The organism is Nonomuraea sp. NPDC050478, assembly GCF_044458265.1.
Lineage (GTDB): Bacteria > Actinomycetota > Actinomycetes > Streptosporangiales > Streptosporangiaceae > Nonomuraea > Nonomuraea ferruginea.
Genome location: NZ_JBITHT010000003.1, coordinates 964586 through 1021636, shown reverse-complemented (window position 1 = coordinate 1021636; position 57051 = coordinate 964586). Strand labels below are relative to the sequence as shown.

Annotated in this window: 52 protein-coding genes, 1 tRNA gene and 1 pseudogene (1 of these 54 running past the window's edge); 28 read left to right on the top strand and 26 right to left on the bottom strand. The window is 69.4% G+C overall.

Annotated features, from left to right (window positions below):
• On the top strand, positions 1-428 hold the 3' end of the coding sequence (locus tag ACIBF7_RS19025; protein ID WP_397197715.1) for a serine hydrolase domain-containing protein. The gene continues 811 nt to the left of window position 1, outside the view; the window shows 428 of its 1239 coding nt (coding positions 812-1239); its start codon lies off the left edge, out of view; it ends in the stop codon at positions 426-428.
• A gap of 41 nt (positions 429-469) precedes the next feature.
• On the opposite strand, the gene ACIBF7_RS19020 is transcribed toward ACIBF7_RS19025, so the two are convergent.
• Positions 470-2959: a DNA topoisomerase (ATP-hydrolyzing) subunit A gene (locus tag ACIBF7_RS19020; protein WP_397197714.1), complete on the bottom strand. Its 2490-nt coding sequence runs from the start codon at positions 2957-2959 to the stop codon at positions 470-472.
• Between the two features lie 79 nt (positions 2960-3038).
• Between ACIBF7_RS19020 and ACIBF7_RS19015 the strand changes: the two genes are divergently transcribed.
• A complete protein-coding gene (locus ACIBF7_RS19015; protein WP_397197713.1) occupies positions 3039-5126 on the top strand; it encodes a RecQ family ATP-dependent DNA helicase in 2088 nt (695 codons plus the stop codon).
• A gap of 520 nt (positions 5127-5646) precedes the next feature.
• On the opposite strand, the gene ACIBF7_RS19010 is transcribed toward ACIBF7_RS19015, so the two are convergent.
• A complete protein-coding gene (locus ACIBF7_RS19010) occupies positions 5647-6537 on the bottom strand; it encodes a carbohydrate kinase family protein (RefSeq protein ID WP_271278973.1) in 891 nt (296 codons plus the stop codon).
• 172 nt (positions 6538-6709) lie between these two features.
• Here ACIBF7_RS19010 and ACIBF7_RS19005 point away from each other — a divergent pair, with 172 nt between their 5' ends.
• The 4 genes from ACIBF7_RS19005 (at position 6710) to ACIBF7_RS18990 (ending at position 12429) form a co-directional block, all read left to right on the top strand.
• The gene (locus ACIBF7_RS19005; protein WP_397197712.1) at positions 6710-9640 is read left to right on the top strand and encodes a GNAT family N-acetyltransferase; all 2931 of its coding nucleotides are present in this window, start codon (positions 6710-6712) and stop codon (positions 9638-9640) included.
• A 100-nt stretch (positions 9641-9740) separates the two neighbouring features.
• Positions 9741-10331 carry a DUF5998 family protein gene (locus ACIBF7_RS19000; RefSeq protein WP_219551811.1) on the top strand — a complete coding sequence of 197 codons (591 nt, stop codon included), beginning with the start codon at positions 9741-9743 and terminating at the stop codon, positions 10329-10331.
• Positions 10332-10495: 164 nt separating this feature from the next.
• Positions 10496-11617: an alkaline phosphatase family protein gene (locus ACIBF7_RS18995; RefSeq protein WP_397197711.1), complete on the top strand. Its 1122-nt coding sequence runs from the start codon at positions 10496-10498 to the stop codon at positions 11615-11617.
• Positions 11614-12429: a sulfurtransferase gene (locus ACIBF7_RS18990; RefSeq protein ID WP_148030179.1), complete on the top strand. Its 816-nt coding sequence runs from the start codon at positions 11614-11616 to the stop codon at positions 12427-12429. Before ACIBF7_RS18995 ends, ACIBF7_RS18990 begins: the two co-directional genes overlap by 4 nt.
• Positions 12430-12478: 49 nt before the next feature.
• On the opposite strand, the gene ACIBF7_RS18985 is transcribed toward ACIBF7_RS18990, so the two are convergent.
• The 4 genes from ACIBF7_RS18985 to ACIBF7_RS18970 form a co-directional block, all read right to left on the bottom strand.
• Positions 12479-15403: a CHAT domain-containing protein gene (locus tag ACIBF7_RS18985; protein WP_397197710.1), complete on the bottom strand. Its 2925-nt coding sequence runs from the start codon at positions 15401-15403 to the stop codon at positions 12479-12481.
• Positions 15404-15468: 65 nt separating this feature from the next.
• Positions 15469-15915: a hypothetical protein gene (locus ACIBF7_RS18980; RefSeq protein WP_397197709.1), complete on the bottom strand. Its 447-nt coding sequence runs from the start codon at positions 15913-15915 to the stop codon at positions 15469-15471.
• Positions 15912-16448 carry an RNA polymerase sigma factor gene (locus ACIBF7_RS18975; protein ID WP_148030182.1) on the bottom strand — a complete coding sequence of 179 codons (537 nt, stop codon included), beginning with the start codon at positions 16446-16448 and terminating at the stop codon, positions 15912-15914. The genes ACIBF7_RS18980 and ACIBF7_RS18975 overlap by 4 nt, the downstream gene beginning before the upstream one ends.
• A gap of 72 nt (positions 16449-16520) precedes the next feature.
• The gene (locus ACIBF7_RS18970; RefSeq protein ID WP_219551819.1) at positions 16521-17534 is read right to left on the bottom strand and encodes a S8/S53 family peptidase; all 1014 of its coding nucleotides are present in this window, start codon (positions 17532-17534) and stop codon (positions 16521-16523) included.
• A 177-nt stretch (positions 17535-17711) separates the two neighbouring features.
• Between ACIBF7_RS18970 and ACIBF7_RS18965 the strand changes: the two genes are divergently transcribed.
• Positions 17712-18206 carry a DUF3145 domain-containing protein gene (locus ACIBF7_RS18965; RefSeq protein ID WP_148030184.1) on the top strand — a complete coding sequence of 165 codons (495 nt, stop codon included), beginning with the start codon at positions 17712-17714 and terminating at the stop codon, positions 18204-18206.
• A gap of 72 nt (positions 18207-18278) precedes the next feature.
• Here the strand turns inward: ACIBF7_RS18965 and ACIBF7_RS18960 are convergent, their stop codons facing one another.
• From ACIBF7_RS18960 to ACIBF7_RS18920, 9 genes are all read right to left on the bottom strand, one after another.
• Positions 18279-19703, bottom strand: a complete 1425-nt coding sequence (locus ACIBF7_RS18960) for an acyl-CoA carboxylase subunit beta (protein WP_148030185.1) — start codon at positions 19701-19703, stop codon at positions 18279-18281.
• A complete protein-coding gene (locus ACIBF7_RS18955) occupies positions 19704-20936 on the bottom strand; it encodes a beta-ketoacyl synthase (RefSeq protein ID WP_148030186.1) in 1233 nt (410 codons plus the stop codon).
• A 39-nt stretch (positions 20937-20975) separates the two neighbouring features.
• A complete protein-coding gene (locus ACIBF7_RS18950; protein ID WP_148030187.1) occupies positions 20976-21215 on the bottom strand; it encodes an acyl carrier protein in 240 nt (79 codons plus the stop codon).
• 74 nt (positions 21216-21289) lie between these two features.
• Positions 21290-22246 (bottom strand): beta-ketoacyl-ACP synthase III, encoded by a 957-nt coding sequence (locus ACIBF7_RS18945; protein ID WP_364230186.1) that lies wholly within the window; start codon positions 22244-22246, stop codon positions 21290-21292.
• A complete protein-coding gene (locus tag ACIBF7_RS18940) occupies positions 22243-23139 on the bottom strand; it encodes an ACP S-malonyltransferase (protein WP_148034386.1) in 897 nt (298 codons plus the stop codon). Before ACIBF7_RS18940 ends, ACIBF7_RS18945 begins: the two co-directional genes overlap by 4 nt.
• Before the next feature lie 108 nt (positions 23140-23247).
• The gene (locus ACIBF7_RS18935) at positions 23248-24366 is read right to left on the bottom strand and encodes a PucR family transcriptional regulator (RefSeq protein WP_397197809.1); all 1119 of its coding nucleotides are present in this window, start codon (positions 24364-24366) and stop codon (positions 23248-23250) included.
• Between the two features lie 70 nt (positions 24367-24436).
• Positions 24437-24868: a DUF350 domain-containing protein gene (locus ACIBF7_RS18930; protein WP_397197708.1), complete on the bottom strand. Its 432-nt coding sequence runs from the start codon at positions 24866-24868 to the stop codon at positions 24437-24439.
• A complete protein-coding gene (locus tag ACIBF7_RS18925) occupies positions 24865-26013 on the bottom strand; it encodes a glutathionylspermidine synthase family protein (protein WP_397197707.1) in 1149 nt (382 codons plus the stop codon). Before ACIBF7_RS18925 ends, ACIBF7_RS18930 begins: the two co-directional genes overlap by 4 nt.
• 3 nt (positions 26014-26016) lie before the next feature.
• The gene (locus ACIBF7_RS18920; RefSeq protein WP_148030191.1) at positions 26017-26433 is read right to left on the bottom strand and encodes a hypothetical protein; all 417 of its coding nucleotides are present in this window, start codon (positions 26431-26433) and stop codon (positions 26017-26019) included.
• A 92-nt stretch (positions 26434-26525) separates the two neighbouring features.
• On the opposite strand from ACIBF7_RS18920, the gene ACIBF7_RS18915 reads away from it, so the two are divergent.
• The 3 genes from ACIBF7_RS18915 (at position 26526) to ACIBF7_RS18905 (ending at position 28613) form a co-directional block, all read left to right on the top strand.
• Complete coding sequence (locus ACIBF7_RS18915) at positions 26526-27545, top strand: PHP domain-containing protein (protein WP_397197706.1); 1020 nt, start codon at positions 26526-26528, stop codon at positions 27543-27545.
• Positions 27546-27600: 55 nt separating this feature from the next.
• On the top strand, positions 27601-28329 hold the full coding sequence (locus tag ACIBF7_RS18910; RefSeq protein ID WP_397197705.1) for a helix-turn-helix transcriptional regulator: 729 nt from the start codon (positions 27601-27603) through the stop codon (positions 28327-28329).
• 68 nt (positions 28330-28397) lie between these two features.
• Positions 28398-28613 (top strand): hypothetical protein, encoded by a 216-nt coding sequence (locus tag ACIBF7_RS18905; RefSeq protein WP_397197704.1) that lies wholly within the window; start codon positions 28398-28400, stop codon positions 28611-28613.
• Positions 28614-28733: 120 nt separating this feature from the next.
• On the opposite strand, the gene ACIBF7_RS18900 is transcribed toward ACIBF7_RS18905, so the two are convergent.
• The 3 genes from ACIBF7_RS18900 to aceE form a co-directional block, all read right to left on the bottom strand.
• Positions 28734-29474, bottom strand: a complete 741-nt coding sequence (locus tag ACIBF7_RS18900) for a maleylpyruvate isomerase family mycothiol-dependent enzyme (RefSeq protein WP_397197703.1) — start codon at positions 29472-29474, stop codon at positions 28734-28736.
• Between the two features lie 10 nt (positions 29475-29484).
• The gene (locus ACIBF7_RS18895; protein ID WP_364230173.1) at positions 29485-30999 is read right to left on the bottom strand and encodes an alpha/beta hydrolase; all 1515 of its coding nucleotides are present in this window, start codon (positions 30997-30999) and stop codon (positions 29485-29487) included.
• A gap of 178 nt (positions 31000-31177) precedes the next feature.
• The gene (aceE, locus tag ACIBF7_RS18890; RefSeq protein WP_148030196.1) at positions 31178-33925 is read right to left on the bottom strand and encodes a pyruvate dehydrogenase (acetyl-transferring), homodimeric type; all 2748 of its coding nucleotides are present in this window, start codon (positions 33923-33925) and stop codon (positions 31178-31180) included.
• 224 nt (positions 33926-34149) lie between these two features.
• Here aceE and ACIBF7_RS18885 point away from each other — a divergent pair, with 224 nt between their 5' ends.
• The 7 genes from ACIBF7_RS18885 to ACIBF7_RS18855 all read left to right on the top strand — a co-directional run bounded on the left by ACIBF7_RS18885 (position 34150) and on the right by ACIBF7_RS18855 (position 37491).
• Positions 34150-34605 carry a DUF1918 domain-containing protein gene (locus ACIBF7_RS18885; protein WP_397197702.1) on the top strand — a complete coding sequence of 152 codons (456 nt, stop codon included), beginning with the start codon at positions 34150-34152 and terminating at the stop codon, positions 34603-34605.
• Between the two features lie 9 nt (positions 34606-34614).
• A complete protein-coding gene (locus tag ACIBF7_RS18880; RefSeq protein ID WP_271278421.1) occupies positions 34615-35022 on the top strand; it encodes a secondary thiamine-phosphate synthase enzyme YjbQ in 408 nt (135 codons plus the stop codon).
• A 117-nt stretch (positions 35023-35139) separates the two neighbouring features.
• The gene (locus ACIBF7_RS18875; RefSeq protein WP_148030199.1) at positions 35140-35568 is read left to right on the top strand and encodes a DUF3052 domain-containing protein; all 429 of its coding nucleotides are present in this window, start codon (positions 35140-35142) and stop codon (positions 35566-35568) included.
• Positions 35569-35607: 39 nt separating this feature from the next.
• Positions 35608-36060 carry a peroxiredoxin gene (locus tag ACIBF7_RS18870; RefSeq protein WP_397197701.1) on the top strand — a complete coding sequence of 151 codons (453 nt, stop codon included), beginning with the start codon at positions 35608-35610 and terminating at the stop codon, positions 36058-36060.
• A gap of 12 nt (positions 36061-36072) precedes the next feature.
• Positions 36073-36399, top strand: coding sequence for a hypothetical protein (locus ACIBF7_RS18865; RefSeq protein ID WP_397197700.1), 327 nt, complete (start codon positions 36073-36075; stop codon positions 36397-36399).
• 52 nt (positions 36400-36451) lie between these two features.
• Complete coding sequence (locus tag ACIBF7_RS18860) at positions 36452-37402, top strand: ROK family protein (protein WP_148030202.1); 951 nt, start codon at positions 36452-36454, stop codon at positions 37400-37402.
• 17 nt (positions 37403-37419) lie between these two features.
• Positions 37420-37491, top strand: a tRNA-Val gene (locus ACIBF7_RS18855).
• 59 nt (positions 37492-37550) lie between these two features.
• Here the strand turns inward: ACIBF7_RS18855 and ACIBF7_RS18850 are convergent.
• The 4 genes and pseudogenes from ACIBF7_RS18850 to ACIBF7_RS18835 all read right to left on the bottom strand — a co-directional run bounded on the left by ACIBF7_RS18850 (position 37551) and on the right by ACIBF7_RS18835 (position 40399).
• Positions 37551-37913: a tyrosine-type recombinase/integrase gene (locus ACIBF7_RS18850; RefSeq protein WP_397197699.1), complete on the bottom strand. Its 363-nt coding sequence runs from the start codon at positions 37911-37913 to the stop codon at positions 37551-37553.
• Positions 37914-38412: 499 nt separating this feature from the next.
• Positions 38413-38724, bottom strand: a pseudogene (locus ACIBF7_RS18845) (Arm DNA-binding domain-containing protein); the annotation flags it as partial.
• Positions 38721-38921: a helix-turn-helix domain-containing protein gene (locus ACIBF7_RS18840; protein WP_397197698.1), complete on the bottom strand. Its 201-nt coding sequence runs from the start codon at positions 38919-38921 to the stop codon at positions 38721-38723. The gene ACIBF7_RS18840 and the pseudogene ACIBF7_RS18845, both read right to left, overlap by 4 nt.
• Positions 38918-40399: a replication initiator gene (locus tag ACIBF7_RS18835; protein ID WP_397197697.1), complete on the bottom strand. Its 1482-nt coding sequence runs from the start codon at positions 40397-40399 to the stop codon at positions 38918-38920. The genes ACIBF7_RS18840 and ACIBF7_RS18835 overlap by 4 nt, the downstream gene beginning before the upstream one ends.
• 112 nt (positions 40400-40511) lie before the next feature.
• Between ACIBF7_RS18835 and ACIBF7_RS18830 the strand changes: the two genes are divergently transcribed.
• A complete protein-coding gene (locus ACIBF7_RS18830; protein ID WP_397197696.1) occupies positions 40512-41381 on the top strand; it encodes a GntR family transcriptional regulator in 870 nt (289 codons plus the stop codon).
• Between the two features lie 578 nt (positions 41382-41959).
• On the opposite strand, the gene ACIBF7_RS18825 is transcribed toward ACIBF7_RS18830, so the two are convergent.
• Positions 41960-43444, bottom strand: coding sequence for a DUF262 domain-containing protein (locus ACIBF7_RS18825; RefSeq protein WP_397197695.1), 1485 nt, complete (start codon positions 43442-43444; stop codon positions 41960-41962).
• Positions 43445-44427: 983 nt separating this feature from the next.
• Here ACIBF7_RS18825 and ACIBF7_RS18820 point away from each other — a divergent pair.
• From ACIBF7_RS18820 to ACIBF7_RS18780, 9 genes are all read left to right on the top strand, one after another.
• Positions 44428-45642, top strand: a complete 1215-nt coding sequence (locus tag ACIBF7_RS18820) for a helix-turn-helix domain-containing protein (RefSeq protein WP_397197694.1) — start codon at positions 44428-44430, stop codon at positions 45640-45642.
• A 31-nt stretch (positions 45643-45673) separates the two neighbouring features.
• Complete coding sequence (locus ACIBF7_RS18815; RefSeq protein WP_397197693.1) at positions 45674-46150, top strand: NUDIX domain-containing protein; 477 nt, start codon at positions 45674-45676, stop codon at positions 46148-46150.
• A 177-nt stretch (positions 46151-46327) separates the two neighbouring features.
• Positions 46328-46867: a Pycsar system effector family protein gene (locus ACIBF7_RS18810; protein ID WP_397197692.1), complete on the top strand. Its 540-nt coding sequence runs from the start codon at positions 46328-46330 to the stop codon at positions 46865-46867.
• Positions 46868-46916: 49 nt separating this feature from the next.
• Positions 46917-47564 carry a Crp/Fnr family transcriptional regulator gene (locus ACIBF7_RS18805; RefSeq protein WP_397197691.1) on the top strand — a complete coding sequence of 216 codons (648 nt, stop codon included), beginning with the start codon at positions 46917-46919 and terminating at the stop codon, positions 47562-47564.
• On the top strand, positions 47561-48400 hold the full coding sequence (locus tag ACIBF7_RS18800) for a hypothetical protein (protein ID WP_397197690.1): 840 nt from the start codon (positions 47561-47563) through the stop codon (positions 48398-48400). Before ACIBF7_RS18805 ends, ACIBF7_RS18800 begins: the two co-directional genes overlap by 4 nt.
• 2 nt (positions 48401-48402) lie before the next feature.
• Positions 48403-50355: a hypothetical protein gene (locus ACIBF7_RS18795; protein WP_397197689.1), complete on the top strand. Its 1953-nt coding sequence runs from the start codon at positions 48403-48405 to the stop codon at positions 50353-50355.
• A gap of 142 nt (positions 50356-50497) precedes the next feature.
• Complete coding sequence (locus ACIBF7_RS18790) at positions 50498-51130, top strand: hypothetical protein (protein ID WP_397197688.1); 633 nt, start codon at positions 50498-50500, stop codon at positions 51128-51130.
• A 57-nt stretch (positions 51131-51187) separates the two neighbouring features.
• On the top strand, positions 51188-51391 hold the full coding sequence (locus ACIBF7_RS18785; RefSeq protein WP_063843019.1) for a hypothetical protein: 204 nt from the start codon (positions 51188-51190) through the stop codon (positions 51389-51391).
• A gap of 1 nt (position 51392) precedes the next feature.
• A complete protein-coding gene (locus tag ACIBF7_RS18780) occupies positions 51393-51806 on the top strand; it encodes a type II toxin-antitoxin system VapC family toxin (protein WP_397197687.1) in 414 nt (137 codons plus the stop codon).
• 968 nt (positions 51807-52774) lie between these two features.
• Here the strand turns inward: ACIBF7_RS18780 and ACIBF7_RS18775 are convergent.
• Positions 52775-53536, bottom strand: coding sequence for a GntR family transcriptional regulator (locus ACIBF7_RS18775; protein ID WP_397197686.1), 762 nt, complete (start codon positions 53534-53536; stop codon positions 52775-52777).
• A gap of 241 nt (positions 53537-53777) precedes the next feature.
• Complete coding sequence (locus ACIBF7_RS18770; RefSeq protein ID WP_397197685.1) at positions 53778-54047, bottom strand: hypothetical protein; 270 nt, start codon at positions 54045-54047, stop codon at positions 53778-53780.
• Positions 54048-54404: 357 nt separating this feature from the next.
• Between ACIBF7_RS18770 and ACIBF7_RS18765 the strand changes: the two genes are divergently transcribed.
• On the top strand, positions 54405-55694 hold the full coding sequence (locus ACIBF7_RS18765) for a hypothetical protein (RefSeq protein WP_397197684.1): 1290 nt from the start codon (positions 54405-54407) through the stop codon (positions 55692-55694).
• Between the two features lie 48 nt (positions 55695-55742).
• On the opposite strand, the gene ACIBF7_RS18760 is transcribed toward ACIBF7_RS18765, so the two are convergent.
• Positions 55743-56840: a hypothetical protein gene (locus ACIBF7_RS18760; RefSeq protein WP_397197683.1), complete on the bottom strand. Its 1098-nt coding sequence runs from the start codon at positions 56838-56840 to the stop codon at positions 55743-55745.
• Between the last annotated feature and the right edge of the window lie 211 nt (positions 56841-57051).

Sequence of the window (57051 nt, the reverse complement as noted above, 5' to 3'; positions counted from 1 at the left end):
ACGACGCCCGGGGGAGCGACCGGGGCCGGCCGTACGAGCATCCGTGGGCGGACGACGGCCCGCACTGGAACCTGCGGGGCAACGGCGGCATGCTGTCGACCGCACGTGACCTGTTCCGCTGGCACCGCGCGCTGACCGGCGACGCCGTCCTGCCGGCGGCGAGCCAGGAAGAAGCTCTTCACCGCGTACGCGCCGGTGCCGGACTCGGACGAGGCGTACGCGTACGGCTGGAACATCCGCGGCACCGGCGACGGCCGGATCGCCTGGCACGACGGAGGCAACGGATGGTCGCCGGCGAACTACGCGCTGTCCCCAGGCGACGGCACGATGGCCTTCTGGGTCAGCAACCACGCCTACCGGCGGGGAGCGTGGAACTTCGAGGACCTGGAGCCGGACCTGACCCTGGGCCTCCTGGCACGCGCCTGTGAGACCCGCCCCGGAGACCGGGACGGGTGACATGGGACCCGGCTCAGCCTTCCGGCGTCGCGGAGGCGGGCGTGGGGACGGAGGCCAGGGCGCCGCCGACGGCGCCGATGGTGTGGGTGAGACGGACCCCGGAGCCGTCGCGGCGGCCGAGCTCCTCGGGCAGCGGCACCGGCTTGCCCACCGGGGATACCGCCCTGGCCGGCGCCGGGCCCGCCCAGGCCAGCAACAGCACGTCCTCGCCCTTCAGGAACCGCTGGGCGCGCACCCCGCCCGTGGCCCGGCCCTTGGCCGGGAAGTCGGCGTAGTCGGACACCTTGCCGCCGCCGATCTGCGTGCCGGGAAGCGCGGTGGACGAGCCCGCCACCGTCACCACCCGGGCGGGCCTGGACGGGTCGACCACACCGAACCAGATCACCCGCGCGGCGCCGTCGAGGCGGACGCCCGCCATGCCGCCCGCCGGCCGCCCCTGCGGCCTGACCAGCGACGCCGGGAAACGCAGCAACTGGGCCTCGGACGTGATGAACACCACGTCGTGCTCCTCGGACTCCAGCTCGACGGCGCCCACCACCGTGTCGCCGTCCTTGAGCGTGATCACCTCGAAGTCGTCGCGGTTGGCGGGGTATTCGGGCACCACCCGCTTGATCACGCCCTGCGCCGTGCCGAGCGCCAGGCCCGGCCCCGACGGGTCGAGCGAACCCAGCCCCACCACGGTCTCGCCGGGCTCCAGCGACACGAACTCGGAGACCGGATGCCCGCCCGACAGGGTCGGCGGGGCGGCCGAGGCAGGCAGCGTCGGCAGGTCGACCACCTGGACGCGGATCAGCCGGCCCTGCGACGTCACCACGCCCACCTCGCCCCGCACGCTCGTGCGGACGACGGAGACCAGCACGTCGTGCGGCGAACGGCCGCCCTCGGCCGCCAGCGGCTCGGCGTCGGCGGTGCGCGCCAGCAGGCCCGTGGACGACAGCAGCGCCAGGCACGGGTCGTCGGCCACCTGCAGCGACACCACCGGGGTGCGGGTCTGCCCGGAGGCCTCACGCAGCTCGGTGCGGCGCGGCGTGCCGTACTTCTTCGACACCTCGGCCAGCTCGCCGGAGACCACCTGGCGCAGCCGCGTCTCCGACGAGAGGATCGCGGTCAGCTCGGCGATCTCCTCGGTGAGCGTCTCCTTCTCGCGGTCGAGCTCCAGCTTGTCGTAGCGGGTCAGGCGGCGCAGCGGCGTGTCGAGGATGTAGGAGGCCTGCACCTCGGTCAGGTCGAACACGCTCATCAGCCGCTCGCGCGCCTGCGCCGAGTCGTCGGACGCGCGGATCACCTGGATGACCTCGTCGATGTTGAGCAGCGCGACGATCAGGCCGTCGACCAGGTGGAGCCGGTCCTCGCGCTTGCGGCGCCGGAACTCCGAGCGCCGCCGGACGACCTCCAGCCGGTGGTTCACGTACACCTGGAGCAGCTCGCGCAGGCCGAGCGTGCGCGGCTCGCCGTCGACCAGCGCGACGTTGTTGATGCCGAAGGTCTCCTCCATCGGCGTCAGCCGGTAGAGCTCCTCCAGCACCGCCTCGGGGATGAAGCCGTTCTTGATCTCGATGACCAGGCGCAGGCCCTTGTGCCGGTCGGTGAGGTCCTTGAGATCGGCGATGCCCTGCAGCTTCTTGCTGGTCACCAGCTCTTTGATCTTGGTGACCACGCGCTCGGGGCCGACGTTGTAGGGCAGCTCGGTGACGACGATGCCCTTGCGGCGCGGGGTGATCTGCTCGACCGTGCAGGTGGCCCGCATGCGGAAGGTGCCGCGCCCGGTCTCGTAGGCGTCGCGGACGCCCTGCAGGCCGATGATGGTGCCGCCGGTCGGCAGGTCGGGCCCGGGCACGAACTTCATCAGCTCGTCGAGCGTCGCCGCCGGCTTCTTGATCAGGTGGCGGGCGGCGGCGACGACCTCGGTCAGGTTGTGCGGCGCCATGTTGGTCGCCATGCCGACCGCGATGCCGGTGGTGCCGTTGACCAGCAGGTTGGGGAACGCCGACGGCATGACCGTCGGCTCCGTCTCCTGCCCGTCGTAGTTGGGCTTGAAGTCGACGGTGTCCTCGTCGATCGACTCCACCATGAGCATCGCCGCCGGGGCCAGCCTGGCCTCGGTGTAACGCATGGCCGCGGGCAGGTCGTCGGGCGAGCCGAAGTTGCCGTGGCCGTCGACCAGCGGCAGCCGCATCGAGAACGGCTGCGCCAGCCGCACCAGCGCGTCGTAGATGGCGCTGTCGCCGTGCGGGTGGAGCTTGCCCATGACGTCGCCGACCACGCGGGACGACTTGACGTGCCCCCGGTCGGGCCGCAGGCCCATCTCGCTCATCGAGTAGAGGATGCGCCGCTGCACCGGCTTGAGGCCGTCGCGGGCGTCGGGCAGCGCCCGCTGGTAGATGACGGAATAGGCGTACTCGAGGAAGCTCGTGCGCATCTCGGACGACACGTCGATGTCGACGATGCGCTCCTCGAAGTCCTCGGGAGGGGGTGCGGTGCTGCGTCGGGCCATGTCGAACATTGTGCCGAAGAAAAGAGGGTGCGTGCGACTCCATCGCCCCGGCTCGGAATCGTCGGCCGGACCTGGTAACAAGGAACCCATGATTGACGCCCCCGACGCGGCGATGCTGCGCGAAGAGGCCGAGGAGAAGCTGCGGGCGCTGGCGGGCGAGCACGCCCGGTTGCGCGACGACCAGTGGACCGCCATCGAGGCGCTGGTCGTCGACCGGCGCCGGGTGCTCGTCGTGCAGCGCACCGGCTGGGGCAAGTCCGCGGTCTACTTCGTGGCCACCGCCCTGCTGCGCGAGCTGGGCGAGGGGCCCACGGTCATCGTCTCGCCGCTGCTCGCCCTCATGCGCAACCAGATCGCCGCCGCCGAACGCGCCGGCATCCGCGCCGTGACGATCAACTCGGCCAACCCCGAGGCGTGGGAGGAGGTCTACGGCGAGGTCGCCGCCGGCCAGGTCGACGTGCTCCTGGTCAGCCCCGAGCGGCTCAACAACCCCGACTTCCGCGACAACGTCCTGCCCGAGCTGGCCGAGAGCGCCGGCCTGGTCGTGGTCGACGAGGCCCACTGCATCTCCGACTGGGGCCACGACTTCCGCCCCGACTACCGCCGCCTGGCCACGCTGTTCGAGGAGCTGCCGCCCGGCATCCCGGTGCTCGCCACCACCGCCACGGCCAACGCCCGCGTCACCCGCGACGTCGCCGAGCAGATGGGCGAGGACACCCTGGTCCTGCGCGGGCCGCTGGAGCGCGAGAGCCTCCACCTGAGCGTCGTCAGGCTCCCGAGCGCCGAGCAGCGGCTGGCCTGGCTGTCCCAGACCCTGCACGAGCTGCCCGGCTCCGGCATCGTCTACACCCTCACCGTCGCCGCCGCCCACGAGATCGCCGGCCACCTGCGCGACCAGGGCCACGAGGTGGCCGCCTACTCCGGCCAGACCGAGCCGGCCGAGCGGCTGGCGGCCGAGGAGGCGCTGCTCGCCAACAAGATCAAGGCGCTGGTGGCGACGAGCGCGCTCGGCATGGGCTTCGACAAGCCCGACCTCGGGTTCGTCGTCCACGTGGGCGCCCCCCAGTCGCCGGTCGCCTACTACCAGCAGGTCGGCCGGGCCGGGCGCGGCGTCGAGCGGGCCGAGGTGATCCTGCTGCCCGGCACCGAAGACCGCGACATCTGGGCCTATTTCGCCTCCCTCGCGTTCCCGCCCGAGCCGGTCGTCCGCACCGTGCTCCAGACGCTGGAGGACCGGGGCGTCATGTCCACCCCCGCCCTGGAGACCGCCGTCGACCTGAGCCGCAGCCGCCTGGAGATGATGCTCAAGGTGCTCGACGTCGACGGCGCGGTGCGCCGGGTCAAGGGCGGCTGGGAGGCCACCGGCGAGCCGTGGGCCTACGACGCCGAGCGCTACTCCCGCATCTCCGCCGAGCGCGGGGCCGAGCAGGAGGCCATGCTGGGCTACCTCACCACCGACCGCTGCCGCGAGCACTACCTGCGCGAGCTGCTCGACGACGAGGCCGCCGGGCCGTGCGGCCGCTGCGACAACTGCACCGGCCACCACCGCTCGCCCGGCATCGCCGCCCCGGCCGTCGAGCGCGCCCGCGAGCGGCTGGCCCGGCCCGGCGTGGAGATCGACCCCCGCAAGCAGTGGCCGACGGGGCTGGCCGACCTGTCCGGCAAGATCAAGCCTGAGCTCCGGGCCGAGCCCGGCCGCGCCCTCGGCCGGCTGACCGACATCGGCTGGGGCAACCGCCTGCGCGACCTGTTCCAGGGCCCCGACGGGCCGATGCCCGACGACATGTTCGCGGCCGTGATCAAGGTGCTGTCCGCCTGGGAGTGGGAGCAGCGGCCGGTGGCCGTGGTCGGCGTGCCCTCCTCGGCCAGGCCGCTGCTGGTCCGCGCCTTCGGCGAACGGCTCGCGCAGGTCGGCCGCCTGACCTACCTCGGCGAGCTGGGCTACCGGTCGGGGCCGCCCGGCCGGCAGTTCAACAGCGCCAAGCGGGTCCAGGCCGTACGGGCGACGCTCGCCATGCCGAAGGAGCTGGGCGCCGCGGTGGCGGCGTGCGGCGGCCCGGTGCTGCTGGTCGACGACCGCGTCGACACCGGCTGGACCGTGACCCTCGGCGCCGCCCTGGTCCGCCACGCGGGCGCCCCGGCCGTCCTCCCACTGACCCTGGCCGTCACATCCTGATCAGCGCGCGCCCGGCTCGTCCCGTACACGGGGCTGATGCGCGCGCCCGGCTTGTCCCGTACGCGGGGCTGATGCGCGTCCGCGCCGGTCGGCGGCCCAGGCCTTGCCGATCAGCCCAGCCCGGCGAGCGCCGCCTCAGCCTTTCGTGTGAAGCGCCGTGCCGTAGGCCTCGCGCGTGAAGCGGGTGCTGCTTCAGCCTCTTGTGGAAGCGCGACGCCGCCACAGCCCTTTGCGGGAAGCGCCCACGCCGCCCTGGGCCTCTCGCGGGAAGCGCCACGCCGCCCCGGGCGTCGTTGGTGATGCCGGCGTGCGGCAGTTTGCCTGTCACCTGCTCGCCTGACGTTGAACGCGCAGGTAGACGCCGCTCTCGCCGAGAAACCGGGGGTCTCGTACGGCGACGGACCGGGGATCGCCGGGCAGTCACGGACGCGTGCAAGGCCAACTGAAGGCGCGACCCGCTGAAGGCGTGGCCTGCTGAAGGCGCGGCCCGTCTGAGGCGCGACCCGCCAGGCAGGACCCGCTAGAGGCGCGGGCGGGCGCCGAGGTGCACGATGGCCTTGGAGGCCAGGCTGCAGCCGGCGCTCAGCGACTCCGCCGCGGGCTTGCCCGCCAGCCACGCCGGCAGGAACCCGGCGCAGAACGCGTCGCCCGCGCCCGTGCCGTCGACGATGCGGTCGACCGGCTCGGCCGGCGCCCGCACCGGCTCGGGGCGGCCGTTGCCGTACCACAACGCGCCCTCGGCGTTCATCTTGATCACGACCTGCGGGAACCACGCGGTCAGCACCTTGGCCGCAGCCTCGGGATCGTCGCGGCCGGTCAGCACCTTGGCCTGGTCGGTGTTGGCGAACAGCAGCTTGGCGCCGCCCGTCCACTCCAGGAACGGCTCCGCGCCCGTACGTTCGAGCGGGGCCGACGAGGCGCAGTCGACGGAGATCGACATCCCCGCGCGGCGCGCCATGTCGAGCGCGGCGAGACCGGCCTCGCGCGAGCCCTCGTTGATCAGCGTGTAGCCGGACAGGTGGAGGTGGCCGCCGCCGAACAGGTCGCGCGGCAGGTCCTCGGGGGCCAGCGCCGCGTTGGCGCCGGGGTCGGAGAGCATGGTGCGCTCGCCCTTGTGCGTCACGAGCACCACGCAGGTGCCGGTGGGACGCTCCGGGTCCATGACGAGCCGGGCGTCGACGCCGTAGCCCATCAGCTCCATGTCGCGGTTACGGCCGGTGATGTCGGCGCCGCGGCGGCCGATGAAGGCCACCTCCGCGCCCTCGACCGCCAGCCACGAGGCGATGTTGGCGCCCGAACCGCCTCCGTGCATGGTCACGACCGCGGGTGTGTCGCTCGCTCTGGCGAGCGCATAACGGGCGCGCGCCACCGCGTCGGTCATGAGATCGCCCACCACGACGACCCGCGTCATGATGCCACCACCTTGCTTGCTGCTACAGATCGAGCCTGGCCACGGCAAAACTAACAGCTTCGGGGCTGCTCGTGGGGCGGACCCCCGACACCCGGCCTGAGTCGATGCACATCCGTTGCCCAATCGGGCCGGGGATTCTTGGCATGTGGGATGGGGGTTTAGTCTCGGGACTGTGGAGGCACAATATCCCGCTCACTGGGAAGCGGATGTCGTCCTGGCCGACGGCGGCACTGCTCACCTGCGCCCCATCAGGCCCGCCGACGCCGACCGGCTGCGCGCTTTCTACTCGCGGCTGTCCGACGAGTCCATCTACTTCCGGTTCTTCGGGCCGCGGCCGCGGCTGTCCGACCGCGAGGTGCGGTGGTTCACCAACGTCGACTACGTCGGCCGGGTCGCCCTGATCGCCACGATCGGGGCCGACATGGTGGCCGTCATCCGCTACGACCGCACCGGGCCGGGCGAGGCGGAGGTGGCGTTCCTGGTCGAGGACGCCCACCAGGGCAGGGGAGTGGCCTCGGTGCTCCTCGAACACCTGGCGGCGACCGCCCGCGAGCGCGGCATCGAGCGCTTCGTCGCCGACGTGCTGCCCGCCAACATGAAGATGATGGGCGTGCTCCGCCAGGCCGGCTACACCGCCGAGAGCCGGTTCGCCGACGGCGTGGTCCGCATGACCCTCGACCTGACCCCCACCGAGACCTCGACCGAGGTCACCATGGCTCGCGAGCACCGCGCCGAGGCCCGGTCCATCGCCCGGCTGCTGGCCCCCGGCTCGGTCGCGGTCATCGGCGTCTCACGCGAGCCGGGCGGCGTCGGCCAGACCGTGCTGCGCAACCTGCTCGCCGCCGACTTCACCGGCCCCGTCTATCCCGTGCACCGCGAGGCGCGCGCCGTGGCGGGCGTGCGCGCGTACCCGAGCATCGGCGCCATCGACGACGAGGTCGACCTGGCCGTGGTGGCGGTGCCCGCCGGCAGCGTGCTCGACGTCGTCGAGGAGTGCGCCGCCAAGGGCGTGCACGGGCTGGTCGTGGTCTCCTCCGGTTTCGGCGAGCTGGGCGAGGAGGGCCGCGCCAGACAGGACGAGCTGGCCCGCATCGCCCGCGCCCACGGCCTGCGCGTCGTCGGCCCCAACTGTCTCGGCATCGCCAACACCGACCCCGCCGTCAAGCTCAACGCCACCCTCGCCGCCACCGTCCCCGGCCGCGGCACGGTCGGCTTCTTCAGCCAGTCGGGCGCGCTCGGCACCGCGCTGCTGCAGCGGGTGGCGCAGCGGGGCATGGGCATCTCGTCGTTCGTCTCCGCGGGCAACCGGGCCGACGTGTCGGGCAACGACCTGTTGCAGTACTGGGAGGAGAACGACGCGACCGAGGTGATCCTGCTCTACCTCGAGTCGCTGGGCAACCCGCGCAAGTTCACCCGCCTGGCCAGGCGGATCTCCCGCAGCAAGCCGATCGTGGTGGTCAAGAGCGGCGGCACCCCCTCCGGTCACTCCGCCCAGGAGCTGGGGCTGCCCGACTCGGCGATCAGCTCGCTGTTCGAGCAGGCGGGGCTGATCCGGGTCGACGACCTGATCCAGCTCTTCGACGTCGGCCAGCTGCTGGCCTACCAGCCGCTCCCCGCCGGTCCGCGGGTCGCCGTGATCACCAACTCCGACGCGCTCGGCCTGCTCGCCGCCGACGCCTGCGTCGCCGCCGGTCTGTCGCCGCGCCCGCCGGTCAACCTGGGTGCGGCCGCGGGGCCGTCCGAGTTCGGTACGGGGCTCGCCGGCGAGCTGGCCTCACCCGAGGTGGACGCGGCCGTCGTCATCTACATGCCGCCCATCCCCGGTGACGCGGCCGGGGTGGCGGCCGAGCTGCTGCGGGTGTCGAAGGGCGCGTCGAAGCCGGTGCTGGCCACGTTCGAGGGATATCTCGGCATGCATCCGCATCTGCGGGCCGGGCCCGCGCCGGAACGCGGGTCCATCCCCTCGTACGCGGCCCCCGAGGAAGCCGTGCGCGCCCTCGCCCAGGCGGTCCGCTACGCCCGCTGGCGCGCCGAGCCGGCCGCGCCGCCCCCGGAACTGGAGGACGTCGACACCGCCCGCGTCCGCGCCTTGGCCACCGAGACACTCGCGGGCGCCCTCCCACCGGAACTCTCTGAGACCACCGGCGCCCCCGAGACGGCCGACTCCGCCGAGGCGTCTCCCGAAGGTGGGAAGCGCTCGCCGGACGCTTCCGCTGCGGACGGTCCTCTGGAGGACTCCTCCGCCCCGCGTCCATCTTCGGCGGAGGATGCGGCCGGTGCCTCCGGCGGGGTGTCCCCGGAGGACGGTTCCGTCGTGCGGTCCGGTGATACGGAAGGGACATCGCATCCCCGCCCGTCCGGGAGCCCTTATCGGACGGGTGCTACGGAGGCCGTGCCGGGAGGCGGGAGGGCTCCGTACTTCGCGGCGGCCGGGCCGCCCGTGGAGGCCGACGCCGCGGAGCTGCTGGCCTGTTACGGGCTGACCGTCTGGCCCGCCGAGGCGGTCGGCTCGGCCGACGAAGCCGCACGGGCCGCCGAACGGCTCGGCTGGCCGGTCGTGCTCAAGGTGGCCGACCCCGAAGCGTCCCGCCGGGCGGGGACGGTACGCCTCGGGCTGCCGACCGCCGACGCCGTGCGGCACGCGTACGAGGAGTTCACCCGGCAACTCGGCGACGGAGTGGAGCTGGCCGTCCAGCGGATGGCGCCACAGCCGGCCGTGCCGACGGTGGTGAGCGTCGTCGACGACCCGGCGTTCGGCCCTGTCGTGTCGTTCGGGCTGGGCGAGGTGGCCGCCAGGCTGCTGCGCGACCGGGGCTTCCGGCTGGCGCCGCTCACCCGGGAGGACGCGGCGGGGCTGGTGCGTTCGGTGCGGGCCGCGCCGCTGCTGTTCGGCGAGTACGGTTACCCGCCGGTGGCGGTGGACGCCCTGGAGGACCTGCTCGTCAGGGTGAGCCGCCTGGCCCACGACCTGCCGGAGCTGGCCAGGCTGGACCTGGACCAGGTGCTCGTGGGCGAGGAGGGCGTGACGATCCTCGACGCCAGGGCCGTCCTGCGCACCCCCGCGGGCCCCCGCCTCGACGGCGGCCCCCGCAGGCTCAGCTAGCTCCCGGCCGCTCCGGCGTTCCCGTACGCGGTCGCGCAGACGTTATAGAGCGTTACATCCGGCGGGTGGTTGCACTGTGCGACCCTGGCAAACTGGATCCATGAGGGAAACCCGAGTCTCAGCCGCGGGCCTGCGTGAAGCGATCGAGCGCAGCGGCTACTATCCCGACCTCGTCACCGATGCGGTCGAATCCGCGCTGGGCAAGGAGGCCGTCACGGCCTTCGTGGTGCACCACGAGGCCACCTTCGATCCCGCGATGGAGGTGCGCAGGCACGTCACCGTCCTGGTGCTGACGGGCACGAGGCTCCTGGTGTGCCACACCGACGAGCACCCCGCCGTGGAGGGCGTCTCGACCGCGCACGCCTCCACGACCACCGAGGCCGTCCAGCTCGGCCGCATCCAGTCGGTGGCGGTCACCCGGGTGGTCCCCGAGCCGGCGTCGTACGTCCCCGGCGTCCCCCCGACGGAGGTGACGCTCACGATCGGGTGGGGCGCCATCTCCCACGTCGACCTCGAGCCCGCCACCTGCGGCGACGAGAACTGCGAGGCCGACCACGGCTACACCGGCGCCATCACCGCCGACGACCTCTCCCTCCGGGTCAGCGAGGCGGCCGACGGCCCCGAGGCGGTCACCCACGTCCTGGCCTTCGCCAAGGCCCTTTCCGAAGCCACCGCCCGCGCCGCCGCCTGACGCTCCGCCACCCGAGACGGTCGCCGACGTCGTACCGGCCGGACTCCCGCGCGCAACGGCGGCCGATGTCGTACACGGAGGCACAGCCACCGCGAGGCCCGGCTCCGAAGCCTTGCGGGATCTTCACCTGGGCCGCCGGCGAACGGGACGGATAGGATCGGAGCATGACCATCGGCCCCCTCGTGCCGGCGTACGGAGCCGGGTCACTGCCCGATCTGTCCCGGTCGCTGCTGGCGTCGCTGGGCCTCGATGGGCCCAACCCCCTGGGCCTCCCGCCCGCCGAGCGCACCTGCCTGTTCCTGGTCGACGGCCTCGGCGCCGAGCTGCTGGCCGCGCACGCCGCCTCGGCGCCGTTCCTGGCGAGCCTGCTCGACAGGTCACGTACGCTCACCGCCGGGTTCCCCGCCACCACCGTGACCAGCCTGTGCTCGCTCGGCACCGGCGTCTCGCCCGGCGAGCACGGGATGCTCGGCCTGACCCTGGCCGTCCCCGGCACCGGCCGCCTGTTCAACTGCCTGCGCTGGTCCGGGATGCCCATGGACCCTCTCGACTGGCAGCCCGCCGAGACCGTCTACCAGCGTGCCGCGGCCGCCGGCCTCGACGTCGTCTACGTGGCGCCCGCCGAGTTCGAAGGCTCCGGGCTGACCGGCGCCGTCTTCCGCGGCGTCCGCTACGCCGCGGCCGAGACCGTCGACGACCGGGTCGCCCGGGTTCTGGCCGAGCTGCGGCAGCCGCGCGCGCACGTCACCGTCTACTACGGCGACCTCGACGCGGTCGGCCACATGACCGGCTGGGGCACCGAGGAGTGGCTGGCGCAGCTCGCCATCGTCGACGCCATGGCCGAGCGCATCGCCGCGGGCCTGCCTCCCGGCTCCGCCCTCTACGTGACGGCCGACCACGGCATGGTCAACGCCTCGGAGAAGCTCGACGCCGAGGCCACCCCCGAGCTGGCCCACGGGGTGGCGATGCTCGGCGGCGAGGCCAGGGCGCGACACGTGTACGCGCTGGAAGGCGCCGCGGCCGAGGTGCTCGACGCCTGGCGCGAGGCGCTGCGCGGCCGGGCCTGGGTGGTGTCGAGGGAGGAGGCCGTCGAGTCCGGCTGGTTCGGCCCGCGGGTCCTGACCGAATGGCTGGGCCGCATCGGCGACGTGGTCGCCGTCCCCTACACCGACCTGGCCATCACCGCCCCGTCCACACACCGCATCGAGGCCCTCTTCACCGGCTACCACGGCTCGATGACCACGGCCGAGCAGAACATCCCGCTCCTGGAGGTGAGCACCCGGTGACCGGTCCACTGATCACTCCGTCCGCCCTCGCCGCGCTCGGCGACGTCACTCTGCTCGACGTTCGCTGGCGGCTCGGCGGCCCGTCCGGCATGGACCTCTACCGCGAGGGCCACCTGCCGGGCGCCGTCTTCTGCGACCTCGACAGAGCTCTGGCCGGCCCGCCGGGCGAGGGCGGGCGCCACCCGCTGCCCGCCGTCGACGCGTTCGAGCGCGCGATGCGGCGGCTCGGCGTCTCCGGCGCGCGGCCGGTCGTGGTGTACGACGACACCGCCTCGACCGCGGCGGCCCGCGCCTGGTGGACGCTGCGCTACTTCGGACATCAGGACGTACGGGTCCTCGACGGCGGGTTGCCCGCCTGGGAGGCGGCCGGACTGCCGGTCGTCAAGGAGGAGCCCGTGCCTGCGCCCGGCGACTTCACGGCCAGGCCGGGCGGGATGCCCGTGCTCGACGCCGACCGGGCGGCGGCCCTCGCCTCCTCGGGAGTGCTGCTCGACGCCAGGGCCGCCGAACGCTACCGCGGCGAGGTCGAGCCGATCGACCCGGTGGCCGGCCACATCCCCGGCGCGGTCAGCGCCCCGACCACGGAGAACGTCACTCCCGGCGGCACCTTCCTGGCCCCCGGCGAGCTGCGGGAGCGTTTCGCCGCGCTGGGCGCCCGCGAGGGGGTCGCCGCGGGCGCCTACTGCGGCTCCGGCGTGACGGCCGCCCACCAGGTGCTGGCCATGGAGGTGGCCGGGCTGCCCGCGGCCCTCTACGTCGGCTCCTGGTCCCACTGGGTGACCGACCCGTCGAGACCGGTCGCCACGGGCTGACCGCCTGGTGGCTGGGCCGGGGCTCGGGTGTCGACGCCGGCTCGTCAGGTCAGCCGGTCGGCACGATGGGCCGCCTGTCGCGTTCCCGGTCGTCCTCGCCGTGGACCGGGACTGGTGCCCGGCCGATGTCGGCAGGGCACCCGGCGTCCGGCTCGCGGTGGATGAGAGGCTGGTCGCCGGCGCCGAAGCAGGTGAAGGCGGTGATGCCGGTCCGCGCCGAGGCGTACGCGAGCGCGGACGCCGGGGTGTGACCCGCGGCGAGCAACTCGTGGAAGCGGCTCATCACGGCCAGCGCGTCCTCGTCGCACACCGGCACCATCCCGGCCACCACGCACGCCGTCCCCTGTGCCAGGAACGCGCCCGCGAGGCCCAGCGGCGCGCCGTCCGTGGGCGTCCTGGCCATGCCGGAGTCGCACGCCGACAGCACCACCAGCCTGGCCGTACGCGAGCTGCCGAGCAGGTCGTAGGCCATGAGCGGGCCGTCTTCCAGCGTGATGCTCGACAGCAGCGGGCTGCGGGCGTGGAACACCCCGTGCGCCGCCAGGTGCACCACGTCACAAGTGGCCAGCGCGGCCAGCACCGCGTCGCGCCGGGCGGCCACCGGTCGCGCCCCCGGATGACATGCCACCACCCGGTCCCTCTCCTCGTACGCGTGCGCCAGCCCCGGCCCCGCCGCCGCAACCACCTTGAGCGGCCCCGACCCGGAGTCGCCAGAAAGCCCCACCCAGGAATCGACTGAAGAGCCGACCGGATGCGCGGCCCCCGAAAGCACGACGCCATCAGAGTCCCCCGCCCCCGGAACACCGGCGGGCGGTGTGGTCCCGGCTTCGGGAGGGTCGGTGGGTGGGGTGGTTCCCGGAGCCGGAGTTCCTGCCAGGCCGGAGGGTGGTGTCGCTGCCTCCGGAGAGGTGGTCCTCGGCGGGCCGGAAGGGCGGGTCATGACCCGGGGGCCGGGTGGGCGACGGGTTCGGAGAGGGGAGGGGTGGCGGGTGGCGGCGAGCCAGGAGCGGGCGCTGGCCGCCACCGTCACCGGGCGCTCGCGCAGGCAGGGGAGGGCCGCCCAGGGCAGGGTGTGCAGGATGCCCGTGGGCACCACCACCAGGGGACGCTCGCCCAGCTCGGCGGCGAGCGGGGCCAGCAGGAGCAGCTCCAGCTCCGACCCGGCAGCCGCGACCGGCTCGGCCCCCGCCGCCCCGTCGTGCAGGGCCGACCGGCGCAGCGAGTAGCGCAACCGGATCAGCGCCTCCTTGACCGGCCGCAGCGCGCCCAGAGGCCGCAGCGCCAGCCGCTGCCCCGTCACCACCACGGCGAAAAGAGAGCTGTCGTCCGTGACGTACTCCACCAGCGCGGCCCGCCCCAGCGCCGCCCGCACCTCGGGCAGGCCCGCGCCGTGCGGCGAGCGGGCGTGGGCCGGCGCCGTGACGGCCCGCCAGCGCTCCGCCCACTCGAACACCTCCTCGGCGCACCCGTCACGCACCGCCAGCCGCAGCCCGAAGGCCGCCAGCCGCCCGCCGGCCCGGGCCGCGTGCGCCCGCAGCGACGGGTCGTCCAGGCTGTCGATCTGGCCGCCCATCCCGGCCAGCCCCTCCTCCACGGCACGGAACGCGGCCGGGACGTCCTCCCGCAGCGCCGCCTCCAAGGCCAGGGCGTGCTGGCGCACCAGGGGCGGCACCTGCCCCGCGGCGGCGTAACCCGCCTGCGCAGGCGAGGCCAGCGGGGTGCGGCGGCCGCCCGGCGGGAGCCACCGCTCGCGACCGGGCTGCTCCGTCAGCCGTGACAGCTGAGCCGAGGCCGCGGCGCGGTTGCCGAGCGCGAGCGCGGTCTCCGCCGCCGTCAGCCGCAGCGAGGCGCCCTCGGCCAGGTGGGCGGCGTCGCGTTCGAGGTCGTCCGCGCACCCGGCCAGCTCCGCCAGCAGCCCGGGCGTCGGCGGCTCCAGGACCAGGCGGGAGCGCAGCACCACCTCCCTGGCCAGCGGCAGCCAGGCCTGCCGGTCCTGCTCCGACAGCTCGCGCATGGCTCGCTCGGCCACCGTCATGGCCTCGCGCGCGTCGCCCGTCAGCAGCTCGACCTGGGCGAGCTTGAGCCGCGCCTCGGCCAGCGCCACCTGCGCCCCGGACTCCTCCAGATCGGGCACAGCCAGGCTGAGCAGCGCCCGCGCCTCACCGGGCAGGTGGGCGGCCAGCAGCGCGCCCGCGAAGTCCGCCCGCATCGTCGCCAGCCGCTCTGGATACCCGAACAGGGTGTCCTCGGCCTCGCGGTAGTGGGTGAATGCCCCGCCGATGTCGCCCCGTCGTACGGCCAGGAACGGCAGGTTGGCGGCGGCCAGCCGCGCGAGGTGGGACAGCCGGGCGTGCCCGGCGATCTGCAGGCAGGCGCTGATGTCGCGCATCGCCTGGTCCCAGTCGCCGCGGTAGGCGTGCACCAGCCCTCGGTTGAGCAGCCCGCCCGCCAGGAACCGCCGGTCGTCGATGGTGCCGGGAGCCGCCACGAGCGCCCGCAGCGCCCGGTCGCAGGAGGCGATCGCCTCCTGGTAGCGCCCCAGGTGGGCGAGGGCCACGGCGCGCTGCGTGTCGAGCTTGGCCCGGTCGAGCGGCGACAGGTAGGCCCACGCCAGCGCGGCCAGCCTGAGAGCCTGCAGCGGGTGGCCCCGCTCGGTCCGCACGGTGACGAGGGACAGCCTCGCCTGCGCCATCCGCTCGGCGGGCGCGCCCCGCGTCTGGACGGCCTGCCGCAGCCGCTGCTCGGCGGCCTGCAGATCGCCCAGCTCGCGCGAGGCCAGCGCCATCGCGCGCAGCGCCACGGACGCGGCCTCGCCGTCGCCGGCCTTCTCGGCCGCCTCCAGCACCTTGTGCCCCGCGCGCAGCGCCTGGCCCGGATCGATCACCGAGCGCAGCACGGCCATCTCGGCCGCGCGCACCAGCAGGCCGCCGCCGGAGGAACGATCGAGCGTACGGATGATCTCCGGTTTCGCCATGCGCCGCCTCGGGGGAGAAGCGGCCGGGACCGGGGGATGCGGACCCCTCGGCCCCGGCCGAGGAGTCACGGTCGGACGCGCACCCACCTGGTCTGGACGGGTGGGTGGCCGGGCCGGTGGCAGACCACGCTGAGCCAGCCCGGAGGCAGGCCCGTGGCCGCGAACTGGCCCGTGGTGGCGACGGGCCTGGTCAGCGTCAGGTGGGGAGTGCGGACGTCGACGTGGCACCCCTCCCCGGGGGGTGGGGACACCTGGCCCGCCACGTCGATCAGACCGTCGCCGATGGTCACCTCCAGGTCGAAGGTGAGGCCCTCCGTGACGAACCGGACCAGCTGCGGGCCTTCGGCGCCCCGCACTCCCCGCGCGGCCGTGTAGCCCGTGGGAAGGGCGGTCACCGCGTGCGGGACCCGTAAGGCGAAGGCCTGCCGGGCCGCGGTGGACACGTACGCGGGAACCGGGTCGTGTCCGGAGGCCAGCCGGAGAGCCGCCAGGAAGTACTCGTCGTCGATCATTGCACCGTCTCCTGTAGTGAGATCAGGGTGCGCAGTTTCTCCAGGCAGCGGGCCCTGGTCGGGCCGACGCTGCCGATGGGCAGGCCCAGCCGCACGGCGACCTGCCGGCTCCCGAGATCGCTCGCGACGAGCGTGAGCAGGCTGCGGCATGGCTCTTTGAGGGTGGAGACCGTCTTCCAGAGCATGCGGTTGCCGTCGGCCTCCAGGACGGCTGACTCCGGGTCGGGGTCGTGCGTGACGTCGAACGGGGCGGGCCCCGGCTTCGCCTTCCGGATCAGCAGGAGCGCTTCGCGGCGGGTGGTCGTCGCCAGCCACGCGCCCACGCCTGCCGGGTTGCTGATGTCGTGCAGGTGTTCGAGCAGGCGCAGCCAGGCTCCCTGGACGGCGTCGGCGGCGTCGGGCTCGTTGAGCCCGCAGGCGCGTGCCACCGCCCACATGCGCGGGCCGAATCTGGCCTCCAGCTCGTTCCAGGCGCTCTGGTCGCCGGAGGCGGCCGCCGGGAGCAGCTCCGCGGGCTGGCGTGGATCGGGCATATGGCCTCCTTCCAGACCGGCGGAGGGGGCTGTTCTGCCTCCACGTGATCGCCTGTGGACTGAGCGTAAACTCTACAGACTCGACGGAACGAGAACTCCCAGATCGGGAATTTGCCGGGTCTCCCTGAGACTGAGGAGCTCGTCGGCCGCCTGCCTGGCCGGCCGGTCGTGGGCGGCCGCGGCGATCGTGCCCGCCACCACGGCGGTGGCGAAGGACGTGCCGCTCCAGGTCGCGTAACCGGCGAACTCGCCCTGCTCCAGGAAACTGCTGGTCACCCAGTCGCCGCGGGCGCACGCGTCGACCCAGCTCCCGTGGGCCGAGTAGGGAGCGCGCCGGCGCTCGCTGGAGTCGACGGCGCCGACGGCGATCACGCTGCCCAGCGCGGCGGGGTAGAACGGGCGGTCGGACGCGGTGTTGCCGGCGCACGCCACCACCACGGTGTCGGACAGCTCGGCCAGCGCGTCGGCCAGCAGGGGCGGCGGCCGGTCGTCGAAGGTGTGGCCGCCGAAGGAGAGGTTGAGCACCTGCGGCGGACGCCCGCGCATGCGGTGCAGCGCCCTGATCACGGCCGCCTCGTCGCCCACCCCCTCGCCGTCGAGCACCCGGGCCACCTGGAGCGACGCGCCGGGCGCCTGGCGGGCCAGCAGCCCGGCGATGAACGTGCCGTGACCCGCCTGGGCGCCCTCGACGGCGTCCGGCGCGTCCTCGGCTGCCTGCTCGTACCAGTCGGCGTCGGCCCACCAGCGGTGGCCGGCCACGCCGGTGTCGAGCAGGCCCACCGTCACCTCCGACCGGGACCGCCCCGGCCGGTAGTGGACCGGTTCGGCCGGGAACGGACGCGACGCGGGACCGCCGAAGAACAGCGGCTGCCCGGTGAGGACGTGATTGGGCGAGGCGCGGAACCCGTGCTCGCGCAGCTCGGCGGTCAGCTCGCACGGGTCGACGCCCTGGGAGAGATGCACCATGCAGACGCCGTCGCCCTCGGACACGGCCTGCGTCCAGCGCGCGGCCGTCGACAGCGCGCCGCGGTCGGTCAGCAGCTGACCCGGTCGGATGAGCGCGTGGCCTGCCGATTCGATGTCCATGAGCGGGTATCTATCCCCGATGGAGCGACTGTCACGTGCCACACGCGCACCAACTTGGTATGGCCCCCCTCTGGTGTCCGATTGCGACCGACGGTAGTCTCTCCCTAGTCACATGTGATCATCCCGTTGGACGAGGCCGTTGGGGAAGGCGCACCTCGTACCGAATCGGGAGGTCCGGTGTCTGCTCGTGGCGTGCTGTACGTCCACTCGGCTCAGCCCGCGCTGTGCCCGCATATCGAATGGGCAGTCGCGGGTGTCCTTGGCGTGCCCGTGGACTTGACGTGGACACCGCAACCTGCCGCGCCCAACGTCGTGCGGGCGCAGGCGGAATGGGAGGGCCGCTCCGGCATAGCGGCCGCCATCGCCTCCTCTCTCATGGGGTGGCAGCGCCTGCGGTTCGAGATCACCGAGGACGCCTCGCAGGGCGTCGACGGGACCCGTCACGCCTACACGCCGACACTCGGCCCGTTCAGCGCGGTCATCGGCGCCTCCGGCGACATCATGATCCCCGAAGACCGGCTGCGCGCCGCCATGCTCATGGCCTCCCAGGGGCGGTGCGTGCTGGAGGAGGAGCTCGACAGGCTGCTCGGCAAGCCCTGGGACGAGGAGCTGGAGCCGTTCCGCTACGCCGGCGACGGCGCGCCCGTCCGCTGGCTGCACGCCGCCGTGTGACCCGTCCCCGCGCCTGCGACGCGAAAGGGCCCCGCACCGGTCACGGTGCGGGGCCCCTTTCTCGTGCTTGGACTACAGCGGGATGTTCCCGTGCGCGCCCCTGGCGGGAGTGGCCTGGGCGAGGACCTTGGCGATCGCGCCGCGGGTCTCCTCCGGCTTGATCACCTCGTCGATGACGCCCAGCTCCTGCGCGCGGGTGAGCCCGCCCGCGAGCTTCTCGTGCTCCGCGGCCAGCCGGTGCTCCAGGTCGGCCCGCTCCTCCTCCGGCGCCGCCGCCAGCTCGCGCCGCTTGAGGATCCGCACCGCCGCCACCGGGCCCATGACCGCGATCTCGGCCGTCGGCCAGGCGAACACCTTGGTGGCGCCTAGCGAGCGGGAGTTCATCGCGATGTACGCGCCGCCGTAGGCCTTGCGCGTGACCAGCGTGACCCGCGGCACCGACGCCTCGGCGAACGCGTGCAGCAGCTTGGCGCCGCGGCGCACCACGCCGTCATGCTCCTGGCCGACGCCGGGCAGGTAGCCGGGCACGTCCACGACCACGACCAGCGGCACCCCGAAGGCGTCGCACATGCGGACGAACCGCGCCGCCTTCTCGGCGGAGGTGGCGTCGAGGCAGCCGCCCAGCCGCATCGGGTTGTTGGCGATCACGCCGACGGTGCGGCCGCCGAGCCGGCCCAGCGACGTGACGACGTTGGGCGCCCACTTCGGGTGGAGCTCGATGCCCGGCTCGTCCAGCAGGCCGTTGACCAGCGGCTTGACGTCGTAGGCGCGGCGCGCCGACTCCGGCAGCAGGCTGGAGAAGTCGACCTCCTCGATGCCGGCGGGCCGGACCCGGCCCTGGTGGCCGAGGAGCATGGCCAGCTGGCGCGCCTTGAGCAGCGCCTCGGTCTCGGTCTTGGTGATGACGTGGACGACGCCGCTGCGCTTGCTGTGGGGCTCGACACCGCCCAGCGCGGCGCTGTCGACGTTCTCGCCGGTGACGCTGCGTACGACGTCGGGGCCGGTGACGAAGATGCGGCCGGAGTCGGCGAGGATCACCAGGTCGGTGAGTGCCGGCCCGTAGGCGGCGCCGCCGGCGGCCGCGCCGACCACGACCGAGATCTGCGGCACGATGCCGGACGCCTTCGTCATGGCCGCGAACACGCGGCCGACGGCGTGCAGCGACTCGGCGCCTTCGGCGAGTCGCGCACCGCCGGAATGCCAGATCCCGAGGATCGGCACCCGCTCACGGACGGCCACGTCGTAGGCGTGCACGATGTGCTCGCAGCCCTCGCTGCCCATCGCGCCGCCCTGGAAGCGGGCGTCACTGCAGAAGGCGACGACGGGAACACCCTCGACGCGGCCCATGGCGGCGAGCACGCCGCTCTTGTCCTGGGGAGTGATCAGCCGCAGCGAACCCTCGTCGAGGAGCGCGGCGAGTCGTACGACGGGGTCTCGGGGATCAGCAGGCTCCTGGTCGGCGCCTTCGGTGGGCACACGGTTGTCGAGCACGGTCATTTAAGCCCCCTTGAACACGACGGTCACGTTGTGGCCGCCGAAACCGAACGAGTTGTTGACCGCGGCGATGTCGCCTTCCGGCAGGGTGCGGTTCTCGCCGTGGACGAGATCCACCTCGATGCCGTCGTCGATGTCGTTGAGGTTGATGGTGGCGGGGACGATCCGCTCGTGGAGCGCCTTGACGGTGAAGACGGACTCGATGCCGCCCGCGCCGCCCAGGAGGTGACCCGTCATGGACTTGGTCGAGGTGACCAGCGGGTGGGTGCCGATGGCCTTGGCGACGGCCTGCACCTCGATGACGTCCCCGGCGGGGGTGGCGGTGGCGTGCGCGTTGACGTGCTTGACGTCCTGGCCCGTCAGGTCGCCGTCGGTGAGAGCCTGGGTCATCGCCATGATGATGCCGCGGCCCTCGGGCTCGGGCTGGGTGATGTGGTGGGAGTCGGCCGAGTAGCCGACACCGGCGGCGTAGGCGTAGATGCGCGCGCCCCGCGCCCTGGCGAACTCCTCGCTCTCCAGCACCAGGATGCCCGCGCCCTCGCCGAGCACGAACCCGTCGCGCTCGCGGTCCCACGGCCGCGACGCCCCCTGCGGGTCGTCGTTGCGCGTGGACATGGCCCTGGCGGCGGCGAACGCCGCGATGTTGAGGCCGTGGATGGCGGCTTCGGTGCCGCCGGCGATCACCACGTCGGCCCGGCCGGCCCTGATCATGTCCATCGCGTAGCCGATGGCCTCGGCGCCGGAGGCGCAGGCGGACACGGTGGCGTGCACCCCGGCCTGGGCGCCCCGGTCGAGGCCGATCCAGGCGGCCGGCCCGTTGGGCATGAGCATCGGCACCGTGAAGGGCGACAGCCGGTTCCAGCCGCGCTCCTTGTAGGTGTCGTAGGCGGACAGGGTGGTGTTGATGCCGCCGATGCCGCTGGACACGACCACGCCGAGCCGCTCCGGCGCCACCTCGGGGGCGCCGGCGTCCTGCCAGGCCTCGCGGGCGGCGACCATGGCGAACTGCTCGCTGCGGTCGAGCCTGCGGGCCTCGGGCCGGGGCAGGACCTCGGCCGGGTCGACGGCGGCCGTCCCCGCGAACGTCACGGGGACGGTGTCGACCCAGTCTTCGGTGAGCGTCGCGACGCCCGACTGACCGGCGAGGAGCGCCGACCAGGAGGAAGTGGCGTCTCCACCGACGGGCGTCGTCGCGCCGAGCCCGGTGACGACGACACGTACCCGGTTTGCACTCACGTTCCGCACTCCTTGTCGATCAGCTGGTGTTGCCGGACTTCAGTTCTGGATGAAGGTGAGGACGTCCTTGACCGTCTTCAGGTTCTTGAGCTGGTCGTCGGGAATCTCGACGCCGAACTCGTCCTGGGCGGCCACGGCGATCTCGACCATGGACAGGGAGTCGATGTCGAGGTCGTCCACGAAGCTCTTCTCGGGGGTCACCTCAGAGGCCGGGATCCCGGTGATCTCGTTGATGATCTTGCCGAGGCCCTCGAGGATCTCCTGCTCGGTGGCAGCCATGTCGTTGGTTCTCCTTTGGTTTCCTGGGTTCTGCACGGACTGGCCGTGCAAGCTCTGAGAGATCGTACGGGGGACTAGGGGATCTCGATGACCTGGCCCGCGTACGTGAGGCCGGCGCCGAAGCCGAGGACGAGCGCGAGCTCGCCCGAGCGGACCTCGCCGCGCTCCAGCATGCGCGAGAGCGCGAGCGGGATCGAGGCGGCCGAGGTGTTGCCGGCGTGCACGATGTCACGGGCGACGACGGCCTTGTCGGCGCCCAGCTTGCGGGCGATGGCCTCGATGATGCGCAGGTTGGCCTGATGGGGGATGAAGGCGGACAGCTCGGACGGGTCGACGCCCGCGCGCTCGCACGCCTGCTTGGCGACCGGGTGGAGGGCGGTGGTCGCCCACCGGAACACGGTCTGACCCTCCTGGCGGAGGGAGCCGTGGCGGTCGGGGATCATGATGGCGTCGGACCTGTCGCCCGAGCTGCCCCAGACCACCGGGCCGATGCCCGGGGCGTCGGACGGGCCGACCACGGCCGCGCCCGCCCCGTCGGCGAAGATCACCGCGGTGGACCGGTCGGTCCAGTCGATCCACTGCGACAGCTTCTCCGCGCCGATGACCAGCACGTGCCTGGCCGAGCCCGCGCGGATGGCGTTGTCGGCCGTGGCGAGCGCGTAGCAGAAGCCCGCGCACGCGGCGTTGACGTCGAACGCGCCGGGCGCGTCGATGCCCAGGCGGTGCGCCACCACGGCGGCGGCGTTGGGGATCTGGCTCTCCAGCGTGCAGGTGGCCACGATCACCAGGTCGACGTCGGAGGCGGCCAGGCCGCTCGCGGCCAGAGCCTTACCGCCCGCCTGGGCGGCCATGTCTTCCAGGCTCTCCGCGTCGCCGGCGACCCGGCGCTCCTTGATGCCGACGCGGGACTGGATCCACTCGTCGCTGGTGTCCATGGTCTTGGCCAGCTGATCGTTGGAGACGATGGTGGAAGGCTGATAGTGGCCGAGCGCCAGCAGCTTCGCCCCCGGCGCGGTTTCGAGGATCCTCACTTCATCAGCTCCCTGGCTGCGTCGAGGTCGTCGGGGGTCTTGAGCGCCACGGTCTCGACGCCGCGCAGCCCGCGCCTGGCCAGGCCGGTCAGCGTGCCGCCGGGCAGCAGCTCGATCATCCGGGTGACGCCCAGCTCGGCCATCGTGGCCATGCAGGCGTCCCAGCGCACGGGGTTGCTCACCTGGTCGACGAGGCGGCGCATGAGCTCGCCGCCGCTCGCGACGGCGGCGCCGTCGGCGTTGGACAGCAGCGTGACCTCGGGGTCGCCGGGCTCGATCTGGGCGGCGGCCTCGCGCAGCTGCTCGACGGCGGGGGCCATGTGGACGGTGTGGAAGGCGCCCGCGACCGACAGCGGGATCAGCCGGGCGCGCGCCGGAGGCTCGGCCTTCAGCGCGGCGAGTTGCTCGACGGTGCCGCCGGCGACGATCTGACCGGCGCCGTTGATGTTGGCGGGCGTCAGGCCGTGCTTGTCGAGCGCGGCCAGCACGTCGTCCTCGGCGCCGCCGAGCACCGCGGTCATGCCGGTCTCGGCGGTCGCCGCCGCCTTCGCCATGGCCTGCCCGCGCTCGCTGACCAGGGCGAGCGCCTGCTCCGGGGTCAGCACGCCGGCCAGCGCCGCGGTGGCGAACTCGCCGACGCTGTGGCCGGCCAGCACGTCGGGCGCCGCGCCGAGCACCTCGGCGGAGGCCAGGGCCGCGGCCACGAGCAGCGGCTGGGCGATGGCGGTGTCGCGGATCTCGTCGGCTCCCGCGACGGTGCCGCAGGCGATCAGGTCGATCCCGGCCACGTCGGACCAGGCGGCCAGCCGGTCCGCCACGCCGGGAAGCTCGAGCCACGGAGTGAGGAAACCTGGTGTTTGGGCGCCTTGGCCCGGCGCGACGAGTACAAGCACGAAGTCAACCATGCCCTGTAGAAGTCCGACACGCTGATGAAGATCTGCACACACTTTGTCCGGGGTGCTTTGTAGGAACCCCACAGTTCGGGTTTCCCTCCGGTTACGTTAAGGCCGCCAGGTTACGGCGCTTTCCGCGAGCCGGCCGAGGATGAGCCCGACCTGCAGCGTGAAGGCCGAACGGCCCTCGGTCGGCTGGTATCCGGTCAGTTCGGTGATCTTCTTGAGCCGGTAGCGCACCGTGTTCGGGTGCACGAACAGCAGCCGCGCGGTCGCCTCCAGCGAGGTGCCCTGCTCCAGGTACGTCGCGAGCGTGTCGAGCAGCGGGGTGCCGGCCAGCGGCAGGTAGACGTTCTCCACGAGCTGCTCCCTGGCGGCCTCGTCGCCGTCGAGCGCCCGCTCGGCGAGCAGGTCCTCGGCGTGCACCGGACGGGGCGCGTCGGGCCAGCCGGAGCTCGCCTTCAGCCCGGCCAGCGCGGCCCTGGCCGAGTTGGCGGCGGCGTGCAGGTCGGTCACCTCGGGCCCGATGACGATCGGGCCCTGGCCGAAGCGGGCCACGACCTGGCGGGCCGCGTCGTTGACGCTGCCCGCGCCGCCCACGATCACGATCAGCCGGTCGGCCTGCACCCCGGCGAGCAGCTCCATGCCGATACGGCGGCCCCGCTCGCGCAGCCCGTCGATCACCTCGCGCGAGTCGCCGTCGGGCGCGTGACCGGCGATCACGACCACGGGAGAGGACGTCCAGCCGAGCGCGGCGGCCCACGAGTGGAGGCCGTCGTCGACCTCGCCGCGCACCAGGGCGTCCACGATCAGCGCTTCCAGCCGGGCGTCCCACGCCCCCCTGGCCTCGGCCTCGCGGGCGTAGACGTGCGCCGCCGCGAACGCCACGTCGCGGGTGTAGCGGAGCATGGCCTGCTCCAGCTGCTCCTCGCCGCCGGGCGCGGCCAGCTGGTCGACCTGTGCCTCCACCACCTCCACCACGACCCGGACGATGTCGACGGTCTGCTGCAGCGAGATCGAGCGCTTCAGCTCGCGCGGAGCGGTGCCGAAGAACTCGATGCTGGGTGTCGGGCGGTCCTCGCCGGCGTACTGGAACCACTCCACGAACGCGGCGATGCCCGCCTGGGCCACCAGCCCCACCCACGAGCGGTCCTCGGCGCTGAGCGCCCGGAACCAGGGCAGCTGCTCGTCCATGCGGGCCATGGCGGCCGTGCCGAGCGCGCCCATGGCCCGCTCAAGCCTGCGAGTGGTGTCCTCCCGGGTCCGGTCTGTCACGCTCCTAGAGTGCCAGGTCCCGTCAGATGACCGCGACGGCGGTGATCAGGCCGATCGCGACGTGCGTGACCGCCAGCAGCCTGGCGCCCGGCTGCAGCTCCTGTTCCTTGACCAGATCGCGCACCGAGATGCCCGCCACCCGGTCGAACAGCAGCATCGCCAGCGTCTGCACCACGATGCCGACCAGGCCGAACACGGCGGTGCCCGCCAGCCCCTCGGCCAGCCGCCCGCCGGACGACCAGATCGAGGCCGCGACGATGAGCCCCACGGCGGCCATCGCCGAAGAGGCCAGCAGCGTGGCGTTCGGGTTGCGCTGGCTCCGGATGACCTCGCTCAGCCGGCCAGGGGTCGCCAGGTCGATCACGTAGAAGCCGACGATCATCAGGATGACGCCGACGGCCGCGTAGGAGGCGATGGCGCCCGCGCCACGCAGAAGGGTCTCCAGCAGAGTCATGTGAGCTCGATTCGGTGAGGTACGAAGGACGAGGTGTCGTCGGTGATCAGGCCGGTGGTCTCCCGGATGCCCAGCCCGGCCGCCTCGTCGCCGATCACCCAGGCGCCGAGCACCGGCCGCTGGCCGCCGAAGTCGGGCAGGGCCTCGAAGCCCTGGAAGACGTATCCCTCCCGGCCGTAGGAGCCCGCTGTCTCCTGGGTGTGGGCCGGGGTGACTATCCGCATAGAGGCGCCCTCACGGCCGAGCAGCGGCTTGGCGATGTAGGACTCCAGCTCGCGCGGGCCGTCGAGGTAGGCGGGCAGCAGGCTGGGGTGACCGGGGTACAGCTCCCACAGCACGGCCAGCAGCGCCTTGTTGGACAGCAGCGCCTTCCACAGCGGCTCGATCCAGGTGGAGTGGCGCACCGCGTGGCGGCCGAACGGCTCCGACAGCATCCACTCCCACGGGTAGAGCTTGAAGACGGAGCGGATCATCTCCTCGTCCATGTCGACGAAGCGCCGGTTGAGCGCGTCCCAGCCGATGTCCTCCATGGCGACGGCGACCGTGCGCAGGCCCGCCTGCTCGGCGGTCTCCTGGAGGTAGGCCAGGGTCATGGCCTCCTCGCCCGTCTCGTCCATGTTGGTCCAGGCGAAGTGGGTGGCGCCGGCCGGCAGCGGCATCTCGCGCCACCGGTCGATGAGCCGCTCGTGGATGGAGTTCCACTGGTCGTCGCCGGGGTGGGCGTCCTTCAGCCAGAACCACTGGATCACCGACGACTCCAGCAGCGAGGTCGGCGTGTCGGCGTTGTACTCCAGCAGCTTGGCCGGGCCGGCGCCGTCGTAGCGCAGGTCGAACCGGGCGTACAGGTGGGCGTCGCGCCGCTCCCACGACCGGGCCACGTCGTCGGCGGCCCATTCGGGGATGGCGAAGTCGGCGAAGCGCCCGGTCTCGACCACGTGCCCGGCGGCACGCAGGCACATCTCGTGCAGCTCCTCGACCTGCTCCTCCAGCGACTCCACCTCCGCCATGGAGAAGACGTAGTGGACCGACTCGTCCCAGTAGGGCCTGCTGAGGCCCTCGGGGTGGGCCGCCCGGTGGTAGGCCAGGCCATGGCCCTCGATGGTCTTCTCCCAGCCCTCGCGGGGGGCGCCGTGCTCGCGCCGCACCGCTCAGCCCCCGCCGGTGCGGGAGCTGCCGAAGCCGCCCCGCTGGATCGAGCGCCCGTCGCGGCTGGTGATGGTGGCGTCGGCGGGGCGGAGCGTGGTGCCGCTGCGCACCCGCTGCCCCACCCTGGTGCCGCCGTAGTACCAGTGATAGGCCGCGCGGGAGCCGCCGTAGTAGTGGGTGCCGCCGTTGTCGTCGTCGTCGCAGTAGTAGTCCTCGACCACCATGTAGGAGCCGTCGTCGGCCCGCTGGCTGGTGTCGACGCAGTCGGCGGTGACGTCCTCGGCGTTGGAGGTGGCCGCGCAGTAGCCGACCACCATCACCGACACGACGCCGATGACGGTGAGTGTCACGACGTTGGACGACTTCTTCTTGGGGGGCGGCTTGCCGGGGGTGGCGGCGTGGTGCGGCGTCTGGGCCATCTAGCTCCTGCTCTCTTGCGGTCGGAAAGCCTAGCGGGGCCGCGCCCGGCCGTACAATTCCCCGTCGGGCCGCTTCTGGTAGGGATGAACGTATGGAACCGGTCGAGGCGTTCCGGGAGATCGCCTTTCTCCTGGAACGCGCTGGTGAGCCCGCCTACCGGGTGCGCGCCTTCCGCCGCGCCGCCTCCGTCGTCACGGAGCTGCCGCGCGATGAGCTGGTACGGCGCGCGCGGTCCGGCGGCCTGGCCGAGCTGCCCGGCATCGGCAAGGTGACCGCCCTGGTCATCAGTGAGGCGCTCGACGGGCAGGTCCCGACCTACCTGCGCAGGCTGCGCGCGACGGAGGGCGCCGACCTGGGGGAGGAGGCCGCCGGGCTGCGCGCCGCGCTCAAGGGCGACCTGCACAGCCATTCCGACTGGTCCGACGGCGGCTCGCCCATCGAGGAGATGGCCGAGGCGGCCCGCGCGCTCGGCCACGACTATCTGGCGCTGACCGACCACTCGCCGCGCCTGACCATCGCCCGCGGCCTGCCGCCGGCCCGGCTGCGCGAGCAGCTCGACGTGGTCGCCGAGCTCAACCGCCGGCTCTCCCCGTTCAGGATCCTCACCGGCATCGAGGTCGACATCAACCTCGACGGCAGCCTCGACCAGGAGCCCGAGCTGCTCGGCCGGCTCGACGTGGTGGTCGCGAGCGTCCACTCCAAGCTCCGCATGGATCGTGAGGAGATGACCCGCAGGATGGTCACCGCGATCGCGAACCCGCACGTCGACGTGCTCGGCCACTGCACCGGGCGGGTCGTGCGCGCGGGCGGGGAGCGCGGCGCGCGCAGGCCCGAGTCGGAGTTCGACGCCGAGCTGGTCTTCGAGGCGTGCCGCCGGTTCGGCGTGGCCGTCGAGATCAACTCCAGGCCCGACCGGCTCGACCCGCCCAAGCGGCTGCTGCGCCAGGCGTACGAGCAGGGCTGCGTGTTCGCGATCGACTCCGACGCGCACGCGCCCGGCCAGCTCGACTGGCAGCGGTTCGGCTGCGAGCGGGCCGCGCAGTGCGGTGTCGGGCCGGACCGGATCGTCAACACCTGGCCCGCGGACGAGCTCCTGGAGTGGGCCCGCTGACGCGGAAACCCCGGCGGGCAAGGGATTGTCGGTGCCGGAGCGTACCGTCACAAGGGTGAACCGCACCGACCGGCTCTACGCGCTCGTCGAGGACCTGCGCGCCATCTCGCCGCGCTCGCGTTCGGCCCGCGAGCTCGCCGCGCGGTTCGAGGTGAGCGTGCGCACCATCGAGCGCGACATCACCGCGCTGCAGCAGTCCGGGGTGCCCATCTACGCCGAGGCGGGCCGCAGGGGCGGCTACGCGATCGACAAGAAGATGTCCCTGCCCCCGCTCAACTTCACCCCCGCAGAGGCGGTGGCCATCGCGGTGGCCCTCAGCCGGGCCGGTGACCAGCCGTTCGGCCGCCAGGCCCGCAGCGCGTTACGCAAGGTCGTGGCCGCCATGCCGGGCCGCGAGGGCGAGCTGGCCCGGGAGCTGGCCCGCCGCGTCATGCACGTCGCCGGGCCGCCGGAGCCCGGCGGCCCGGCCCGCCCGCTCGGCGCCGAGGGCGTCTCCCGCGCCATCGAGGAGGCCCTGCTGCGCCGCAGGGTGCTGCGCCTCGACTACGCCGACGCCAAGGGCGCGCTGACCTCCCGCGACGTGGAGCCGGGCGTCTTCCTCGGCGGTCGCGGCGGGTTCTGGTATCTCGTGGCGTGGTGCCGGCTCCGCGACGACGTGCGCGTCTTCCGCCTCGACCGCATCGTCGGCGCCGCCGTCTCGGCCGAGCGCTGCCCCGACCGGCCGCTGGAGGGCTTCGCCGCCGACGTGCCGGAGATGATCGTCCACGGCACTCTTCTCGATTAGGAGTTCGAAAACACCGACATAGGGTTGTCGCCCGAGCGCCACATTCTTGTTCTCGTCCGGAAAGCGACATGAGGAGATGGGATGAGCGACAACACGGTGGCCTGGTTCGAGGTGCCTCCCACGTCGTCTTCCACGTCCTCGTGGCCGACGTCGAGGAGACCTGCGGGCGGGTCGAGTCGCTCGGCGGCAAGGTGGTGCACAAGGTGATCGACGACGGCGCCGACTTCGCCTGCGCGCACGACACCTCGGGCAACCTGTTCGGCGTCTTCCACCGGCGAAACTGATCGTCGTGGGCCCGGCGTACGCCTTCCCCGCGAAGCCCGGGCCCGCGTCCGGCCGCCCTCAGTGGCGGCGCCCCCGCCCCGGACACGCCGCCGACCGCCGAGTGGCGGCGCGTCCGGGGCTCACAGCCCGGCGACCGAGAGCCACCTCTCCAGCAGCGCCCGGTCGCCGAACACCTCCAGCCCGTCGCACGAGCGCCTGCCGTACATCAGCAGCAGCAGGTCGCGGGCCGGCGCCCGCACCGCGGCGTCGCCCTTGGCGTGCCCGCGCTCCCACGTCACCGCGCCTTCGGGCCCCTGCGTGAACGTCCACTCGCCGGGCAGGTCGGTCGCGTGCAGGTGGAACGTCGCGCCCTCCAGGCCCAGCTCCGCCAGCCGCCTGCTCACCCACCGGGCGCCCGGCAGGTTGCCGAGCAGTTCCTCGACGCCGTCGGCCGCCACCTCTGCGGCCACCTCGGGCTCCACGCCGAGCGCCTGCTCGGCGTCCACCCGGTGCACGACCAGCTCGAACGCCATCCGCCTGGCCCACCAGCCCGCGGTGCCGCCGGGCCCCCACGTCCACAGCGGCGTCGCCGGGTCGGTGGCGCGCAGCGTCCGCACCATCTCGGCGGACCCCTCCGCCAGCCACGCGGCGTCGCCGTGCGCGCCCTCGTCCAGGCCGTTGGGCACCTCGCGGGACCAGAGCCGGTCCTGGTTGCGGGTCGACACCATGTGGGTGACCCACCGGTGCATGGTGCCCAGATGCGTGATGAGGTCGCCGAGAGCCCAGCCCGGGCACGCGGGCACCGGCGTGTCAGCCGGCGCGGCGGCCAGCCGGGCCACCCGCGCCGTCTCGTCCTCCACCAGGGAGCAGTAGTCCGTCACATGTCAGAGCCTAGGCCGCCGGGCAGGTCGCGCCGCGCCGGGGCAGCTTGCCGTCGAGCAGATAGGAGTCGACCAGCTTGGCGACGCACTGGCTGCCCGACAGGTAGGCGCCGTGCCCCTCGCCCTCGTACGTGACCAGCGTGGCGGTCTTGAGCTGGGCGGTCAGCTTGGGCGCCCACTCGTACGGGGTCGCCGGGTCGTTCTTGCCCCCGATCACCACGATGGGGGCCGAGCCGGTGGCGTCCACCCGCTTGGCCTCGTCGCCGCCCGCCGCCGGCCAGACGCTGCAGATCCCGCCCGAGCCCTCGCTGCCGAACAGCGGCGAAATCCTCAGCGCGGCCTCTTCCGTGCGGCGCAGCGTCCGCGCGTCGGGCCGCTCGGCCGTGTCGACGCAGGTGATGGCCGGGAAGCTGGTCATCTGGGTGGAGTAGGTGCCGTCCTCGTTGCGGCCGGTGTAGGTGTCGGCCAGATACAGCAGCGCGCCGCCCTGGCCCTTGAGCGCCTGCCCGAGCGCGGTCTCCAGGAACGGCCAGCTCAGCTCCGAGTAGAGCGCCGACGCCACCCCGGTGGCCGCCAGCCCCTGGGTCAGCTCGCGGGTGCCGACCTTGAGCGGCCGCGCCGCCAGGTCGTTGAGCAGCTTCTCCACGTTCGCGTTGGCGGCCTCCACGCTCGCGCCGACCTCGCACCGCTCCTTGACGCACGCCTTCAGGAAGTTCCGGTAGACGTGCTGGAAGCCGCGGGTCTGGGCCAGCGTGCGCTCCTCGAAGCTGACCGTCGGGTCCAGCGGCGCGTCCAGCACCATGCGGCCGACGTTGCCGGGGAACAGGGTCGCGTAGACGGCGCCGAGCTGGGTGCCGTACGACATGCCGACGTAGTGGAGCTTCTCGTCGCCGAGCGCGGTCCGCATCCGGTCCATGTCGCGGGCGGCGTTGACCGTGCCGACGTACGGCAGGATCTTGCCCGAGTCCTGGCCGCACAAGTCGGCGAACTTCCGGTTGGCCTCGTTGATCCTGCGGCGGGTCTCCTCGCCGGGCGGCAGGGTGTTCAACGCGGTGAACTCGTCCAGGTCGGCCCCCGTGCCGCAGCGCACCCCCGAGCTGCGCTCGACGCCCCGCGGGTCGAAGCTGATCAGGTCGTAGCGGGCGCGCAGCGACGACAGGGCCTTGGCCGCCTGGTCGAGCGTGTCGACGCCGGACGCGCCGGGGCCGCCGAAGTTGAACAGCAGCGAGCCGATCCGGTTGCCCTGGTCGACCGCCGGGATCTTGATCATGGCCAGCTCGATCTTCTCGCCCTCAGGGTCGGAGTAGTCGAGCGGCACCGCCAGCTTCCCGCAGCGTACGTTCTTGTCCTGGCGGGCGGGTGGCTCCCCGTCGGCACGCTTGATGTCGGTGCACGGGCCCCACGCGATCTGCCCCCCGGTCGGCTCCACGGGCGATCCGTCGCTGGCGGGCTCGGCGGTGTCGACACAGCCGGCCGTCATGGCGGCTGTGGCGGCCACGAGTGCGGCGGCAAGGACGCGGCGCATCACGAACAGTCTCCCCCTTGTCGACTCCGGGGGAAGCCCTGCCCACAATACGGGACCGCGCACGGGATCGGGCGGCGCGCCACCCCTCCGCACGCGCGCCGCCTTCCCGGGACGGGCGCCCCCGGAACGGAAGGCGCCCCCGCGCATGTTCTTCGCGGGGGCGCGCCTCACGGATGTGTCAGACGCCCATCGACTGGGTGTCGTTGGTCTCCGGGCCGCCGGCCTCGGTCACACCGTTCTTCAGGTGGTAGCGGGCGATCGCCTCGCGCAGCACCTCGCCGTCGAGCTCGCCCCTGCGTACGAGGGACGTGAGCACCGCCAGCGTGATGGAGGCGGCGTCGACGTGGAAGTGGCGGCGCAGCGCCGAGCGGGTGTCGGACAGGCCGAACCCGTCGGTGCCCAGCGAGGACCAGTCGCCCGGGACCCACTGCGCGATCTGGTCCTGCACGGCCTTCATGTAGTCGCTGACGCCCACGAACGGGCCCTCCGCCTGCGACAACGCGCGGGTCACGTACGGCACGCGCTGCTCGGCGTCGGGGTTGAGCAGGTTGTGCTCGTCGCAGGTCAGCGCCTCGCGGCGGAGCTCGGTCCAGGAGGTGGCCGACCAGACGGAGGCCGACACGCCCCAGTCGTCGGCCAGCATCCGCTGGGCCTCCATCGCCCACGGCCCGGCCACGCCGGAGGACAGGATGTTGGCCTTCGGCCCCTGCGTCTCCGGCCCGTCGGCGTACTTGTAGAGGCCCTTCAGCAGGCCGTCGACGTCGACGCCGTCGGGCTGGGCCGGCTGCAGGTAGGGCTCGTTGTAGACGGTCAGGTAGTAGAACACGTCCTCGGGCTTGTCGCCGTACATGCGGCGCAGGCCGTCCTTGACGATGTGGGCCACCTCGAACGCCCACGACGGGTCATAGACGATCGCCGCCGGGTTGGTGGAGGCGATGAGCGGCGAGTGCCCGTCTTCGTGCTGCAGGCCCTCGCCGTTGAGCGTGGTGCGGCCGGCCGTGGCGCCGAGCAGGAAGCCCCGGCCCATCTGGTCGCCCATGGCCCACATCTGGTCGCCGGTGCGCTGGAACCCGAACATCGAGTAGAAGATGTAGATCGGGATCATGGGCTCGCCGTGCGTGGAGTAGGACGTGCCGGCCGCGATCGCCGACGCCATCGACCCCGACTCGCTGATGCCCTCGTGCAGGATCTGCCCCTGCACGGCCTCCTTGTACGACAGCAGCAGCTCGCGGTCGACGGCCTCGTACATCTGGCCGTGCGGCGAGTAGATCTTCGCCGTCGGGAACATCGCGTCCAGGCCGAACGTGCGCGCCTCGTCGGGGATGACCGGCACGAACCGGTGGCCGATCTCCTTGTCGCGCATGAGGTCCTTGAGCAGCCGCACGAACGCCATCGTGGTGGCGACCTGCTGCTTGCCCGAGCCCTTGGTGAAGCCCTTGTAGACCTCGTCGCCGGGCAGCTTGACCGGCTTGGCGCGGTTGACCCGCTTGGGCAGCACGCCGCCGAGCGCCGCGCGGCGCTCCTTCATGTACTCGATCTCCGGGTCGTTCTCGCCCGGGTGGAAGTACGGCGGGAGCTCACCCTCCAAGGCGGAGTCCGGGATCGGCAGGTAGAGCCGGTCGCGGAACTCCTTCAGCTCGGCCTTGGTGAGCTTCTTCATCTGGTGGGTGGCGTTGCGCGCCTCGAAGTCCTTGCCGAGCGTCCAGCCCTTGATGGTCTGGGCCAGGATGACCGTCGGCTGGCCGACGTGCTCGCGGGCCGCCTTGAAGGCCGCGTAGACCTTGCGGTAGTCGTGGCCGCCGCGCGACAGCTTGCGGATGTCGTCGTCGCTGAGGTGCTCGGCCATCTTGCGCAGCCGGGGGTCGGTGCCGAAGAAGTGGTCGCGGATGTAGGCGCCCGACTCCACCGAGTAGGTCTGGAACTGGCCGTCGGGAGTCGTGTTCATCTGGTTGACGAGCACGCCGTCGACGTCGGCGGCCAGCAGCGGGTCCCAGTCGCGGCCCCAGACGACCTTGATGACGTTCCAGCCGGCGCCGCGGAAGTAGGCCTCCAGCTCCTGGATGATCTTGCCGTTGCCGCGTACCGGGCCGTCGAGCCGCTGCAGGTTGCAGTTGATCACGAACGTGAGGTTGTCGAGCTCCTCGCGGGCGGCCACGCCGATCGCGCCCAGCGACTCGGGCTCGTCCATCTCGCCGTCGCCCAGGAACGCCCAGACGTGGCTGCGGCTGGTGTCCTTGATCTCGCGGTTGAGCAGGTAGCGGTTGAACCGCGCCTGGTAGATCGCGTTGATCGGGCCCAGACCCATGGAGACGGTCGGGAACTCCCAGAAGTCGGGCATGAGCCGCGGGTGCGGGTAGGAGGGCAGGCCGTGGAAGCCGTGCGACAGCTCCTGACGGAACGCGTCGAGCTGGCTCTCGTTGAGCCGCCCCTCCAGGAAGGCGCGGGCGTAGATGCCGGGCGCCGCGTGGCCCTGGAAGAACACCTGGTCGCCCGACTCGCCGTGGTCCTTGCCGCGGAAGAAGTGGTTGAAGCCCACCTCGTAGAGCGACGCGGCGGAGGCGTAGGTGGCGATGTGGCCGCCGACGTTGGTGCGGGCGTTGGCCCGCGACACCATGACCGCGGCGTTCCAGCGGATGTAGGCGCGGATCCGCCGCTCGACGTGCTCGTCGCCGGGGAACCAGGGCTCGCGCTCCGGCGGGATGGTGTTGATGTAGTCGGTGCTGCGCAGGCCCGGCACGCCGACCTGGTGCTCGCGCGCCCGCTCCAGAATGCGGAGCATCAGATAGCGGGCTCTCGTGCGGCCCTCCGTCTTGACGACGTTGTCGAGGGACTCGAGCCACTCGTTGGTCTCACTGGGATCGACATCAGGCAACTGGCTGGGTAGGCCGTCGCTGATGATCGAGAAACGCTGGCGTCCGGAAGCCACTGGGTCTCGCCTTCCGAGGTTGACTGATGTCTGGTCTGGGGTCGCTTTCCATCCTGGTCGCTCACGGTCGAAAGTGCATCTCTACCGATGAGTAACCAGGACATCCCTGCTGGCAGGGCCGCCATCGGTGGCCTAGACCACCGATGGTAGGACGAATTACCGGCCAAGGTTACAACGGCAGTTCAATTTAACAAGACCGGAAAACCTACGAAATTTTGCCTCACATGGTCGAGTATCCCCCCGCCGGGGGGTGGCGTCACCTCCCGGGTCGCCCCAACGCCCCCTACCCGTCCGTCGGTCCGCCCGAACTGGCTCGCCCCCGCGCGGTCTCCGCGAAGATTGCCAGGAAAGTCTCAGCTTCGCGTCGATCATGCCCCCGGCGGGCCCCCGTTGCGCCCGCCCGCGGGAGGGTGTTTCGGGCCTCTCTTACCCACACTTGGGGAAGCGTGGACGATTCCCCTCTTTTCGCCAGGCCTTCCCCGTACGAATCTGGACCTATGAATGCGACGGCAGGCGACCGGCTTCTCGTGCACGGGAGCACGGTGGGCGAAAGGGACCGAACCGGCGTCATCATCGAGGTCCGGGGGCCCAACGGGGGGCCTCCGTACATCGTGCGGTTCGATGACGGCCACACGGCGCTGGTGTTTCCGGGCCCCGATTCCGTCATCGTGCCTCAGTAGGATTCACGGGTGAGATCCGAACTCATCTCCGTGGCCACGGGATCACGAGAGACGGTGCACGACATCACCGCCGAATGCGCCGTTTTCGTCCGCGAGCAGGGTGAAGACGGGCTGCTGCACGTCTTCGTCCCGCACGCGACGGCGGGCGTCGCCCTGCTGGAGCTGGGCTCGGGCAGCGACGACGACCTGCTGGCGGCGCTCGGGGATCTGCTGCCGGCCGACGACCGCTGGCGCCATCGGCACGGTTCGCCGGGTCACGGCAGGTCACATGTCATGCCCGCGATCTTGCCGCCGTACGCCACGATCCCCGTGCTGGGCGGCAGGATGGCGCTCGGCACCTGGCAGTCCGTCGCCCTGGTCGACCTGAATGTCGACAATACGCAACGTCAGGTTCGGCTGTCGTTTCTGCCCGGTTGAACCTGGCCGAGTACGGCCGTACCCGTGGCGACCGTTGACGACTGAGGGTCACAGCGTGTGGACTGTCCCGAAGCGATAAACCGCATATGCGGGGCCACTCAAGCAGGAGGGATAAACGTGAGCGCGACCGCGGGTCAGGCGCAGGGCGAGCGCGGCCTGGCCGAACGACTCGGCCTCAAGCCGGGTCAGGTGGTGCAGGAGATCGGCTGGGACGAGGACGTCGACGAGAAGCTTCGCGAGTCCATCGAGGACCTGACCGGCAACGAACTGCTCGACGAGGACACCGACGACGTCGTCGACGTGGCGCTGCTGTGGTGGCGCGACGGTGACGGGGATCTGTTCGACGCCCTGACCAACGCCATGCGATCTCTCGCCGAAGGCGGTCAGATCTGGCTTCTCACGCCCAAGGCCGGGCGCGACGGCCACGTGGAGCCGAGCGACATAGGTGAGGACGCCGTTACCGCGGGTCTCTCGCAGACCAGCAGCATCTCCGCCGCACCCGACTGGTCGGGGACCCGGCTCGTCACGCCCAAAGGCAGGCGGTAGGAGAGCGAGAGCGCCAGCCCGTACGGCAGGATGAGGCGTGTGAACGGACATCCTGTCGAGGTCGGCGCCACCGCTCCGGATTTCGAGCTCCAGGACCAGCACGGCAGCCCGGTGCGGCTGTCCGAGTTCAGGGGCACGCGTGTCGTGCTGGTCTTCTACCCGCTGGCCTTCAGCGGGGTGTGTCACGGTGAGCTCTCGGCGCTGCGCGCTTTCCCGGCTGACGCGCAACTGCTCACCGTCTCCGTCGACTCCGTCTTCGCCCACCGCGCCTGGGCGGACCAGGAGGGTTACGCTTTCCCGCTTCTCTCCGATTTCTGGCCACATGGACAGGTCGCGCGGGCGTACGGTGTGTTCGATGAGGGGAAGGGCTTCGCGCGCCGGGGGACCTTCATCATCGACGGCGAGGGCGTGATCCGCTGGTCGGTGGTCAAGCCGATCGGCGAGGCGCGTGACGTCGCCGACTACCTCAAGGCACTCGCCGACATCGCCTAAACGGAGGAAACCATGCCCTGCTACCGCTGCGGGGCCCGGCAGACCGACCCGGTCCGGGGCGTCAGCCCGTGGAGACGCGGGGTCCACCACGAGACCCAGGTGCTGGTCTGCCCGGACTGTCAACGGTCGCACGACCTCGACCTCGACACGTGTGCGGGATGCGGGTCGGCGGCGCTGATCTGCCGGCTCGGAGAGGTGGAATGCCGCTCCTGCGGCGCCGTGCGGGTCGCCAGGACCACCACGCCGGTCGACTCGGACGCGCTGCTCGCCTCGGGCTCGCCGCCGGGCCTCTCGGCCGAGGTGGAGGCCGCGCTCGACCGCGTGCTCGGCCGTACCTGAAACGCAGGGGACTTTTCCAGACAAACGCTGAGCTGCGCTATCGTCTCCTTCCGTGTCCCACACCCCTGCGTACGTCGTCGCGCTCGACGTCGGCGGCACGTCCATGAAGGGCGGCCTGGTCAGCGAGAACGGCGTCGTCCTGCTCTCCGAGCGGCGCCCCACCCCGCGCGCCGACGGCCCGGAGGCGGTCGTGACCGCGATCCGCGACTTCATCGGCCACCTGGCCGAGACCGGCGACGGCAGCCCGGCAGGGGTCGGCCTGGCCGTTCCCGGGCTGGTGTCGGACGACACCGCCCTCTACGCCGCCAACCTCGGCTGGCGCGACATCCCCGCCCAGGACTTCACCGACCTCGGCGTGCCCGTCATCCTGGGCCACGACGTCCGCACCGGGGGCCTCGCCGAGAGCGTGCTCGGCGCCGGGCGCGGCGCCGCCGACTTCCTGTTCCTGCCCATCGGCACCGGCATCGCCGGCGCCATGATCGTCGACGGCGCCCCGTACGGGGGAGCGGCGGGCTGGAGCGGCGAGATCGGGCACATCCCCGTCTTCCCCGACGGCGAGCAGTGCGCCTGCGGCCAGTACGGCTGCCTGGAGACGTACGCCTCCGCCGCCTCCGTCGGCAGGCGCTACGCCCAGCGGGCCGGCCTGGAGAGCGCCAAGGCCGAGCAGGTCGTCGTCTCCGACGACCCGATCGCCATCGAGGTGTGGGACGAGGCCGTGGAGGCGCTGTCGCTGGCGCTGGCCACCTACACGCTGCTGCTGGACCCGGCCATGATCGTGCTGGGCGGCGGGCTCTCCCAGGCCGGGCCCGCGCTCTTCGACCCCGTACGGACCCGCCTCGTCAAGCGGCTGTCGTTCAGGGAGGCCCCGCCGCTGCTGCCGGCCGCCCTGGGGGTGGACGCGGGCATGCTGGGCGCGGCCCTCCTGGGCTGGCGCGCGGCCGGACGGCCCGACCTGGGGGCGAGCTGGGACGTGGATGTGCGAGCGGCGCCGTTGGTGTCGTAAGGTGTAGTGCCGATCAGGGGCGGTTAGCTCAGCGGTAGAGCACTCGCCTTACAAGCGAGGGGTCACTGGTTCGAACCCAGTACCGCCCACCTGCGAAAACATTGGATCTCTGATCTTGAAAACGGCGTCTGAGTGACTAAGTGAGTGACTAACTCCCGAAGATCTTGTCCATCGCTGCAGCTCCCTGCATGATCACGGGCCGGATCTGGTGCCGGTAGACCGTCTCGGTGACCACCGTGTTGGAGTGGCCCACCAGGCGCGAGATGTCCTCGATGGGGACGCCCGAGTCTGACAGCACGGACACAAAGCTGTGCCGTAGCTCGCGAGGTGACCACTTTCGTTCTGTGAGCCCTGCCGTCACGACGACCTTGCGGAAATCACGCCGTACGTTGTGAGCCGTGACGGGCGTGCCCGTTCGCGTACAGAACACGAGATCTGTGTCCTGCCATCGGGTGCCCGCCTTCTCCCTCGCGACGTCTTGCGCTTCCTTGAGGAGACGCAACGCGTCCACGCAGCGCTGGGGGAGCTTGAGTGACCGGCGGGACTTCACCGTCTTGGTGTCGCCCTTCTGCCGGACGGACCGCCAGACGTAGACCGCGAAGTCGTTGTGCTTCCGCCACCGGCAGCCAGGCTTCACGGCTCTCGTCGTACGCCACGACGTGCGACCAGAGCAGCGCCCGCAGTTCCTCTGTACGGGCGCCGGTCAACAGGGACAAGACGATGTAGGCCCGTATGCGCTCGCCGCTCTTCTCGGCCTGTGCGAGGACAGCGAGTGCTTGGGCCAGCGTCAGAGCCTTGGACGGACGACCGGCGCGCCCCTCCGGGATGTCGCACAGATCCACGACGTTCCGCTTCACCTTGTCACGGCGCATGGCGCTCTTGACCGACCGGTTGAGGATGCCGTGGATCAGCTTCAGCGACCGGGTCCCCAACTCGCCGGTCTTACCGGCGAGCCACTTGTCGACGTCCTCCACAGAGAGGTCGCGCAGCTTGCGAGCGCCGAGGGCAGGGATCACGTGCTTGTCGGCGTACGTGGTGTACATCTTCACCGTGGCCTCCGACCTCGCGCCGAGGCCGTGTTCCAGCCAGTAGCGCACCGCGTCGGCCACGGTGTAGTTGGTCGGCGCGATGGCCAGACCGTCCTCGTAGTCGCGGATGATCTCTTTCAGCTTGGCTTTGGCCTCGGTCTTGGTCTTGCCGCTGGCCTTCTTGACGATGCGCTTGCCGGCCGGGGTGTAGCCGACCGTCACCGAGGCGATCCAGCGTTGCCGCTTCTCGTCCCAGTGCAGGCCGCCGTCGCCCCGGCTGCGTCGTTCGGTCATGAAGCCTCCTGTTCGAGTAGAGCGATGTAGTCCTCTATGGCTGAGGCGGGGATGAGGCGCGTGCGCCCCTGGGTGACGGAGCGGAGCCGTCCTGAGCGGATGAGTTCGTAGATCACGCTGCGGCTGAGGCTGAGTAGGTGCATGGCCTCGCAGACGCGGTAGAGCCGCCGATCATGGGCGGGTTGGGGTGGGGTCATCCATCCGCCTGCTCTGCCGCGATCCGGCGGGCGGTCTGGACACGCTGGCGGATGTGTTCGGCCATGATCGCTTCGCCTGGGGTGTAGCCGATCCCGGCAAAGCGCCAGTGGCCCAGGACGAGTGTGGTGGCGTCGTTAAGGGCGGGCAGGCCGTGGCGCTCGCGGGCTTCGGCGGCGCGGTGTGCTGCGCGGGCGTTGCGCAGATCGGTGAGCTTGAGTGAGTAGGCGCGGCTCTTGCTGGAGAAGTGGCCGCGAAAGCCGAGCATGTGTGCCCAGGGACGGAGCCGCAGCGCCCTGAACTCGGGGCGCGCGCCGAGATCCCAGCAGGTGCGGATCATGCGCCGTGCGTGGTCGGTGACGGGGAGAGCATCGAGGTTCAAGCCGGGTTTGAGGCCGCTGCCGCGGCACTGCCCGCAGGCGGTCATCAGGCTCAGCCGCCCGCGTCCGGCACAGGATCGGCAGGACAGGCGGTGGTCGATGGTGCCGGAGGCTTCGGCGCCCTTGGTGGCGTACTTGGCGATATAGGAGGCGACGGCTCGTTCGCTGAGCCCGTCGGCATCGGGATCGAGCAGGATGGGACGAACGTCGAGCTGGTCACCCCAGGTGAGGGTCCACCTGCCGAGATCGCTCGGCGGTGTGGTGACGGTGACCTGGCGGACGGAGGGTGGGATGGCCTGAGTGAGCAGATGGTGGTCTGCCCAGTCGGGTGGCGGCTGGGTCGGTCCGGCGGGTCCGTCGAGTCGGATAACGGTGTGGAAGTGGATCAGGCCACGCCGCTGGTACTCGGCGACCTTGGCGAAGGACACCTTGGCGTGCTGGGCGAAGCCACGACGGGTCATCCCGGTCTGGTGGGCGAGCTCCTGGCGGATGGCCAGGGTGAAGCGGTGCCACAACGCGCCCGCGTGCGCCTGCCACAGCACCGCACCCGTGTAGTCGTAGCAGTCGGGGCAGATCGGCTGGCCGAGCCGTTCGTCCTGGGGCTCGTGCCGGACGTGGCAGCCGACCGGCCGCCCGTGCTCGCACAGCCTGTCGCGGTTGCGGGGACGGCAGGGACGTCCGTCGCGGTGCGAGTGGACAGGGCCGAAGGAGGGTGCGGTCAGGGTGACGAATGCCCGAGGGTGCGTGCCGACCGTTTCAGGTATGCCCTTGCCGCCCGACAGCCCTGCCCGGATCAAGTGGAACGTGTCGGCCTGGTAGGTCTGTGAGCAGGCCGGGCACACCGAGGCTCGCCGATTGCCGCAGGCCACCAGGAGATGCCCCGAGGGCTCATCATCCGTTGTGTACGCGTGAAGGATCTCGCCCGTAGCTACGTCCACGATCATCGACTGTCCGGCCAGGTGCACCGGATGGGCGCACCCGCCGACTGCCGCGACCATGGCTCGCCACCGCCCATAACCCGGCGCGTTGACCAGGCGGACCAGATCGGCCATCCACTCGGCACTGGATAGCTGATCGTCGCGCTTTTCCTCCTTGCTCATAGGGCACCACCTCCCTTGCTTGACTGCCTGTACTACAGGTTGACAGACATCGCGCATGGTGGTCAACCTGTAGTACAAGTAGTCCTGAAAGCTTTACCGAGGAAGGCCGATCATGGAGACCAGCACCGACGACAAAGACGCCCGCTGGCGCGTCATCGCCACCGACCTACGAGCCGCCATCCTGGACGGCCGCTATCCGCCCGGTGGCGCGCTGCCCAGCGAACCGGAACTCGTCAGGAAGTACGACGTCTCCCGCCCCACCGTCCGCAAGGCCATCGAAACGCTTGTCTCCGAAGGGCTGGCCTACGTCATGCGCGGACGCGGCTCCTTCGTCCGCCCCATGCCCGAACGCCGCGCCATCCTCATCACGGACCGAGACCGGCCTGACCTCGCCGCACCCGGCAATCACCCCGACGTCCAAGCCTTCGGCTGGGACCTCTCTCAACGCGACCATGAGGCCCCGATCTTCACCGGCGAAAAGACCACCGCCAACCGCGATGTCGCGGTCATGCTTAGCGTCCGCCCCGGCCACCCGGTCATCCATCGCCGCAGCATGTGGCACCGCGGCCACAGCGCCGCCATCCACGGAGCATCAATCCGCCTGGAGATCAACTCCTATACCAATGCCGATATGCTTCCTGACTGGGACGACTCCCAGCGCAATGCGCAGTACCGCAAGCGCTCCGGCTTCTTCTTCCAGTCACTCATCCGCGAGCACGGTCCCGTCCGCTGGTTGACCCTCACCACTGCCCGCATCGCCTACGAAGACGAACGCGCCGCGCTCGGCATGGACTACGCCGAAGCCGTCCTCATCATCCGCCGGACCATGGCGCACCCGAACGGCCACCCCATCGAGGTCACCGAGGTCAAGGCTCCCGCCAACCGCTACGAGATCGGCTATCATCGCGAACTCGCCGACGACTCGGACGCCGACTTCACGCCGCAGGAACTCAGCGACAACGGCATAGACCTCGTGATCTAGACGGCCCGCGGGGCGTCGATCTGGCTCATAGTTTCTTTACTGGTTCAAGGCGACGGCGCTCCGCGCCGTGCGCACGGCCCCGCGCACGCCCGCCGCCCGGGCGTGCGGCCTGGGGGCCGGTCCCGGGCGGCAGCGGCTCGGGCCGTACCACCGCACGGCCGCCGCACCGCCGTACACCTTCCGTGGCCGACCTCCGCACCGTCGCCGCCGTTCCGCCGCCGGCCCCCACCGCTTCGCGGCCCTTCGGGTGCTTCGCATGGGCGCCGGCCGCTCCACTCACCAGGAAGGGGGGGACTCTTTAACCCTCATGCCTCCGGCGGGAGCGCTCTGGCCCCGAGGTGGGGGATCACCTCGCACGCCATCGACTCAGGCAAGCCCAGCAGCCCGGCTCCTCCGCATCAAGCCCTGCTCTGACCGCAGGACAACACATGATCGAGGAACGGCGACCGGCGGACGTACACGCGAAGCCGGGCTTGACGCTCCGCCCCCGGCCCGCTGCCGCTACGCGGTGAGTCGACGGCGTACGAGGTGCTAACACCGCGGCAATGGGACAGGATCTGAACGGGAATCGCTAGTGTCTATACTGCAAGATTTTCTACATCCCTCAATAGGGCACTGAGTAGCGCTGCTTGTACTATGAGAAATCGGTCGGGTGCGAGAGTCGCGGGCGAAGTAGCGCCACCAGCATACTTCGCGAATGTTGCACCGATATTCACGCGCTTGTTCGAAGCGGCCTTCTCTTTTCCGTGATCAACATCGTGTTGAAGCCCGGTTCTCAGGAGATTTACATCTTCAAAAGAAGGTGGTACCGCTCCTGCAAGGCGTTGCCCAGGGCCTTCGCGGAAGAGGAAGTACAAACTATCTATGAAGGAGGAGTACTGTGCATAGTCTCGTACAGGCTCGCGAATTTTTCCTAGCGCTTCCATCGTCCTGTTTGTTGCTTTGAACAGGTCCGATCCAGTTTTGGCGGCATAGTCGTCGTTCTTCTTGGTGATCAAAGATGCAATGGTACGGCCTGTGCGATCAATCTCCTGGTCCAGGCCACTGGCGACTACAGCAGAAGGCCCTAGGACATCCATCCATGATGGATCAAAAGTCAGCAGTTTCCTCAGAAGGATCTCATGGCGAATCCGAGACCCGGCTCGCACGTTTGCGGATAGCGTGCCCTGAAACTCCAGGTAGTCTTTATCGGCTGCGTTGGTCCCGAGTTCGACCTGGCGGCTCAACTCCTGGCTGAATGCCTCAAGAAATAGGCGCAGCTTAGTTTCGCGGCTGGTTGCACGACCAGATTCTACTAGGCGGGCGGTTAGGGTGATGAAAGACTGAATTGCGCCTCTACTGCGGAAGACTCGACTCTTCTCGGGGAATGCGGCATCGAGGTAGTCGAAGGTCGCCCTAATCCTCTGGGAGACGTTAGATCTCGTCGAGAAGCTTTCCTGAGACTCGAAGAAGTTCTTCAAGTCTTCGTAGCGTAGCCGAGTGTCCAGTCCGTCAATCTCGACAGCGACAACCTTAGACGATATGTCGAAATAAGCTTTGCGGATATCCTTAATAAAGACTTTCTTGGTAAAGAAGTCGTGCTTCGCTAGCTCTCGCGCGAAGGTCGTTAAATCGCTTTTGATCGAGTTTAGTTTCTCCGCGGCAGTAAGAATGACGCCTCTTTGGAGGCGTTGAAAGAACTCTTGAATGTCGTGGTCGGATGCCTCTGTGATCTCATCGTACTCGATTTCGAAATCGTCGAAAAGATCTGTAACTTGATCTGGAAGGTCGTCGTAGGTCCGCCCGCCAAATTTAGCTGCGCTGTCGTCGGATAGTTCCAGATCTCCCGAGAAAAACTCGAAAATCGCAGAGAGTCGCTGCTGACCATCTACCACATCGAATTCGTCTGGATTGCTCGATGTTTTGGCGAAGTAGAATTTAGGCAGTTTCCAGCCGCTGAGAATGGAGTCGATCAGTAGCTGTTTTCTGTCTGTTGACCAGACTTCATCTCTTTGCCATTCTGGGATGTCGTAACGATCGCGCCGCTTATAGACCTTATCGAGCGCCATCTTGCGCGCTTCCATCTTCATGAGATTGCCGACACGCCTAAGAGTTGACCTTGGCTTATAGGGGAGACTGTATACCGCCTCGTGGTGGTGTGTGCAGCGTTTGGGCACAAATCGTGCATGCTCGTGTAGCTGAGGGGGCGAAGGGCAGGGACCAACCGCAGATGGGCAGCGGGTAGACCTTCTCTCCGCAAAGGCTGCTCTCGTTGCCTGCTGGTACTGCGTGCTGTACCGTCTGGCGGCCCGCGAATGACAGGCCGACGCGATAAGGGTGGCCGGGAAACCTTGCTGTGGTCTCCGGCGGGTAGATGAACAAGTCGTCCCACTGGACTGGCCAGCGCCGCACTCCGTCTGGGAGGTCGGCCCAGTCGGCTTCCAATTCTACGAGCGCCAGCGTGCCACTACGCAGGACCTCCGCCACCGTTCCGCGCTGCCCGATCAACAAATCTCCAACGGCCCGAGTGCGGGCGGGACTGTGGAGCATGGCCACGATTTCGACCCGACATCCCAACTTCTCGCGAGCTTCCTTCACTGAGGGCTCGCTCTCCTGGTCTCCCGGCGTAGATCGCGGATCCTCGCCGAAAGGGGGTGTCGTCGCTGGAGGTCCGCGTAGCGGAAGGCGACCCTTCGCGCGGCTCTCGACGGTTCGATAGCCGGATGGCGGGCGTACAGCACCCGTTTGCGGCGATCGTCCCAGCCTGCCCGCCACCAGTACCAATCGCCATCGCACCAGACGACGAGCCCGATCCACACGGACACCAGGCTCAGACCGTAGCCGTCATGCACGTCTGCGGATACGCCGTGAGAGGCAAGGGCGTCGGCCAGGGCGCGGGCAGCGTGCTTCTCTGGCGTGGGGTGTCGGTTCGGCGGTTGCATGAGTGGCCTCCCATCGCGTACGGCAGTGACGTAGCGTGACGGTATGTGTCGGCTGAGCTGCTAGCTCGGAAAGAAATTCAGGGGTCCGTCGTAGGCATCCGACGAGGATGAGGTGCATGCGAGGAATGACCAGCAATCTGTCCATCGGCCAGCGCGTAGCCTGGTACCGGCGACGGCGTGGGATGTCTCAAGACGTATTGGCCGGGTTGGTGGGCCGGACCGCCGATTGGCTGAGCAAGGTGGAGAACGACCGCATCACCTTGGATCGTCTGTCCGTCATCAAGTCCCTGGCGAGCGTTTTGGACGTGTCCCTCGGTGAGTTGCTGGCTGAGCCACACCTGTTCGAGTGGACGGACGGAAGCGGCGAACAGACCATCCCCGCACTGCGCGCCGCAATCACGGACTATCGGCAGCTCTCGCCGATGGCCGGGCTCGTGGAGAACACGGAACCCTCCAGTCAGGCCGACCTGCGACGTGCCGTTGTCGAGGTATGGCGGGCGTACCAGGGAGCCCGATACAGCTCAGTGATACGGAGTCTGCCTGGACTCCTGGGGGAGGCGCATCACGCTGCGCGCGCAGCGAACGGTGACGCGCGCATGGCCGCATCGGGAGTGCTCGGGCAGGTCTACCACGCCGCTGCCAGCATCCTGACCAAGGTGGGTGAGGCTGACCTCGCGTGGATCGCCGCCGAGCGGGGACTGTCCTTCGCACGGCAATCCGGTGATCAGCTCGTCACGGCCTCCTTGCTTCGCTCCGTGACCCACGCCCTTCTGTCCAACGGTCGCTACGAGGCAGCCAAGCAGCTCACGATGGACGCCGCCGACCTGCTGTCTCCTGACCTCCCGCACGCCACGGCTGAGCTGCTTTCGGTGTACGGCACGCTGTACCTCGCTGGGTCGATGGCGGCGGCGCGAGACGACGACCGCAGCACGACACGCGCGTTCCTCGCCGAGGCACAGGAAGCGGCGGTGCGGCTCGGCAGTGACGCCAACCATGTCTGGACCGCGTTCGGGCCGACGAACGTCCGCATACATCAGGTGGCGACGGCAATCGAGCTGGGAGACATCCAGGTGGCTGTGGAGCTGGGACCGAAGCTGGACACCAGCGGGCTTCCGATTGAACGTCGTGCTCGCCATGGCTTGGCCGTGGCCCACGCCTTGAGTCTGTGGAACCGCACCGACGAGGCGATGGCGGCGCTGTTGGAGGCCGAGACCATCGCTCCCGAGCAGGTACGCCATCACTACCTCAGCCGCCAGCTAACGATGTCCTGGATCAGGAGGCGAAAAGGCAAGCCCAGCTTCCAACTTGCTGCGCTTGCCCGGCGTCTCAACATCGTGTGAGAGCCGGCCTTGGTGGCATAAGGTCGAGGCCGTGAATGATCAGAAGGCCGCACTGTTCGCCCAGGCCCGTGCTGCCGCTGGAGTGCTGTTCTTCGACGACGGCGGACGCGTGCTACTCGTCCGGCCTACGTACAAGGCATATCTGGACATCCCCGGTGGATTCGTCGAGCCGGGAGAGACCCCGTACGAGGCGTGCGTCCGAGAGGTAGGAGAAGAACTGGGCATCCAGCCGGCCATCGGCCGTCTCCTTGTGGCCGATTGGGCGCCTCTCCCTCAGGAGGGCGACAAGGTTCTGTTCGTGTTCGACGGTGGCATCCTCGACGACGAGGTGATCAAGCAAATCAGGTTCGTGGACAACGAGCTGAGCGCGTATGAGTTCCGTCGTGTTGATGAGCTGGACGGCCTGATGATCGAGCGGCTTGCCCGCCGTCTCAAGGCTGCCGCCACCGCCCGTAAGCAGGGCAAGACTGTCTATCTGGAGCACGGCCGGGCCGTTCCCACTGACTGACTATGTGAGTGACAACGGCCCCGGACCAGCGTGGACAGTCGAGGATCTGAGTTACAAGCGAGGGGTCACTGGTTCAAACCCAGTACCGCCCCACCTGATGCAACGGCATGCCTTGCCCCGTACTATGAAGCGATCTTCCTGTAACGCAGGCCGATTGTTCAGGTCTGAGGGGGCGCGGTGTTCGGCTGGACAGCTCGACCGAAGGTGTCAAGGAAGGATCGTGACGCGCGGGCGCTGGTGCATGCCACTCGGCTGTTCGGCGAGGCACGGGAGGAGCTGAACCGGGCGGACACGAAGGCGCAGGTGCTGCTCGGTGTGGCGGGGGTCGGCGTCGGAGCGGTGACAGGTGGGTTCCTAGCAGGGAATTGGTCGCCGTTGATGCTGGACCCGGGAGTGCGATGGCTCTGGTGGTGCGGGGCGGCCTGCGCGTTGGGAGCGCTTTTCTGCCTTGCCAACGCGGTTTATCCTCGTCTCACACATCGGGCGTTCGGCATCACCTATTTTGGTGATGTCCGAAGGTACAGATCCACAGCGGAGATAACCGACGCACTGCGTGAATCGGACAGTGAAGGTGACCTAGCCGCACTGGCCGAGCAGATCCGTGTTGTCAGCATGATTGTCACGAGGAAGTATGGGCTGATCCGGTGGGGTTTCTGGCTGCTACTGGTGTCCGTTGTAGCGACAGTCGGTTCCTCGGTGGTTCAGCTGTTCCTCTAGCTCCTTTTTTCCGGTTGCCAGAGTCTCCGCTCTGGCATACGCATGAATCATGGACTCCTTTCCTCGATCCGTCTGGCGTACCCTGACCGAGGAAGGCGTGCTTCGCCGCTACAAGCCGGGAGACGTGCTGTTACGGCAGGGGGCGGACGGGACTCACGTGCTCCTGCTGGCGTACGGTCACGTCAAGGTGACCCGGCTCGAGCCGAACGGTGGCGAGCTTCTGCTGGCCGTACGCGGGCCAGGAGATCTACTTGGAGAGATGGCCGTTCTGGACGACGGCGAGCGGTCGGCAATGGTCTCGGCGCTAACGTCGTGTCTGGCCCACGCGGTCACGGCCGCGCGGTTCCACGAAATCGTACGCACATTCAATTTGCACGGCATGCTGATCCGCCGCGCCATCCAGCGTCTGCGTGAGGGCGAGGCCATCAGGGCGGAGCTTGCGAGTCTGTCCGCCCCCGTGCTCGTGGCACGTACTCTGATCCGGCTGGCGACCGGGCTGGAGGTTCGCCTGTCCCAGTCCGATCTGGCATCGGCGACGGGGTTGTCGAGGTCGGCGGTGGCGTCGGAACTGGCCACGCTCCGACGCACGGGGGCCGTGGAGACCTACAGGCAGCGGATCGTGATTCGGGACCTTGACGCGCTACAGGGAGCTGCTTCCTCCGAACGTCTAGTTCTGGACAGTGCGCTCAGGAAATGACCGGCATGGTGGAGTCGATCCATAACGGGACCACACGAGGAGACAGCGTTATGCTCCCCCTTCTGCACAGCCATCCCCTGCCGCCCTACCGCGGGCTGCTCGCCGTGGATGTCGTCAAGTTCACCGGGAACCGGGATAGACACCTTCCCGAGCTGAGCAAGATGATTCCCGATATCCTCCAGCAGGCGTTCACCGGTTGCGGCCATGAGCGTATCTGGCGAGAGAAGCGTTTCCCTGACAAACCCGGCGATGCGTACGTCTTCGGTGTCGCCCCAGAACATCTGCCTTTCCTGATCCATCCCTTCCTTGACAGCCTCCAGACCACGTTGTGGGAGAACGGGCCGGCTCTTCGCTCGGCTGACCGGAAACTCCTCATGAGGCTGCGAGTGAGCATCAACGTGGGGCCGGTCCACGACCGGGGCGACCCGGAGCGCGATCGCATCAGCAGGACCACCAATGACACGTTCCGGTTGCTCGACTCGAAGCAGTTGAAGCAGATCATGGCCGCTACGGACCCCGAGGTTACGCTCATCGGGGCGATCGTCTCCCAGCGTGTTTTCCGGGACACGGTGCTGGGCGGTTACACGGGTGTCCATGAGAGCCAGTTTCAGCGGGTGACAGCGGAGGTGCCGGAAAAGGGCTTCCAGGAGGAGGCGTGGATCTATGTGCCACGCCTCACTTTCCGCGAGACGGAATCCGATGCCGCCGAAGTGAGCGTTCGTACGCCGGAGGACCGCGGGCGGCATGGGCGAGGCGGTCCCGTGTTCAACGAACGGGTCGAGCAGGCTTTCACTGACGGCACTTTCAACGGCGACTTTCACTTCGGGGAACGGTAATCATGGAAGGCGACACGATGACGCCGCAGGCCGCCTTCATCAACAGCACCTTTCACGGCCAGTTCGTCTTCACCAGCAGATGGATTCGGCCACGCAGGCTTGGCAAGCAGGACATCGAGCGAATGCGTGCGGTCTACGTGCGACCCGAGGACGGCAGCTTCTCGAAGGCTGTGATGGCAGCGCGCGAGACCGGTGCGGTTATCTTGTGCGCCGAGCCGGGGACCGGTCGGCGCATCAGCGCCGTGAACGTGGCGGTCGAGCTGGGCGTGACCCCGGAGTGGCTGACACTTGACGAAGAGAACGTCCAGGCCTCGCTGTACGCCGAGAAGAGGCGGGCCTACCTACTCAATCTGCAGGACACTGAGCAGAATCTCATCCCCGCCGTGGGCAGGGCGGTGCCGGATTACGTCGCGCGGCTGCAGGAGGCAGGCTCCTACCTTATCGTGGTCGCCGCCGATCAGGAGCGGAAGGCGCTCGACCTCGTGGCCGGGCTTGCCATGGTGAAACTCACGGCCGGCGACGCGACGCGGGTGTTCGATGCGTATCTGACCGTGCGGCACGAGTATTCGCGGGAGCGGGCCGGGGCGTGGGCGACGCACGTCCAAATCGCCGGAGTGCTGGCCGACGCCTCCCCGGCGGACGCCGTGTCTTTGGCCGAGCATGTCTATGAGTCGGGGCATCGGACGCCGGAGAACGACGCGGTCGAAGAGGTCCTGTCGGCCTACTGGAACTGGGAGAAAGACCTGAGCGCCTGGTTCCAAGGGACTGATTCCCTGGGGGACGGGTACAAACGCGCTCTGCTGCTGTCGGTCGCCGCGCTGGAAGGTGGACCTTCAGAGAGGGTCTTCGATGCTGCCGACCGGCTCTGCGCTCTCACCGGCACGTCCTACCTTCCCGGGCGAGGGCTGATCGGCCCAGGTATTGCCCAGCACCTGGACGACGTCGGTGCCGACAGAGATGAGGAGGGGCTGATCCACTTCACCCGTTATCGGTATGGCACCGCCGTACTGGACTACGTGTGGCAGGACCGGCCGTTCTTCCAGAATCAGTTGGTCACCTGGCTCAGGGAACTTCCGGACGGACGACCTGCCGAGGTCATTTTCAACCTGGCCCTACGCGACGGCCGCCCCGAACTGGTGTTGGAGACAGTGCAGGAGTGGGCCACGTCCGCGGCAGACCGTGCGGCGATGCTCCTCACGGCGGGTGCCATGAGCGACAGCCTAGGACGGGCCGTACGCGACAGAATGTATAGATGGGCGCGGCAGCCCGGCCAGGAACGCGAACCCTTGCACCTCGTTATCGCGGAGGTCTGCGGTGGGCAGATGGCTGAAGAGGGGTTCGACCGTGCCGCGCTGACTCGTCTCCGTAACCTCGCCCGGTTCGGCACGGAAAGTGTCCGTAAAGCGGTCGTCGACGCGATCACACGGCTGGCCACCCGGCCGCGCCTGCTCGTCCGCGTGCTGACCGAGATCATCGGATGGATACAGGGCGCGGAACCTGCCCGCAGTACCGGGCTGTGGGCCTTCGCCGCTCTCGCCGCTCACCGCCTCGACGACGGCCGCCTGCTGCTCCTGCGAGACTCGGGTCGAGACGAGCGACAAATCGGTCTCATCGCGGACGGCTGGCGCATGAGCCTGCGTGACTCTGACACTGCTGGTCTGGCCAAGACCGCGGCCGTCGCCTGGCTGGAGCACGCTGTCAGCGGCGCCGCGGACAGTGGTGTCGTTCGCACGGTGCTGCTCGCGGCCTGCCGGACCAGCCGGGACACAAGCATGTTCATCCGCCTGGTCTGGCACTGGGCGAACTCGGCTCCCCTAGACGGCGTGGATCGTGAGGGATTTTGCGTCGAACTGTCGCGTGAGATCGCCGAACTCGATCCGCTCACTCCCGGAATCACACCCACGGGCACATACGGCCGGGAGGAGGTGACAAGTGGGCCTCCGAGACTGGCTTAGTAGGCTTATGCGTGGACCGGTACCGGAACCCTCCTTCACCACCTGCTCCAGCACGCTCGAACTGGTGTTGCCCAGCGATCGGAGAAACGTATCGTTCCGCGCCCGGATTACTGTCTCCTGGCGCCTGCCGGAGGGAACGGCGGTGCCCGACGAGACCCTTCTGTCGGTGTGTGATCAACTCGTCGCCGAAGCCAGGGATGTAACTAGGTCGTTTTCGGTTCTCCATCGAGAGGAGGCGGAAAGCGCTCTCGACATGGCACTGCGCCGCTTTCGAACACATGCCGGCCCTCATCATGCCCAGGCGACACTCGTCGTCGACCCCGAGGACGTCGAGTTCGCTCGCCAGGCGCGTGCCAGGGACCTGGAGGTCATGCGGCAGCAAGCCGAGGTCGAACGTCTCGCGATCTTTCGGGACACTGTGCTTGGCGATGCTCACACCGCCCGGCTCTGGTGGCTCGGTACTGACCCGAATCGCCTGATCAACCTGGCGAAACACGCCGACGACATCGAACTTGCCGTCGCCCTGATCGCTCCTCCATCAGGAACTAGCGGACAGAGGCCAGATGAAGCGGCGATCGCAGAACTTATCAACCAGTTCTTGGCCGAGCTCGATCCTGATTCCCGTTGGTTCCTTATCCGCCAATTGAGCAGAGTCTTTTGTAGCTATGACCGAAACGACCTGGCGTCACAGCTTTCTTCAGGGATCATCGATGGCACGCTCCCGGCGGCTCCGGACGACACCGGAGGAAACGGCGCGTCGCCCACGAAGAGCTGAAGGCGATCGTGGTGATCGCGCCTGGTACGGGCACTGCCTGGACCTACACTCTTAGGTATGAGCGTCATGCGCGAGGAACTGCACCATCTCGTGGACCAGTTGCCGGAGTCAGAGCTACGTCCGGCTCTGGAGTTGATCCGTGGCCGTCTGGACGAGCCTGCCCCCGCGGAGCGTGACCTTCCGTTCTTCGCGTCGTTCGAAGCTGAGCCGGACCTCGCCGAACGCCATGAGGAGATCTTGCGCTCCGAGATGGGCCGCTGACGTGCTTCTGTGCGACACCGGCGTCCTTCTCGCTGTCGGCAACGCCAAGGACAAGCACCACCAGGCCTGTCTCAAGCTGCTTCGCGAGGCGCAGGGACCGCTGCTCGTGCCGTCGCCGGTAATGGGAGAGGTCGGCTATCTCCTGGAGTCGCGTGTCGGCCCACAAGCCGAGGTCACGTTCCTGAAGTCGTTCGGCGGTAGCGGCTTCCACGTAGCCGAGCTGGAGGACAAAGACCTCCCTCGAATGGCGGAACTGGTCGAGAGGTACGTCAACCTTCCTCTCGGGCTGGTGGACGCCGCCGTCATCGCGATCGCCGAGCGCCTGGGGCTGAGGGAGGTCGCGACAGTCGACCACCGGCACTTCCGAATCGTGCGCCCACGCCATATCGAGGCTTTCACACTGCTGCCCGGCTGATGACGGAGGCTGCCGCCTGAGTGACTATCTGGGTGACAATCGCCATGGACGAGCCTGGACGAGGTGGGACGGCCATGGACTGCAGGGCCAGGTCAGGGCGGGTGTTGGTGCTGGTCCCGCCCCTTCCTGGATTGACTTACAAGCGAGGGGTCACTGGTTCGAACCCAGTACCGCCCACCCTGGACTTCGTCCGCACCCACCCCTTGCCCCGGGCATCCCTTGACCCCGCACGCCCGCCCGTCCACAAAGGGCCTCGCTGCGCTCGGGCGTTTTCTTTGGCGCCGGGCTTCGCCCGGCGGCTATCGCCCCTGGTGAGGCGGACTCATGGACCCTTGGCTCGACGACCTGGCGTGCCGCTGCGGGCGGCTGAACTTCATGACTCGCCTCGTCGTGCCCGTCTTCATCTAGCCACGTTCTCTGTCAGGACGTTCGCCGTGCCCTCCGGATCGTTGGTCAGGTGGCGCTTTGGCTCAGAGCCACGAGGCCTGGGACCTCGACGAGAAACGCCCAGCCAGCTGAAGCGGCCGTTGGTCGAGGCGTCGAAGTCCTTGACGGGCTCGACCGCGCCGACGATCAAATAGCTAGGCCGTAACTCTGACGTAGCTCGCTACGCCAAGTGCCTAAGGCGAGGTGACGGCCGTGTCACCAGTGCGGTAGACAGTCGCCCGGGCCGATAGTCCGATATCTACGGAGGATCTGGTGCGCATTCTGTGGGGCTGCTTAGCCGTGGTCGTGATCGTTCCGATAGCCGGGCTGGCCCTGCTGATCATGATGCCGGTGTGGCGCGACGATGCCCGCTTCGACGACTTCCGCGAGCGAGTACTTGCCTATCCGCTACCGCCCAAGACAGAGAGCGAAGGCAGCGACGCAACCTTTGGCAAGATACGGGGCGGGAATGGAGACTACTGTGAGTACCGCGTCCAACTGGTGCTTCGGACCGGCCTGTCTCAGGGCGAGATCCGCGCATACTACGACAAGGCTCGCATCAGCGGAGCCGACACCAAAGAAGAAGCGCAGGTGTCTCTGAACTTCGGCGACGACACGGGAGACGACATGGAACTCACCGTGGAGTTCGGCGACCTCAGCCCCGACGATGGGGACCTCCGCTGCGGATAGACGGCAGGCCCATCACATGATCGGGTAGGCGTCTTCCAACTCGTGCCGGTCAGCAGTAGCAGGACCTCGACGACTACAAGAGGTCGGCCGGAAGCGTCACGGACCGCGCCGAACACCGCCAGGAGCGGGGCGTTCTTGGGCATGGCCAGTTGCCCGGCATCTGCGGTTGTAGGCATGCGCGCGGTGATCTGCTCCACGATGTGATCGAACCGCACGCCCTCGCGCACGATCAGCCGCCGACGTATGAACGCCTTGTTCTTGGGCTGCGCATCGAGCAGCACGGCAACCCGGTTCGATGCGGCCACCGCGCCCACTTCGACAATCTCGCCCGTGGAGTCGATCTCCGGCTGGGTGAGGTAGGTCTGTCCAGGGCGCTTTTGCTCGATCGAGGCCATCGCCGGGCGGCCCCGTACGAAGCGGCCCTTGCCCTGCTGGGACTCGATCCAGCCCTGCTCGCGCTGCACGCGCAGAGCGGCGACCACGGTGGGACGGGAGACGCCGAACTCCTGGATGAGCTGGTTCTCGCCGGGCGGGTAGTCCCCGGACTCGATGCGCCTCTGGAGAGTCTGCACAAGCTGCGCATACTTCGGGGGTACGGACTCAAGCGACATCATGACCGTCCAACAGCCGACAAGTTGTTTACCAAACTTGCGGCTCGTCGCTGCCTGTCCACGCCGTTGCCGGAAGCCAAGCCGTACACGAGAAAGCCCGGCAGGCGGCGCAGCGGCCGGCCTGGGAAGGTAGCCGCGGGGGCGCCACTGAGACCACCTGCCGGGACAGGGGACGCGACGAGGCACCAGTGACGGCCCGTCCCCTCCCGGCGGGGCTCCATCACCAGCCTCGTCGCGTCCGTCTTCACCTGGCCACGTGCTCCGTCAGGACGTTCGCCGCGCCCTCGACATCGTTGGCCGGGTGCCGCTTCTCGGCGTTCTGCCAGGAGTAGTAGGCCCCGCCGTACCCGACGAACACCCACACCGGCAGACCCGGATCCGGCCGATGCACCATCAGGGCGGTGTTGTTGTCACGCAGCTCGGCGTTGACGCCCAGGCCCACGAGCCGATCCCGCAACCGGATCAGCGCGTCGGCCTCCTCCCTGTCGGTGGGGAAACCGGCTACCGCCGCCATGATCGAATTAATTTCGCGCTCCCTTCGGCCCGGCCGCTTCCGAGGCAGTCGAGACACGTCCACTCCCTGCTTGAGAACTCATCTCCGTCGCCGTCACTGACGAGAAGCGCACGACGCAAAACACGCAGTTGATCCCGCGTCCCCGGCAAGCCGGGCAGGGCAAGGTCTCACTCTTCTCATCAGGCCGGATCACCGTCGCCATCTCCTCGTTCATCCGGCGTTCCCTGTGTGCGGGAGGCCGCGTGACGTACCGTGGTTGATTGATGACAAGTCCACCGGCAACCGCGTCTGAACAGGACCCCTGATCGGCCTCCTTGTTTCCCCTTTCGAGCCCCCAGCCGGGAGGAAGGCCCACAGATGCCCGACTACATCCCAAACGTGCGGCTACGTGCCTGGAGAAACGAGCACAGGCTCTCCCGCTGGGAGATGGCTGGGAAGATCAACGCCACTCCGATCGGCATCGCCGAGCGACTCGCGTGTGACGAGGAGCGAATCCGACGCTGGGAGGCCGGTGAAGTCCGATGGCCCCGCACGCCCTACCGCCTGGCGCTGACCCAACTGACCGGCCTGGAGCCGGAAGCACTCGGATTCGCCCAAAACAGGCAGACGGGCAGCCGCCTCATCGAGGCCCGAGTGATGCCGGTGGATGCCCTGCGGGCCGAGGCTGAGCTGTACGGGACCATGGAACTCGCCCAGCAACTCCAGGCGTCCGACGTCGGAACCGGAACCTTGGAAGCCCTCGCCGAAGCCGTCGATCTGCTGTGCCGTGCCTATCCGGTCGTGCCCGCAGGCACGCTACGAGACCGTACACAGAAGCGCCTTGCCCAGATCAACCACCTACTCGCCGGGCGCCTCACTCTTGACCAGCACCGCGAACTGCTGGTGATCACTGGATGGCTTACCGCCTTGCTGGGGTGCGTGCATTACGACCTGGGGGAGAGGGAGGAGGCTGAGACCGCGCGACGGACCGCGTTCGAGATGGGCCGCCAGGTCGGGCACGGGGAACTCGTGGGTTGGGCACACGAGATGTCCGCGTGGTTCGCCCTCGTCGAAGGCCGCTATAAGGATGTCGTGACCGCCGCCCGGATGGGGCAGGCAGTAGCCGGCACCAGCAGCGCCATGGTCCAACTCACCTTGCAGGAAGCTCGCGGCCTGGCCCGCATCGGCGACCGCCGCGAAGCCGACCGCGCCCTGACCCGCGGAGCCGAAGTCCTCGGCAGCCTGCCCATACCCGACCACCCGGACCACCACTTCGTCTTCGACCACGCCAAGTGGATCTTCTACGCCGCCACCTGCTACACCTGGCTCGCCGACGACGACCGCGCCGAAGAACACGCCCGCGAAACCATCCAGATGCACACCCGTCCGGACGGCACCTCTAACGCTCCTATGCGTGTGGCAGACGCCCATATAGACCTTGGCATAGTTCACGCCCGGCGTGGGGATCTCGACGTGGCGGTTGCTGAGGGTCTGGCCGCGTTCGACATCGACCGACGCTCCCTTACGGACTTGGTCAACCGCGCAGGAGACCTGGACCGCGTTCTACGGCAGCGCTACCGCCGCGAAGCGCTCGCAGAGGAGTTTCACGAACGGTTCGTAACAGCTCGTGGAGCTCTCACCAGTCGACGTCCGGAACTGCTCGATTGATCTTAACTCAGGAGTACCAGTCGGCTGTTCTAGTGTAGGCCTTTTAGGCTATCTCCAGTTCTCGGGATCGGGATCTTGCGAGTCGTATTCGTAGTCATATTCATAATTAGGGTCTGAGTGACGCAGTTTCCATGAGTAGTAGTTAGTTCGTGCCTCGACAGAGTCCATGTCGATGAGATCAGGATCTAGAGGTTCGAGGTCATCTAGGTCCGAGGGGCTTGGGTGCTTCAGATCGCTAATATCGACATCTTGGGTGATCTCGTAAGGCATGTAAAATGGCAAGTTTGCTGCCTTAAGCTCGTCAGAGCCTGATAGGCGGAGATCGCATGAGCTGCAAACGAACATTTCGCCCCTCAGGACGAATGGCCGTTTCCCGTCCGGCTTGACTGGTTTGTAGTCCGGGTCGGCGTCTCTCGCTATGTCGAGCCTGCCGGTGTAGACCGATCCGCGGTTCGGGCATGCCGGGCATGCGTGTTCTATCTGTTCCAGGCCGTGGATCGATTCGCCGGTATGGCGAACCTGTCGTGCCATCAGTACTACTTCGTGCTGATCCTCAGGGAAGTGCCTTAGGAGTGACTCTATGCGATCTTTTGCTTGCGAGATTCGAAATCGAACCATTCTTGCTATCTCATCCAGCGATTCGGATATTAGTGAGTCTACAAGATCTTTATGTGGCCCCCAGTGTTGATCTCTCGATGAACCAAGCGCATCGCAAAGTTTATCGCTGAATCGTAGATAGGTGGCAAATGATTCCCTGTTCTCGTGCCTATCTAGGTGGCCCATATGTATAACGCCGTCTCTCACGTTAATTAGTTGCTTGATCGGCGCCTCCGGTGTTTGTGGTTTCGGTAGCAATAGCTGTGTGCGCCTAAATGCCTCCAACCCGCCAACGGTCCGGAGGTGTTTTGGGTTCTGAATCATGTGTCCATGTCCAGTAAGAAGCACCAGAGAGTCGAAGGTGCCATTCTTGATATCCGCCAATAGGGCGGGACTTAGGCTGCACAAATATGCCTTACATAGATGTTCAAGGCTGACGGCGGCATTCAGCAGCACTACCCTTATGTCGTTGCGTACGTAGGCGTCCAGAGCCCGCCTGGCGAAGTCCGTTGCGGACGCATGAAGTTCCTTGTGATCCATGGTTGTCACGCTGGAGAAGTTAGCGACGGCCGTGAAGAGCCGTCTAGATGTTTTGTTGAGCTCAAGCAACTGTGGAGGCAGCACCTGGCGACACAGCCTCGTGCGTTGCCATGTACCTTGCCGAGTTGTCCTTGTGAAGATCAAGCGGCGGCGCGGCGCGCCGCCGTACCACCGGCCCTCCGCCCGCCCGTCGTCCGGGCGTGCGGCCTGGGGCCGGTCC

Excerpts from the sequence above, each read along its gene's own strand:
- ACIBF7_RS18895 (WP_364230173.1), bottom strand. The coding sequence starts at position 30,999 with ATGCGCCGCGTCCTTGCCGCCGCACTCGTGGCCGCCACAGCCGCCATG.
- ACIBF7_RS18960 (WP_148030185.1), bottom strand. The coding sequence starts at position 19,703 with ATGACCGTGCTCGACAACCGTGTGCCCACCGAAGGCGCCGACCAGGAG.
- ACIBF7_RS18785 (WP_063843019.1), top strand. The coding sequence starts at position 51,188 with ATGAGCGTCATGCGCGAGGAACTGCACCATCTCGTGGACCAGTTGCCG.
- ACIBF7_RS18885 (WP_397197702.1), top strand. The coding sequence starts at position 34,150 with ATGGTCGAGTATCCCCCCGCCGGGGGGTGGCGTCACCTCCCGGGTCGC.
- ACIBF7_RS18970 (WP_219551819.1), bottom strand. The coding sequence starts at position 17,534 with ATGGACATCGAATCGGCAGGCCACGCGCTCATCCGACCGGGTCAGCTG.
- ACIBF7_RS19015 (WP_397197713.1), top strand. The coding sequence starts at position 3,039 with ATGATTGACGCCCCCGACGCGGCGATGCTGCGCGAAGAGGCCGAGGAG.
- ACIBF7_RS18950 (WP_148030187.1), bottom strand. The coding sequence starts at position 21,215 with ATGGCTGCCACCGAGCAGGAGATCCTCGAGGGCCTCGGCAAGATCATC.
- ACIBF7_RS18830 (WP_397197696.1), top strand. The coding sequence starts at position 40,512 with ATGGAGACCAGCACCGACGACAAAGACGCCCGCTGGCGCGTCATCGCC.
- ACIBF7_RS18985 (WP_397197710.1), bottom strand. The coding sequence starts at position 15,403 with ATGGCGAAACCGGAGATCATCCGTACGCTCGATCGTTCCTCCGGCGGC.
- ACIBF7_RS18795 (WP_397197689.1), top strand. The coding sequence starts at position 48,403 with ATGGAAGGCGACACGATGACGCCGCAGGCCGCCTTCATCAACAGCACC.
- ACIBF7_RS18835 (WP_397197697.1), bottom strand. The coding sequence starts at position 40,399 with ATGAGCAAGGAGGAAAAGCGCGACGATCAGCTATCCAGTGCCGAGTGG.
- ACIBF7_RS18840 (WP_397197698.1), bottom strand. The coding sequence starts at position 38,921 with ATGACCCCACCCCAACCCGCCCATGATCGGCGGCTCTACCGCGTCTGC.
- ACIBF7_RS18935 (WP_397197809.1), bottom strand. The coding sequence starts at position 24,366 with ATGGGCGCGCTCGGCACGGCCGCCATGGCCCGCATGGACGAGCAGCTG.
- ACIBF7_RS18930 (WP_397197708.1), bottom strand. The coding sequence starts at position 24,868 with ATGACTCTGCTGGAGACCCTTCTGCGTGGCGCGGGCGCCATCGCCTCC.
- ACIBF7_RS18915 (WP_397197706.1), top strand. The coding sequence starts at position 26,526 with ATGGAACCGGTCGAGGCGTTCCGGGAGATCGCCTTTCTCCTGGAACGC.
- ACIBF7_RS18775 (WP_397197686.1), bottom strand. The coding sequence starts at position 53,536 with ATGATGTCGCTTGAGTCCGTACCCCCGAAGTATGCGCAGCTTGTGCAG.
- ACIBF7_RS18995 (WP_397197711.1), top strand. The coding sequence starts at position 10,496 with ATGACCATCGGCCCCCTCGTGCCGGCGTACGGAGCCGGGTCACTGCCC.
- ACIBF7_RS18765 (WP_397197684.1), top strand. The coding sequence starts at position 54,405 with ATGCCCGACTACATCCCAAACGTGCGGCTACGTGCCTGGAGAAACGAG.
- ACIBF7_RS18980 (WP_397197709.1), bottom strand. The coding sequence starts at position 15,915 with ATGATCGACGACGAGTACTTCCTGGCGGCTCTCCGGCTGGCCTCCGGA.
- ACIBF7_RS19010 (WP_271278973.1), bottom strand. The coding sequence starts at position 6,537 with ATGACGCGGGTCGTCGTGGTGGGCGATCTCATGACCGACGCGGTGGCG.
- ACIBF7_RS18820 (WP_397197694.1), top strand. The coding sequence starts at position 44,428 with ATGACCAGCAATCTGTCCATCGGCCAGCGCGTAGCCTGGTACCGGCGA.
- ACIBF7_RS19000 (WP_219551811.1), top strand. The coding sequence starts at position 9,741 with ATGAGGGAAACCCGAGTCTCAGCCGCGGGCCTGCGTGAAGCGATCGAG.
- ACIBF7_RS18905 (WP_397197704.1), top strand. The coding sequence starts at position 28,398 with ATGAGGAGATGGGATGAGCGACAACACGGTGGCCTGGTTCGAGGTGCC.
- ACIBF7_RS18825 (WP_397197695.1), bottom strand. The coding sequence starts at position 43,444 with ATGGAAGCGCGCAAGATGGCGCTCGATAAGGTCTATAAGCGGCGCGAT.
- ACIBF7_RS19020 (WP_397197714.1), bottom strand. The coding sequence starts at position 2,959 with ATGTTCGACATGGCCCGACGCAGCACCGCACCCCCTCCCGAGGACTTC.
- ACIBF7_RS18770 (WP_397197685.1), bottom strand. The coding sequence starts at position 54,047 with ATGGCGGCGGTAGCCGGTTTCCCCACCGACAGGGAGGAGGCCGACGCG.
- ACIBF7_RS18920 (WP_148030191.1), bottom strand. The coding sequence starts at position 26,433 with ATGGCCCAGACGCCGCACCACGCCGCCACCCCCGGCAAGCCGCCCCCC.
- ACIBF7_RS18975 (WP_148030182.1), bottom strand. The coding sequence starts at position 16,448 with ATGCCCGATCCACGCCAGCCCGCGGAGCTGCTCCCGGCGGCCGCCTCC.
- ACIBF7_RS18800 (WP_397197690.1), top strand. The coding sequence starts at position 47,561 with ATGACCGGCATGGTGGAGTCGATCCATAACGGGACCACACGAGGAGAC.
- ACIBF7_RS18805 (WP_397197691.1), top strand. The coding sequence starts at position 46,917 with ATGGACTCCTTTCCTCGATCCGTCTGGCGTACCCTGACCGAGGAAGGC.
- ACIBF7_RS18865 (WP_397197700.1), top strand. The coding sequence starts at position 36,073 with ATGCCCTGCTACCGCTGCGGGGCCCGGCAGACCGACCCGGTCCGGGGC.